This is a genomic window from Mesorhizobium sp. P2_C4 (genome assembly GCF_056404575.1).
The window spans coordinates 675,881-732,210 of sequence record NZ_JBFUDT010000002.1 but is presented as its reverse complement, the minus strand read 5'-3'; the positions used below and the strand labels follow the sequence as shown (position 1 = coordinate 732,210).

Below are 56,330 nucleotides of genomic sequence, written 5' to 3'. Positions count from 1 at the left end.
CACCGGTGCTGGTGCGGGTGCTGAAAGCGTTCGAGGCGCAGTTTCCAACGGTGACGCTGCGCCTGCATATCGGCTCGCTGGGGCTGATCGTCGACCATGTCGTCGAAGGGCTGGCCGATCTCGGCGTCGGCGGCATTCCGGGCGATGCGGACGTGCACCTTCTGCGCATCGGCTTCACCTCGCTGGTGCCGGTGGCCGCACCCAGCCATCCCTTGGCGCTGCTGCCAAAACCGGTGGCGGTCGAGGATGTGCGTGAACACACGCAGCTCGTCGTCACCGACCAGTCCGAGCGCACGCGCGGGCGCGACTACGGCGTGTTCGCATACCGCACCTGGCGGCTGACGGATGTTCGCACCAAGCATGCGCTGATGCGCGAGGGGCTGGGCTGGGGCGGGCTGCCGCGATGGCTGGTCGCCGACGACCTGGCCAGCGGCCGGCTGGTGGAGCTCGATCTGGAGCCCTATAGCGAGGTGCGCTCGCCGCTGTTTGCCATGCACCGCGCCGACCGCAGCCCGAAACCGGCTGCGGCCTGGCTGATCGACCAGTTCAAACGCCAGCTCGGCTGCTTCAACGAGTTCGAGCCGGGCCAGGTGCCGGAAGGGGAACCGGGAACAATCCATCCATCAGCGCCATGAGAACGGCGCGGTAATCCTCGGCTGAGGCGCCGGCCTCGGCAGCCAGTGCGGCCCGGTCAAAGGCGGCGGCAAGCAGTGCGGTCAGCGCGTCCACGGGCAATTTTGCCATCGACTGCTCGCGCATCGCCGCCACGAGGCCCTCGCACAGCGAGCGGTTGCCGTGCCGATTGTCGATCTCGTCCATGCCGGCGCGGCCGAGCACGGCCGGCCCGTCAAGCAGCAGGAGCCGGGTGCGGCCGGGCACGCGCATGGCGCTGAGATAGGCGTCCGAGCCGGCGATCAGCGCGTCGCGGGCAAACAACGAGGGCGGCGAAGCGCGCTCGATTTCCTCCGCCACCGCAGCTGCCTCCTGCTCGACGACGGCGGCGAACAGTGCCTGTTTGTCGGCGAAATGGTGGTAAAGCGCACCCCGCGTGACGCCGGCGGCCGCGACGATCTCGGGGGTGCCGGTCTCGGCATAGGGTTTTTCAATGAACAGTTTTCGCGCCGCGGCGATCAAATCGGCGCGCGTCGCTTCGGTGCGGTCGCGGTTGGAGCGGTGCGCGGTTTCTCGTTGCATACATGCAGCCTGTATGTTATTTCGAATTTACATACAGACTGTATGTTATGTGACGGGAGAAGGAAAGATGAAGACGACGAGCTATTATCCGGTGCTGATGACGGGCGACGTGGCCGGCACGAAAGCCTTCTATGTCAAGCACTTCCGCTTCAAGCCGCTGTTTGCGAGCGACTGGTACGTGCATCTGCAGTCGGCCGAGGACCGGCGAGTCAATCTCGGCATCGTCCAGGGCGACCATGAGACCATCCCGGAGGAGGGTCGCGGCCGCACGTCTGGCCTGTTGATCAATTTCGAGGTTCGCGATCCGGACGCGGTCTATGAACGCATCCTTGCCGCTGGCCTGCCGATCCTGCTGTCCTTGCGGGATGAACCCTTCGGCCAGCGCCATTTCATCACCAAGGACCCTAATGGTGTGCTGATCGACGTGATCAAACCGATCCCGCTCAGCCCGGAGTTTCAGGCGCAATTTGTCGAAGAACCGGCAGATTAGAGCCGGAGGCCTCAGCTCGCCCGTGCCACCGGCGTCACCGTCACCTGGCTGACGCCGGTGCGACGCACGACGGTGCACAGCGTTTCGCGACCGATGCGTTCGGCATCGAGCATGCGCACCAGGTCGTCGACGCCGGTGACCGGGCGGCCGTCTATTGCCGCGATGATGTCGCCCTCCTTCAGGCCGGCCTTGGCCGCCGGGCCGTTCTTCTCGATGCTGCGCAGGCGCACGGCCGTGCTGGTCGACACTTGCGACAGAAGGGCGGCGCGGCGCGGCAGGTTTGTCGTGTCGGCGGAAATGCCGATGAAAGCGCGCCGGACGCGGCCGAAGCGAATGATCTCCGAAATGACGAAATTGGCGGTGTTGGAGGCAACCGCGAAGGCGATGCCTTGCGCGCCGTGGATCATGGCGGTGTTGACACCGATGACCTCGCCCGCCGATGACACCAGCGGCCCGCCGGAATTGCCGGGGTTCAGCGCCGCGTCGGTCTGGATGACGTCGTCGATCAGTCGGCCGGTGGAAGCGCGCATCGAGCGGCCGAGCGCCGAGACGACGCCAGCCGTAACAGTCCATTCGAATCCCAACGGATTGCCGATGGCGATGGCGATCTGGCCGCGCCGCAGGCGCTTGGAATCGCCGAGCGGTGCGACGTCGGTAAAGCTGCCGTCGGCGCGCACCAGCGCGATGTCGGTGTCGGGGTCGCGGCCGAGCACGCGGCCTTCGCTGGAGGCGCCGTCCGGCATCGAGACGCGCACCGTGCGGGCATCGCCGACGACATGGAAATTGGTGACGACCAGCCCGTCCGGCGCGATGACGAAGCCGGAGCCATGGCCGCCGGCGCCACCGATGCGCTCGATGCGGCACACGGCCGGACCGATGCGGTCGACCGCATCGGCAACGGTCGTCGAATAGGCGTCAAGCAGCGTGTCGTCGGATTGGAATCTTGGGGCGAGGAGGGCCATCGGCGGGGCTCCGTGTTATCAGGCTTGATGATGACTATATGTGCGAAGCGGCCCATTCGGTCGCGACCTGACCAGATGGCCAGTCGAACCAGCAACTAGCCGTCAGGCGAGTACAAGCGAACGCGTAGCCGAGCGATATCTGGGGCATGAGAAAACCCAGGAGACCCCAATGAGCGACTTCAACCTGAGCGCATTTTCCGACGCCATCGCCGACATCGCCGCAACCGCGGCGCCGGTGGCGGCGAGCTTCGCCACCCATCACCACCGCACGGCGACCGCCTTCCACTGGCGCGACGGCTATTTCGTCACTGCCGAGGAGGCGGTGGAGACCGGCGAAGAGATCGAGCTGACGCTGGCCTCCGGCGAGACCGTGAAGGCCGAACTGGTTGGACGCGACCCTTCGACCGGTGTCGCTTTGCTGAAGCCGGCAGGTGCTGTCAGCGCGCCGTCTTTGTTAAGCAAGGAGGGGCTGGCCAAAGCCGGCGCGGTGCGGCCGGGCAACCTGGCCATCGCCGTCGGCAACAGCGATGGTTCGGCGCTCGCCGTCTTCGGCACGGTCGCCGAGGTCGGTCCGGCCTGGCGCTCGATGCGCGGCGGCACGATCGACCAGCGCATCAATCTTGCGGTTGGTGCCGGCGGCCGTTTCGAGGGCGGCCCGGTTCTCGACGCTAAGGGTGCGTTGATCGGCATGCTTTTGTTCGGGCCGCGCCGGCGGGCGTTGGTCATGCCCTACGAGACGATCGAGCGGGCTGTGGCGACGTTGCGCGAGAAGGGTCATGTTGCGCGCGGCTATCTCGGCGCCGGCCTGCACCCGATCCGCGATGGCAACGCGCATGGCGCCATGGTGATGAGCCTTGACGACAATGGTCCGGCCAAGGCCGCCGGCCTCTCTCTGGGCGACATCATTGTCTCGTGGAATGGCGAAGCGGTGCACGGCCCGCGCGAGCTGATCCGCAAGCTCGGGCCCGACAGCGCAGGCGCCTCGGTGACGCTCGGCGTGGTGCGCGGCGGCGAGACGCGCCAGGTCGTGCTGACCATCGGCGAAAAGCCGCTGAGCTGAGAGAATCGATGGCAAGCAGCGAGGCTGACGGAATCTCAGGGCGGCGGCTGACAGTGCTGATCGCGCTCGGCGATGCCGCGCGCGCCGAGCGCCTGTCCGCCGCGCTTGCCATGAGCGACGATCTGCTGCCGGTTGTCGTCGGCGGCGGCGAGGCGGCTGATGTCGCCATCGTGGATGCCGACGCGCTGGAAAACGGCACGCTGAGCGGCGGCGGCGCCGATGCACCGCGTGTACTGCTCTCCTCGGGGGCAAGCCGCGTGCGGCCGACGGGTGCGGTGTTTGCCGTGCTGCCGGCGGCAGCGGACGCGCTGCTGGTCGCCGCTGCCGTCAGGCTGGCGGCGGCGGGCTACCGGATTTCAGGCGAGGGGCGCCCCTTGTCCGACCGGCGTGACGATTTCCATGATGGCGATGGCGACCCGTTCGAAGATGAGACGCTCGACGGCGTTTCATCCAGGCCATCGCTTTCGCCGCGCGAGAGCGAAGTGCTGGCGCTGCTGGCCGAGGGCGCGCCCAACAAGGTCATCGCGCGGCGGCTCAACATCTCCGTGCACACGGCAAAGTTCCACGTCGCCGCGATCCTGATCAAGCTGGGTGCCGCCAACCGCACCGACGCGATTGCCATCGCCATGCGGCAGGGCCTGGTGCTGGTTTAGGGAACCCAAGTTCTGGGCGGCCCTCCGCAGCGTCACCATGGCTTCCCCTTACAATCTCTTGTATCCGCAAGCTGCGCAGGCAAGGATTGCGCAAAGAGATAGGTGGAGGAAAAATGTCGCTCAAGGGAAAGACGCTGTTCATCTCCGGCGGATCGCGTGGCATTGGTCTGGCGATCGCGCTACGCGCCGCGCGCGATGGCGCCAATGTGACGATCGCGGCCAAGACCGCCGAGCCGCATCCGAAGCTGCCGGGCACGATCTACACGGCGGCTGAAGAGATCGAACAGGCCGGCGGCAAGGCACTGCCGATGCTGTGCGACATACGCGAGGAGGCGCAGGTCGCCGAGGCGGTGGCAAAAACCGTCGAAAAATTCGGCGGCATCGACATCTGCATCAACAATGCCAGCGCCATCCAGCTTACCGGCACGCTGGAGACCGACATGAAGCGCTACGATCTGATGCACCAGATCAACACCCGCGGCACGTTCCTGGTTTCCAAAATGTGCATTCCGCACCTGAAGTTGGCGCAAAATCCTCATATTTTGAATCTGGCGCCGCCGCTCGACATGAAGGCCAAGTGGTTCAAGAACCATGTCGCCTACACGATGGCCAAATTCGGCATGTCGATGTGCACGCTGGGCATGAGCGCGGAGTTCGCCAAAGACGGCATCGCGGTCAATTCGCTGTGGCCGATCTCGACCATCGACACGGCGGCGGTGCGCAATCTTCTGGGCGGTGCGACGGTGGTGGCAATGAGCCGTTCGCCCGACATCATGGCCGATGCCGCGCATGCGATCCTGATGCGGCCGTCGCGCGAGGCGACCGGCAATTTCCACATCGACGAGGAGGTGCTGCGCGCCGAGGGCGTCAGCGACTTTTCAGTCTATGCGCCCGGTGCAACAGGCCCGCTGGCTGGCGACTTCTTTGTGCCCGATGAGGTGTTTGCGAACTCGAGCACGAAGATAAAAGGCATCTACTAGCGGCACCGCCGCTGGCGTCATTCCTCGGCGGCCTTCTTGACTTTGCCCAGACCCATCAGCCGGTCGATATAGGCGAGCATGAACGCCGAGGCGACGAAGGCGAGGTGGATGATGGTCAGCCACATCAACTGGTCGGTGGTGTAGGAGACCGAATTCAGGAACACCTGCAACAGGTGGATCGAGGAGATCGCGACGATGGTCGAGGCGACCTTGACCTTCAGCGAACCGACATCGATCGTGCCCAGCCAGTGAACCTCGCCGTCATTCTCGTCGAAGCGGCTGACGAAGTTTTCGTAGCCGGAGATGATGACCATCACCACCAGCGAGGCGACCAGAGCCGCGTCAATCAGGCTGAGCATCTTCAGGATGGTGTCGGTCTCGCCGAGCGTGAAGGCCATGAGAACGAACTCATAGAGCTTCTTGCCGAAGGACAGCGCATAGATGGCCAGCGCCAAGCCCAGTCCGAGATAGAACACCACGAGCAGCCAGCGCGACGCAAGAATGATCGATTCAATGGCGAGTTCGAGGCGTTTCATAGAACGGTTCCGGTCTGGTTCTTCTTGAGGGCGGTATTTCAGGCAGACCGCCACCGTTTGCAAGGGCAGTCATGCCAAAAACAGAAACCCCGCCGGGAGGGCCGGCGGGGCTCATGTGTCCCGCTGGAGTCGGGACAGGGCAGGGAACGCCCTGTCATGAATCTGGGGTGGGTGACCGCGCGATTCAATGATCTCTTCGAATCGCGCGGTTCACATCTTGGTCAGTTGTCGCTTGCCACCGGCGCCACCAGCGAGGTGATGCGGCGGATGGCGACACGGCGGTTCTCGCGGTTGGGCGCCTGCGTGTTGACCTTCAGATATTCCTCGCCATAGCCCTGTGTCGTCAGGTTTTCCGGCGGGATACCGAAGGCATTGGTCAGGGCCTCCGCCACCGCCTCGGCGCGGCGATCCGACAAGGCCAGATTGGCCACCGGCGTGCCGACCGCGTCGGTATGGCCTTCGATCAGGAAGGTCTCGGCCGGGTTCTTCTTCAACAGCTTCTCCATCGCATTGGCGACACCCTCGAGTTTCTGCACTTCGGTGTCGGAGATCGAGGCCGAACCGAATTCGAAGTTGAGCGTGTCGAGGTCGACGCGCCGTGCAATGTCGCGCACGCGGGCCGATCGCTTCACCTCGTCGATCGAATAGAGGCGTTGGACTTTTTCCACCGGCGGCTGTTCGAGGAAGGTGTAGTAGTCGTCCGGATCCTCCACATCCTCCGAATCCAGAATGTAGTCCCGACGCGAGATGTTGAGCCGCATCGGCGGCAGGTCGTCGCCGGGATCGCGCCAGTCGTTGTCGTCGTCATAGTGCCGCTCGTCGACATAGCTCAGCACATATTCGCGGCCGTCCGGCGTGATGCGCGAGCGCTGGATGACGTCGCCGTTGCGGTTGCGGATGGTGACGATCTGGACGCCGTTGGCGCGCACCACGGTTTCGCGGGTGCGGCCGCGCGGCAGATCCTCGTAGTAGACATCCTTGGCGCCGCGGTTCATGCGCGGGCCGTCATTGCTTTCGACGATCGTCTGGTTGTTGAACTGGATGATGACGCGGTCGCCGATCTCCTTCAACACGTCCACGCCCTTGGGGCGCCGGCGGTCGCGAACATTCTCGTCGGGTGCGCGCTCGACGCGCGTGCCCTGTTCCTCCGTCACGGGAACGATCTTTTCAGGCTTGATTTCCTGCTGGGCTGCCTTGTCGTCGGTGGGCGGCGGTCCCTGGTCGACTGGAGGCTGTGCTACCTGCTCGCCATTCTGCTGTTCGGTCTGGTTGCCGCCCTTATCCTTGCCACCGCCCTTGTGCTTGCGCTGGACATCCTTCTGGCTGTCCAGAATGGGGGCTGCGTTGGGATCGACCGGGGCTTCGCCCTGAACCGGATTTTCACCCTGGACCGGCTGCGCGCCAGTGACGGGCTGCTCGCCAGTAACAGGTTGCTCATCTGTAACAGGCTGTTCGCCGGTGGCGGGCTGTTCCGCTGTTGCCGGCTGTTCGCCGACAGGCTTCTTGCCATGCTTCTTCTTGTCCAGCGGCTGTTCGCCCTCGGCAGGAGCAGCCTGCTGGTCGGTCGGAAGCGGTTCAGCCTGCGGCACGGGCTCTCCGGCAGGCGCTTCTGTCTTGACCGGCGCCTGTTCCGCAGGGGCGGCCTCGATTTGCTGGTCCTGCTTGTGCTTTTTCTTGCGCGGGTTCGCCTGCTCATTGTCGTTTGCGGGCGCGACCTGTTCGGCAGGTGCAATCTGTTCGGCCGGCTGTTCCGCAGGGGCAGCCTCGATCTGCTGCTGCTGGTCATGCTTCTTCTTGCGCGGCTTGAGCGGCTGTTCGTCGACTGCCGGGGCTGCCTGTTCGACGGGCTGTTCGGCAGGGGCCGCTTCGATCTGCTGCTGCTGATCGTGCTTCTTCCTGCGCGGCTTGAGCGGCTGTTCATCGACTGCAGGGGCTGCCTGCTCGACAGCAGGAGCGGCTTGCTCTGCCGGCGCTGCCTCGATCTGCTGTTCCTGCTTGTGCCTCTTCTTGCGGGGCTGCTGTTCTTCGACGGCTGGAGCCGCCTGTTCGATTGGGGCAGATTCCGTCTGCTGCTGCTGCTGCTGATCGTGCCTCTTCTTGCGGGGCTGCTGTTCTTCCACAGCTGGAGCGGCCTGCTCGGCTGGAGCAGATTCTGTCTGTTGCTGCTGGTCCCGCTTCTTCTTTTCGGGCTTCTGTTCCGGTTCTGCCTGCTGGTTCTGCGCACAGGCTTCGGCCGATTCCCCTTCGGCGCAAGCTGCTTGCGCCAGGATGAGCGGTGCTGCCGTGCGCTGCAGCGGGGCGAATGCGGCACTGCCGTGCAGCGGGAACGCGCCCAACGGCGCGGATGCCATCAGCAGGCCAAGCGCTGTGCCTGCCAGAATCCGTGGTTGGCGTTTCATGTCAAAAATTCTCCTTGTGGGTCCCATCCCTGCCCAAACTGTCCTTAACCGGATTGGTTCCGATTTGCAGGCATTACCGGCAGCGAAGGACGTTTGGCCGGCGTTTTGAAGGCGATTTCGTGTTTTTCGTATGGTGCGGCCGGCAATTGCGACCATCGCGCTGCTTGACCTTGACGCCAACGCGGGCCACATCCCCGCAATGGACACGCCATTCTGGAAAACCAAGACGCTGGAGGCGATGACCCCGACCGAGTGGGAGTCGCTCTGCGACGGGTGCGGCAAATGCTGCCTGTCGAAACTCGAGGACGAGGACACCGGCGAAATCTACTGGACAAGTGTCGGCTGCCGGCTGTTCGACGCTCAGACCTGCCGCTGCTCGGACTACGCCAACCGGCTGGCGCGGGTTCCCGACTGTGTCGGGCTGACGCCGCAAAATGTGCGCACCATCAGCTGGCTGCCCAGGACATGCGCCTACCGGCTGGTCGCCGAGGGCCGCGATCTCTACTGGTGGCACCGGCTGGTTTCGGGAAGTGCCGAGACCGTGCACGAGGCCGGCATCTCGATCCGCGGCCGGGTCAGCGCCAGCGAGACCGAGCTTGCCGAGCCGGAGGACTATTTCGACCATATGCTCGACGACGAGCCCTGAATCGTTTGCGGAACAGACTTTGCGCTCAGGCGTTTTGGGCGATCAGGCGTTTGGGAGATCGGATTTTTTTGGGGTTCAAGATCGTTTGCAAACGGGGAAGGTCGGAATTCCATCTGCTTTCGCCTGGTCCTGCGGATTAACCGAAAATGAACAGCCGGTTCGCAATGAGTTCAGACTGCAAGGAGCATTCTCCGCTCCATCGGTTCGACGAAGACGGGCAGAAAAAGGCCCTCAACAAGGAGAGAAGACAATGTTCAACGTGATCAAGACCGCGACGCTTTCAGCCATGATCGGCCTTAGCACGCTTGCCGCCATCCCCGTCGCTCATGCCGACAGCATCTATCTCGGCTTCGGCAACAACAACGATCCCCGCTTCGGCGTCTATACCGGAGACGACGACAACTACTATCGCCGCCGCCATCACCGCCATGACGACAACGAATGGCGCCCTGACGACCGTGGCGGACGCCGGTTCTGCTCGCCCGAGCGTGCTCTCGACAAGGCCGAGCGCATGGGTCTGTACCGCGCCCGCATCGTCGACATCAACCGCCGCACGGTGAAGGTTGCAGGCCGCCAGGACGGCGACCGCGTGCTGGTCGTGTTTGCCAATGAGCGCGGCTGCCCGGTCCTCTACCGCTAAGGCGAAGATTGGGGACACGACCTTCTACGAAGGTCAGTCTGGAGTAGTATGAGCCCCTCCACACAGGAATGCGCGGCTCAAAACAAAACCCCGGAGGATCGATCCTCCGGGGTTTTTCATTTTTGTCATGAATGACGTTTCAGGCGCCAGTCACTTCAGCTCGAAAGTGCCAGTCACTTCAGCTCGAACGTGACGGTGACCTGCACCGCATAGGAATTCTCGCCGGCCTGCACCGGAACCGCGGCACCGGCCGCGTCGAAGGCCTTGGCGTTGATCGGCATCGGCGCCGGCGCGACATTCTGGTCGGTGATCTCGAGCACCCGGCCGATGCTGACGCCTGCGGCTTGGGCGAGTGTCTTGGCCTTGGCCATGGCGTTGGCGACCGCTTTCTTGCGGGCTTCGGTGATGGCCGCCGCCGGATCCTCATTGGTGAAGGCGATGCCGCCGCCCTGGTTGACGCCGAGCGACACTGCCTTGTCGAGGATGTCGCCGGTCTTGTCGATATCGCGGATCCGCACCGAAAGCGTGTTGGTCACCTGGTAGGCGACGAGCTCGGCCTCCTGGCTGCCGTCCGGCTTGTTGGTGTAGTTGTAGCGCGGGTTGATCTGGATGCCGGCGGTCTGCAGGTCGCGTTCCTTGATGCCGGCCGATTTCAGCGCCGCGATCACGGCGGCCATCGCATCATTGTTGGCATCGAGCGCCGCGCGCGCGGTCTTTGCCTCACGCATGACGCTCAGCGTCAGCAGCGCCAGATCGGGTGCCATGGTCGCATCGCCTTCACCGGAGACAATGATGCGGGGTGATGGCGGAGAATCGGCAGCGCCGGCGATCGCCGGAAAAGCGATTGCGGCAGCAAGTGCTAGGGGTAAAAGATATCTGGTCATGAAAATCTCCTTGGTCAGCGATCCGGTCGCACCTGCCAACTAGGGCGCGAATATGGGCTGATTTGGGCGATCGCTTCCAGCCCTTCCGGAAAGCCTTGTGCCGCTCGGGGAAAAACATTAATCCAGCCCACGTGGGGCCTGTAGCTCAATGGTTAGAGCCGGCGGCTCATAACCGCTTGGTTGGGGGTTCGAGTCCCTCCGGGCCCACCAACTTGTTACAAATCAGTATTTTACCCTTAATTCTTTGAGTTTGAATTGAGCGTTGTCGGGTAAGCCTCTGCCTTTTTGGTGAAATGTTTTGGGCCCGTTCGTCAATTTTCTCCGTCTCGTTGATGGCACCCGTCACACGTAGCTCAACAACTCCGGCTTCGAAAGACCTTCCAGCGATGCATGCGGTGATCGGCGGCTAGGACGTGCAATTGGGCGGGTTCTGATTTCGGCTGCAGGCTCAAAATGCTCGAAGGCGTTCGTCGTTCGGTTGATCAACGTCCACAGTTGGCACCTTGCCTAAGGCATATTCTTTTCCAGCATTCGCGCCCTGAGCAAGGCTGCGGGCGTCGGTGTGCGCCAGACGACCTGATAGGCTTCGGCCACATTGCGGGCGGTGGCGCTGAGGCCGGGAAGCGTCATCAACGGCGGCTGCTCGTTGCCGAGGTCAACGGTCGTCATCAGGATCTCCTTTCCTGCATGGCGGATCGCGGCGGTGGCGGCGGTCGCCTAGAGAGCGAACTCAATCTAGCGGGATTTTGCGCGGGCTGCCGGTTTCCGGATCCTAGGATGGAGAGATGGAGGCGCCGACGAGTGCCGGCGCCGCGTATATCGCGAGTGGAGAGGAAGAGACCGGGAGCGGTCAAAGCGTAGGATTCTAAATTTCGGCGATATGTTCGGGAACAGATCCGCCTAAGCCACCTGGCCGTCACGGATGGACGAGAAATAGCGGTCGGTTCCTACCTGCCCGCCCTTCAACGCAACCTCCAGCCCGTCGATCGCCTTGACGCGCGAATGGGTGACGCAGAGCGGCGAGCCTGGTGACGCCGGCAGCGGCATCCTGACGGTCAGCGCATCGACGCCCATCTGCCCCAGTGCGTGGCTCGACGTGTCGCCGCCGGCGATGATGACGCGCTTGAGGTCCTGTTCTTCGGTCAGTTGCCGCAGCAGCGTGCCGAGGCCGCGGCCGAGCTTGTGGCGGGCGCCTTCCTGGTGGTCGATCTCGGCGCCGCGATCCGCCGCGGGGCCGAGCGCCGTGTAGAGGATGACACTGCGCCCAGCTTCTAGGCTGGCGCGGCCGCTTGCCGCCGCGCGCGCGATCGCCTGTCCGGAATGCTCCGAGACCAGTTCGATGGGATCGACTTCGATGCCGTCGAAGCCGTCGGTCAGCGCGTGGCGGATTTGCCGTTCCGTGGTCGGCGAGCAACTTCCCGAGACCACCGCGACGCGGCCGGCAGCGCCCGGCGGCGAAAAGCGGGACTCGGCGCCAACGGCGGCATTTTCCGACCATTCGGCGAGCAGCGCGTACTCGACGCCGGACGAGCCGACGACGAAGGAACCGCCTGGCTTGCGCGTGCGCCAGATCTCCTTGCCGGCGAGCGCCTGGCTTTCCGGACTGTTGACATCGATGAGCACGATCGCGGCGCCGTCTTCGGCGAGGCGATCGAAGGCCGCCGACCGGTTGGCCGAACGCAGCGTCGCCAGGTCGAGCAATCCCGAGGGCAGCGCGGTCTGCCGCGACAGATGGATCAGAAGGTCAGCCTCGTCCATCGGTGTCGCGGGATGGCGGCTCATCACCGGATGGCGGTCGATGCGGAAATATTTGTCGCGATACGCCGCGAACAGATGGCCAAAGGCGGTGTAGCGCTTGAGCTGCGGCGCGCCGACCAGCAGCGGCACGCTGTCTTGCGCAAAGACCGAGCGGCCGATCTCAATGGCGCGCCCGATGCTGCCGATCGTCGGGCTGGAATCGAAGGTCGAGCAGACCTTGTAGTGGCAGATCGCCCCGTTCAGCGTCTTCAGCCAGGCGAACGCATCGCGCAGGTTCGTGTCCATCCAGTGCGGCGTCTCGCTGCGGCTGGTACCGGCCAATCCGATAGCGCGGCAATGGTTGAACTGCGCCAGCATGGCCTCGTCCGGCTGACGCATGAACAGCACGGTCGGCACGCCGCCGAGTTCGAGCGCCTCCATGACGTCGGTCGAGCCGGTGAGATCGTCGCCATAGTAGCTGAGCAGCAGATCTCGCATCGCTTCAGGCCGCTTTGCCGTCGCCGAATTTTTCGATCGACCGCGCCAGCTCAGGATGGCTCAACGAAAAGTCCGCCAGCGGAATGCCGTCGACCGCAGCCTGCCAGGCCTGCTGCACGGCGCGCACGCCGGCGCCCGGCCCGTCCGGATGGCTGACGATGCCGCCGCCGCAGAGATAGAGAAGATCGACTGTGCGGCCGGTGCGTGCATAGGTCTCTGGCGCCTGCCCGCCCCATTGACCGGAACCGGCGACCGGCAAGGCGCAATCATCGGGCGAAAAGATCGGCGTCGTCACCGCCTTGAAGGATTCGACAAAGGACGCATCCGGCTCCCAGTATTTAGATTGGATGCCGTTGATCTGGAACTGGTCGACGCCGAGCAGCCGCCAAAACTGCTGCCAGACCTTGAAATCCATGCCGAGGCCGGGATGACGGGTGAGAATGTCCCAGCCATTGCGGTGCGCGTGCAGCACCAGGCTGGAGCGTTTCCTGAGGAAAGCCATGCCGCCAAAGCCGATGGAATTGATGTTGACCACCGCGCAATTGCCGCCGGCCTTGGCCACAAGATCGTGGTTGCGCATCATCTCGTCGGGGTCGGCATGCGAGATACCGAAAGCATACATCACCTTCTTGCCGGTCTTCTGCTCGTGGTCGAGGATCAGCGGCATGATTGCTTTCACCCGTTCCGCCAAGGGCGAATAGGCCGGGCTCATCAGCTTCTCGTCGTCCTTGATGAAATCGACGCCGGCGGCGATCAGCTCACCCACCATTGCCGCCGTCTCATGTGGCCTGAGCCCTAGCGCGGGCTTGACGATGGTGCCGATGATCGGCCGATCCGTGACACCGGTCAGCTGGCGGCTGCCGGCGACGCCGAATTGCGGACCTGAATGCGCCCAGCGGAATTGCTCCGGCAGCCTCATCTCGACGACGCGAATGCCGGACAGGCCTTTGATCGAATAGGCGCCGCCGATGGCAATGGTCATCAGCGCCGACAGGTCGGTGCCGATGGCATCAAACGGAAAGGCGATGTCGACATCGGCGCGCTTGAACGGCCCGTCGCCGGCTTCGGGAAGCGACGGCCTGTCAGCCTCCGGCAAATGCCGTATCGCCAGCACGCGCGCCGCCACCCGGGCCTTCAGCTCCTCGGTCTCACCGGGCAGCGCAACGAAGGTTCCGGTCGACTGGTCGCTGGCGATCTTGGCCGCCAGCGCCTCGATGCTGCCTGATGTCTCGATACGGTAGGTGAGCGTGATCATGGTTCGTTGTCTGAGGCCGAAGGAGGTTCGAAAAGAGTTCCTTGATCGTCGAAATCTGGTATAATGAGTACATAAGCTTTGCAAGCAATATCCTGTCTTGAGGCTATGGCCGATCGGGGCGACAGCCATTCCGGGAATAGCTGTGGCAGTGCTAGATAGACACAAGGTCAAGGGAGTGATTCGCGACGATGAACCGTTCGGAGCCGATCGTCCGGCGCAAGCTTTCCGACGAAGTGTTTTTGCGGCTGAAGCGCCTGATCACCAGCGGAGAACTGACGCCGGGCGACGACATGCCGTCGGAGCGCGAGCTGATGGAGCGTTTCGAGGTCGGACGTCCCGCCATCCGCGAGGCGATGCAGGCGCTGAGCAACATGGGCCTCGTCGCCATCTCGCACGGCGAGCGCGCCAAGGTGCTGCAGCTGACCGCCAAGTCGATCATCAAACAGGTCGACGGCGCCGCCAAGATCATCCTGTCGTCATCGAAGGACACGCTGGAGCACCTGAAAACCGCGCGCATCTTCTTCGAGCGCGGCATGGTGAGGGAAGCCGCCGAAAACGCCACCGCCGAGGACGTCGAGCGGCTGCGGGCCACCGTGGCCGAACAGCGCGGCTTTCGCGGCGATTCCGAGGCCTTCATCTCCGCCGACATGAAGTTTCACACCCAGATCGCGGCGATTTCAGGCAATCCGATCTATGTCGCCGTCAGCGAGGCGATGCTGGGTTGGCTGAAGGAATATCACACCGAGATGCTGATCTGGACCGGCAAGGAACAGTTCACGCTGACCGAGCATGAAGAGATCATCGGCCGCATCGAGAAGAAGGATGCCGACGGCGCCGAGAAGGCGATGATCAAGCATCTCGAGCGCTCGCGCGCGCTCTATGTGATGAACTCCGAAAAATAGGTCAGTCGAACCGGGCGATCGCGTAGGGCGCCATCACGAACTGGCCTCGGCTAAGCGCTGAGATATCGACCGGCACGTCACCCGCTGTCAGGTTCGCCAGCCAGGCGATTGTCTTGCCCGAAGCGGAGCGCCCGGCCAGCGCCAGCACCTTGGTCTCGTCGCTCGTCCTTGCCGCCACATGCGCAAGGCCGGCCATGTCGCAAAGCCCTCTTATGGCCTCAAAGACAGGCCGAGGTGATCCTTCCGCGACGGGTTCGCCGGACGACGCCAGCACACCGAATGGCCCGGTGAAGCTGGAGAGCGTGAGCAGTTCCAACCCGGCCGGCGCCACGCGCGCGGCATAGCCGATCGTCCATGCGGCAGCGAACAGGCCGACATGGCGAGGATCGCGGTCGGCCATGGCGATGCGCTGTCCCCCAGGATTGGCCTTGGTCGCGTCACCATAGGGGTTCTGGCGCATGGCAATCGTCGACGGCCCGATGCGGTACGGCTTTTCCCCGAAGATCGCCCGCGCCGATTGGGTGATGAAAGGCAGCGCCTCCAGCGATTGCATGACGCTGAGATCGTCGGCGGCATGCACGATCGGGCAGGTGCAATGGGTGACGAAGTCGAGCAAGCCCGCCGGCACGCGCTTGCGGTTGAGTTCGGTGAAGTAGCTGAACATGCCGCCGCCAAGGAGGATATCTGGAAGGGCGCGACGTGCCGCGGCATAGACCTTTTCGAGCGGAGGACAGTCCGGCCACGCGCTGCCCGGCGGCGTCGACTGCCGGTCGACTGAAGGCGAAACGGCAATGGCCGAGAGTTTTAGTCCGGCCCGGCGCACCCTATCGGCGACGGCTGAAAGTTCCGCGTCGAGATCGCCCACGCAGGCGACGACGCATTCCAGCGTCGTGTCGGCTGGATAGGCTGCTGCGAGCCGGGCAAAGGAGCGCAAAGCGTCGAGCCCATGACCGCGCATCGGATCGTAGTGGAAGATCAGGTGTTGCGGGCCAAGCGTAGAGAGCACCGGCAGGTTCACGAGTGCTGCTTCGACCTCATCCGGGTAGATGATCACGCCGATATCCGGCAGCCTCTGCCCGGCCTCGCCGAGCTCGACACGGACGGGTTCGGTGCTTGCTGCGGCAGCTGGCATTTTCCCCTCGCCGGTGATGCGCAGGCTGATCGTCTGCCGGACGGGTTGACCGGCAGGCAGCACATAGGGCCATGGCAGCGCCAGCGGCCGCACATAGGTCTTGTAGGACGCATCCGACCAGTTGCGCTGGTCTTCCATCTCGAAAGTATCGCCTTCCATCCGGCACTCGGCGCTGACGCCGGGCCGCACCTCATGCGTGATGGCGCGCATGTCCTTGAAGGGCTGCCAGGGATCGATCAGCAACGGCAGCTTCGTATCCACCACGCTGCCGTCGGTGTGCTCGACCGTCACCGGACTGCCGGCGAGGCCGGCGATCGGATGCAGGATGCAGAAGCCGCAGCGGTTGGTCTCGAAATCGCTTTCGGGCAGAGCGCTGACATCGAAGATCAGACGGCCGTCGGCGTAGCCCTTGATGCTGGCGCGGAAGCCGAGCCGGCTTCCACCCGGCCCCGTGCAGCTTGCCGAATAGCTGACCGAGAAGGCGTTGGCGTTCCGGTCGACGACAAGCTCGGTCAGTTCAGGCTCGTAAGTACCCCAGTCGCGGTCGCGCACAATATAGGCGATGGCGCGCAGCACTTCGGTGCCGCCATGGCGGATGGTGCGCAGATTGCCGTTGACGAAGTCGGCACTGAGCAGGCCCGCACTCAGCCTGACCGGCTCGGCCTCGACAGCATGCGTGCCGTTCAGAAGGAAGGCATCGGCTGTCATTTCAGCAAGGCGTCGAGCTGGACCGGTTCGTGGCTCGCGGCGCCCAGATAGGCGGCCTCGACCAGCGCGAATGTCTTCAGATTGTCGGCGCCTGAGGTGGCGGGCTCTGTTCCTTTCGCCAGACACTCGACCCAGTGCTTCTGGATGGCGACGACGCTTTCCTGGATGTTGTGCCAGGGCCGCGACGCCCAGGATAGCAGCGGCGGCGATACGTCTGTGGCCCTTGTTCCGTTCTTGCCCGTGACCGTAAGCCGATATCCTTGCGCCAGCCGGATCGTGCCGTCGCTGCCGTCGATCTCGATCAGCGTTTCGGGAAACGGCTCGACCGCAAGCTTCGTCGCATAGCTGCAGTCGACGACTGACGTGGCGCCGCTCTTATGATCCATCAGCATCGTCGCAACATCTTCGCCTGATATGCTCGGATTGATGCGCGCCGTTCGCGTCGTGATCGTCGACACGTCGCCGAGCAGGAACCGGGCAATGTCGAGACTATGGATGCCGAGATCCTCGATGATGAAGCGCTTGCCCTTGGCGAGATAGGGCTGGCCGGAAAACACATCATAGGCCGAGCGGAACGAGATGCGCCCGAAGAACGGCGTGCCGATTTCGCCGCTGTCGAGCACGGCGCGCACCGCCTGGATCGGCGACTGCCAGCGAAAATTCTCATGCACCATCATCGGTACGCCAGCTTCCACGCAGGCTTTCACCATCGCCTTGGCGGCGGCAAGCGTCGGCGCGAACGGTTTCTGGCAGATCGCCGGCACGCGATGGGCGGCCGCCATCTCGACCAGCGGACGATGACTGGGCGCGGTGGTGGCGATGTCGACGAAATCCAGGCTCTCGCCGGCAAAGAGTTCGGCAGCGTCGGTGTAGCGCTTTGCGATGCCGAACTGGTCGCCGACGATCCGCAGCCGGTCCGGGTCGCGGTCGCAGATGGCGACGATCGTGGCGCCCACTATGTCGCGCCAGGCATGCATCTGGTTGACGGCGAAGAAGCCGCAGCCGATCAGCGCTCCGCGCAACTCCGCCATGTTCAACCTGCCCTTGCCATCTGCATCAGCGTCACCCGGCTCTGCAGTCGGCGCTGCGCCTGGTCGACGACGACGGCGACGATGATGACAAGGCCCTTGATCACCATCTGCCAGAACGAACTCACCCCCATCATCACCAACCCATCGGAAAGAATGCCGATAACGAACGCGCCGACGATGGTGCCGCCGATCGTGCCGCGCCCGCCCGACATCGAGGTGCCGCCGAGCACCGCCGCAGCGATGGCATTCAATTCGAAACTTTCACCCGTCGCCGGATGCGAGGCCATCAGTTCGGACGAGATGATCAGGCCGACGATCGCCGCACAGAAGCCGGAGAACATGTAGACGAACATTTTCACCATGTTGACACGCACGCCGGAAATTCGCGACGCCCGTTCATTGCCGCCGACGGCGAAGATGTGGCGGCCGAGCGGCGTGTATTTGGCGAGATAGGCCGCCGCCAGCGCAACGACGATCAGGATCCAGATCGCCACCGGCAGGCCGAGCAGCCGGCCGGCGCCGAGGAAGCCGAAGCCGGTGGTGCCGAGCTCGGGCTTGCCGACCAGGTTGGGGAAGGTGCGGCCATCCGACGACAGCAGCGCCAGGCCGCGCGCGACATAGAGCACGCCGAGCGTAGCGATGAACGGCGCAACATTGAGCCTGGTGATCAGCAATCCGTTGACGGCGCCGATCAGGATGCCGACCGCCAGAGTGATCAGCGCGATTTCGACCACGTTGAAATAGATCGTGTAGCCAATCTGCAGGTCGATGCCGTTCAGCACCAGGAAGCCGGCGACCATACCGCATAGGCCGACGATCGAGCCGACCGAAAGGTCGATGCCGCCGGTGATGATGACGAAGGTCATGCCCATGGCCAGGAACGCGTTCAGCGCCACATGTTTCGACATCAGGATCAGATTGGCGGTCGACAGGAAGTTCGGCGCCGCGATCGAGAAGAAAATCAGCACGGCGATCAGCGCGATGAAGGTCCGGAGCTTCATCAACGTCAGCAACATGGAGCCGCTCGAAACCGAGGGCACAGCCGCCTTGGCCGGGATGTCAGTCATGGGCGGGGTTCTCCGTGTGCGGGGCCGGTCCGTGGCCAAGTGCCGAGGCAGCGACCAGGACCGCCTCCGTCGCCTCGGCGCGATCGAACATGCCGGTCAGTTTTCCATTGCTCATCACCGCGATGCGGTCGGACAGCGCCATCACCTCATCGAGATCCGAGGTGGCGAACAGGATGCCCAGCCCGTCGCGTGAGAGTTTGCGCATGGTGCGGAAGACGTCGGCCTTGGCGCCGACATCGATGCCGCGGCTCGGCTCGTCCATCAGAAGTACCTTCGGTCCGGTGAGCAGCGCCTTGCCGATCACCACCTTCTGCTGGTTGCCGCCCGACAGCGACGAGACCTCCTGTGCCGGGTCAGCGACCTTGATCGCCAATTCCCGCACCATATGCGTCACCGCCTGCTTTTCGGGACCGCCGCGAATATGAAACAGGCGCACGAACCGCGACAGGCTGGCCAGCGTCAGATTGCTGGCGACCGAAAGGATCGACACCAACCCTTCGCGCTGGCGGTCTTCGGGGATCAGCGCCAGCCCGCGCCGGATGCGCCGCGTCGTGTCGCGCTCCTTGACCTTTTTGCCGGCGATGAAGATCGCACCGGTGGCCTGGCCATGGCGGCCCATGATGCAGTCGAACAGCTCGCTGCGCCCGGCCCCCATCAGGCCATAAATGCCCAAAATCTCGCCGGCGCGCAGCGACAGCGAGACATGGTCGACGGCCAATCCACCGGTCGCGCGTGGCAGGCAGATATCCTCGGCACGGAATATTTCCTCGCCGGGAACATGGCCGTCGGCCTTGGCAAAATCCTTGGCGTCGGAGCCGATCATCTGCCGCACGATCCATCGCGCGTCGACGTTTTTCATCTCCTCCTGGCCGGTGATGTGCCCGTCGCGCAACACGGTGATGTAGTCGCCGATGCGGATCAGCTCTTCGAGCCTGTGCGAGATGTAGACGATGGCCACGCCGCGCGCCTTGAGGTCGGCAATCACCTTGAACAGGATCTCGACTTCCGCCGCACTCAGCGCCGAGGTCGGCTCGTCCATGATCAGGATGCGCGCATCGAGCGAAACCGCCTTGGCGATCTCGACCAACTGCTGCTGTCCGATGCGCAGATCCTCGACCAGCATGTCCGGCCGGATGCCGGCCTGGAGCCGTTCGAGAAATTGCGCGGCGCGGCGCTCCTGCTGCTTGCGGTCGATCTTGCGGAAACGGTTGGTGATCTCGCGCGTGGCAAAGATGTTTTCGGCGACGGTCATATTGCCGAACAGGTTCAGTTCCTGGAACACCATGCCGATGCCGTGGTTCACTGCATCTCCCGATGACAAGAAGGAAACCTCTTCCCCTTCCAGGAGAATCCGGCCGTGCGTCGGCTGTTCGACGCCGGCGATGATCTTCATCAGCGTCGATTTGCCAGCGCCGTTTTCGCCGACCAGCACATTGACCGCGCCCTTGCGCACCTCGAAGTTCGCCCGCTTGACCGCAACGGTGCCGGAATAGACTTTCGAGACGTCTTCCAGCTTCAGAATGACATCGTGGGCACTCATGGCTTCGGCCCGATTTCTGCCTCCGCCGGGGTCACCAGCGGCAGGTCCTGGCCGCTTTCGAGCGTATAGGCGCCGAGAACCTTGGCGGTCCGGCCTTCCAGCCCGTCGCGCGGCAGTTTGGAAAGCACGGTCTTGTCGGCAAAGGCGTTGAACGCCTTGCCGAACTGGGCAAAATCGATCTGGTTGGTGAAATCATTGAACTGGATGAAATCGAGGCTGTCGCGCAGCGCGGTTCCCCGCATCGCCGGTCCGATCTGCACCCGCGCATCCGCCTTGCCGTCGCCGTCGACATCGATATCCATCGTCGCCGCGCGCGACGCTGTGTTGGCGGCGATGATCTTGCCCTCAACGCGAACCGCGAAGGTCCAGGGGGAATTCGCCTGCTTGCTCGGATTGCCATATTTGGCGCCGGCGGAAGCGGGATCGGTTTTCGCCAGCGCGTGCACCTCGGCAAACAGCCCGGCTTTCCGCTGGAGATACGGCACCACCTTCGCCGCCCAGATCTCCTCGACCATCTTGTCGGGATTGAAGGCGGCAGCGTTGCCGCTGTCCCCGGACTGCGTCGGCAGAATCTTGCAGGCGGTCAGGCTGATGCCGAGTGTCACGGCAAGGATCGGCCAGGTCGGCTTGTTGTTCAGCATGGCGGCCTGTTGTTCAGCATGGTGGTCGGCACCCACGGAAAATGGCGGCGAGGGACGCCCCTTGGGATCGCCCCTCGCTATTCATGTCACGCCGGCTCAGTTGGTCAGCGCAAAAGTTTCCAGCTTCGGGGCATTGTCGCCATTGACCAGAACGCAGTCCATCAACTGCTTTTCCTTAGCCGGCGACTTCTTGTTCTTGATGAAGTCGCTGGCCTGCTCGACCGCCATCTGCGCCTGCGCGAAGGCCGGCTGCAGCACGGTAGCCTTGATGCCGCCCGCGGTGATCGAATCGCGCACATCGTTCGATCCGTCGAAACCGACGACGATGACGTCCTTGCGGTTTGCAGCGACCAGCGCCGCATAGGCGCCCATCGCCATCGTGTCGTTGCCGGAGATGACGCCCTTGATGTCGGGGTTGGCTTGCAGGATCGATTCCATCTTGGCGTAGGCCTCGGTCTGGCTCCAGTTGGCCGACTGCTGGGCGACCATCTTCAGGTCCGGATAATCGTCGATGACGTCGTGATAGCCCTTCGAGCGGATGCCGGCATTGGTGTCGGATTCCTTGCCGACCAGTTCGACGAAATTGCCCTTCTCGCCCATCAGCTTGACGAATTCCTGCGCGCCGAGCTGGGCGCCCTGGTAATTGTTGGAGACGATCTGCGCCACGGCGACACCGGTGGCGTTGATCTCGCGGTCGATCAAGAAGGAGGGCACGCCGGCGTCCTTGGCCTTCTGCACGGCTGCGACGGTGGCGTCGGCGCCGGCATTGTCGAGGATGATCGCCTTGGCGCCGCGGCCGATCGCCGTGTCAATCAGCTCGGACTGCTTGTTGGCGTCGTCGTCATGGACGAGCACCAGTGCTTCGTAGCCGAGTTCCTTGGCCTTGGCTTCTGCGCCGACGGCTTCCGCCTTGAAGAACGGATTGTCGTGCGAGGGCGTGATGATGGCAATGAGATCGGCAGCATAGGCGGGTGCCGCCGTGCCAAGCGCCAGCATCCCGGCAAAAGCCGCGAGTGTCATTCTGCGTGTGAGTTTCATGATGTCCTCCCGTTTGAAAAACTGCCTTGATTGACCAAGGCCACTGCCTGCATTGAATTCGTTCGCAGCGCGGGCCGCCGATCGTTTCGGGCTCAAAGGCCGGTTGCCGGCTTTCCCCAAACGATCGTTGCTCCCCGGCCATCCTCCACTCGTCCAGGCTTCGAACTCCCTGCGAAACCTTGTCGATCCGAGCCATAAACAGCTAAGCCAACTGGTATGATGAGTCAATCACAAATTCAGATGATATGTACCTGATGAGCGTTCTAAGCTAAGCGTCGGCGACGATGCTTCCAGGCGTTCCGGCAAGCGCTTGGATAGACCTCAGGTGATGCGCTGAATGCTCGCGGCGATCTCTTCCGGCTCGAACACCCGCTTCCAGTCGTTGCGCATCAGCACCGGCTTGCCAAACTCGATCGCCTTGTTGCAGGCGTCGGAGAACACGCCCTTGGTTTCGCCGAAGATGACGGCGCCAAGCACGTTCATATGACCGAGCAGGAAGTCGAGCGCGGCTTGCTTGTCGACGCCACGAGCCACGACCTCGTCGACGGCTTCCTTCATGACGACGAGCAGCGAGGCGCATACGGTTTCCGAAAGGCCGGGCTCCAGCAACGCCATCTGATCGACAGTGACACGGTGCGAGCGCATCACCGGCGCCCAGATGATCTTGGCGATCGCCTCGCCCTTGGCGTAATCCTCTTCCGGCCCCTGCATCAGCGCGCTGACCATATGCTGCTTGGCCTTGACGCCGCCGAAATAGTCTTTTTTGGCCGCCATATCGGTCTCGTCGTTGAAGATTGGTGGATGGCAGGGATGGGTGACGAAATAGGTTAGGTCCGGCCGCTTCGGCAAATGGCCGGCGAACGGTGCGGCGGCGTCGAGCACCACGACCATCGTGCCCGATGCGAGCTTGCTCTCGATGCTGGCCGCCACCTTGCCGATATGCGTGTCCGGAACCGCCAGGATCACCACATCGGCGCCGTCGAGCGCTTCATCGGCGCTGACGGCATCGAAGCCCAGCCCCGACTTCAGCCGCTCGCGGCCGGCCTCGCTGACTTCGACATGGCGTATCGCATACGGCGAGCCGCGAAAATTGGTCGACAGGCGGTAGCCCATTTTGCCGCCGGCACCGAACAGCGCAATCGTTGTCATGTCATCCTGCTCCTAATTTTCCAACGATGGCTGAACCGATCGTCATCTTATTGACTGGTATAATCACTCTACCATACATCGACGATTTGAACAGACCCTGATGAAGCAGCCGAGATCTGCGGCTGGCCGGTATCAGCCGGCAGTGGCGCCACGGAACGGCCTGTTAGCGTTCTCGGACATTTACCTTCGCGGAACATAGGGCGAAGGTCGTGCCGCGTTGCGAACCGACGGCTTGGCATGGGTGTCTGCGATAGCTCGTTCAGGCCGCCGGCGTTCTTGCTCGTTCTTGGATTCTGCCAAAGGTGCCGCTTCTGATATCCCGTCGCCTGCATGCGGAAACATTTTCCCACATGGTTGCAAAAAATTCCCTGATAGATCCGATAGGGTATTCGACTCCTAAACAATTGAAATTGCATATCAATCATGGACGCAATTCAACCACTTCCTCTTTTACTGACGTAATTCCCTATGTTTTGGGCTTTATCAGGGAAATTCTCTCGGAGACGGTTCGCTTCAGACTGCCACCACCATCAACTTGTTCAGGCGGCGCGGGCGAAGCGGTCGACCCTGAAATCGTCGAGCGGCGTTTCGCAACGGTCGGTCATGATGAGTTCGGCCATGGCGTCGCCCACGCCTGGACCGAGCTGGAAGCCGTGTCCGCTGAAGCCGAAGGCGTGGAACAGGCCTGGCGTCGTCGCCGAGCGCCCCATGACCGGCAGCATGTCCCTGACATAGCCCTCGCAACCGGACCAAGTGCGGATGACCGTGGCCTGCGCGATCGCCGGCATCAGTCGCGCGACGGCGCGCAGCTGGGTAGGCAGGCGCAGGGGGTCGGCGGCCGCGTGGCCGGGATCTAGATCCACCGGCACCCTTTCGGCCGCGCCGCCGAAGACGATGTTGCCGCGCTCGACCTGGCGCAGATAGGCGCCATAGTCCTTGTCGCGCGTCCAGATGCCGACCACCGGCAGAATCCGATGCGGCAGCGGCTCGGTCACGCCCATCTGCGGGCCATAGGCGTCGAGCGGGACCTCTTCGCCGAACTGCGCGGCGATGCGCGCACCCCAGGCTCCGGCGGTGTTGAGCAGGCAGCCGGCGGCGAATGTACCTTTCGAGCTGGCGACAAGAAAACCGGAGCCCGTGTGGGTGATCTTCTCTACCTCGGCGCCCTCGATGATTTCCGCGCCGAGCTTGCGAGCTGCCTCGGCAAAGGCAGGCGCGATCAGCCGCGGATTGCCGCTGCCATCTTGTGGGGAGAACGACGCCGCGATCGCTTCGGGACCGAGCCCGGGAAAGCGGGCACGAATCTCGCTTGGGCCGAGTTCCTCCAGCTCAAGGCCCCAGGGGCGCGCCGCCTTGGCATAGGCCCGCATGTCGGCGAGACTGCCTTCATCGAAGATCAGCCGGATGTGACCGGTGGCGCGGAATTCGACGTCGCGGCCAAGTATCTTTTCCGCCTCGCCCCATAGCTGGAGCGAGCGGTGGGCCAGCGGCAGCTGGGCCAGGTGGCGTCCCGTGCGGCGGATGTTGCCGAAGGAGGCAACAGTCGCTCCGGTACCGATCCGGTTGCGCTCGATAAGCGTCACGCGTGCGCCGCGCCTGGCGAGGAAATAGGCCGAAGCCGTCCCCATCAGGCCGCCGCCCAGCACGATCACATCCATAGTCGTTCCTTAGCGTAGAGCAGCTGATCCTTGGATGTATCCATCTTGTCCGCGCTGCGGCATTGCGTCAAAGATGGGTTTGGACAGAAGCCATAAGCTTTACCTATGGGGTGGCAATGCGGGCCCGGCAGCTCGAAGTGTTCATCGCCGTCATGCGCGCGGGCACCGTGACCGCCGCGGCGCGGATGCTGAACATCTCCCAGCCCGCTTTGAGCCAGATCCTGCTCCACACCGAGGACGAGCTCGGCTTCACCCTGTTCGAGCGTGTCAAGGGCCGGCTGCGGCCGACCCCGGAGGCGCTCGAGATCTTCCCTGATGCCGAGAGGTTGTCGGCGGGGCTAGAAGGCCTGCGCCGCAAGACCACCGATCTGCGTCTGGGCCGAACCGGGCTGGTGCGGGTCGCGGCTTCGCCGCCGCCGGCCATAGCCATATTGCCGCGCGCCTTCACCGGATTTCGGGCGCAGCATCCCAATATTCTGCTGCGTTCCCACATGGCGCCGATCGCCGCCATCATCGATATGCTGCGCGCCGGCGATGCCAGCCTCGGCGTGGCCATGGACGACCGCCTGCCTCCCGATATAGAGGCGGAAGTGGTCGGCAGCGTCGGCTTTTCATGCCTGCTACCCGCCGGGCATGTGTTGGCCGGGAAAACCGAGCTGACGCTCGCCGATCTCGCCGGCGAAGAATTGATATCGTATCGCGGCAACACCCGTCCCGCCGACGAACTGGCCCATGCGGCCCGCGCACAGGGCGTCACGCTTTCGCCGTCGCTCGAGGTCGACGTATCCATCTCCGCGGTCGGCTTCGTCCAGGCCGGTCTCGGTATAGGCCTCGTCGATGCGCTGCTGCCGTGGCACCAGTTTGCCGGGCTTGCCGTCAGGCCGCTCGCCGCGGGGCCGGAATTTCCGATCGCGCTGCTGACCTCGCGCACCCGACCTCTCTCGCGGGCCGATGAGATGATGCGCGACGAAATCCGCGCTGCCTGTTCCGCCGTCCTGGATGAGCATCGCGCGAACGCATAAGCAAGACTTATATCCTTGCTCATCATACGTCTTGGACCCGCACCGTCCGGTCATGCCAGTTTTGCGTTGGCAGACAGGAAGGGACGCATCATGGACAGTGCCATCACGGCGGATGCCGCGCAGAGCGGGGCCGACTGGAAGGTCGGCGTCGATATCGGCGGGACATTCATCGATTTCTGCGCGCTCGAAGCCCGTTCCGGACGGGTCGCCTCGCTGAAAGTGCTGACGACGCCGGAAGATCCGGGTGCCGAACTGATGACCGGCCTCACCCTTCTGGCCGAACGCGAAGGCTTTGATCCTACGCTCATGACGCGCTTTGTGCACGGCACGACCGTCGGCATCAACACGATCATCCAGCGCAAGGGCGCGCCGCTGGCGCTGTTCACCAATGCGGGCTTCGAGGACGTGATCGAACTCGCACGGCTGCGCATGCCGGACATGTATTCGCTGTTCTGCTCGCGGCCGGACCCGCTGATCTCGCGCGACATGGTGTTCGGCATTCCGGTTCGCATGCGTGCCGATGGAAGCGAATCCAAGGCACCGGACATGGCGGCGGTGGCCAGCGCGGTGGCGGCGGCAAAAGCGAATGGAGCGCAGGGGATCATCGTCTCCTTCCTCCATTCATGGCGCAACGCCGCGCAGGAGGCCGCCGTCAAGGCGACGATCGCGCGTCTCGCGCCAGACCTCTTCGTCTTCTCCTCGGCTGAGGTGTGGCCAGTCATCCGCGAATACGAGCGCAGCTCGACCGCCATTCTCAACGGCTATGTCCATCCGCGCGTCTCGGGCTATCTGACGGCACTGGAAGAGCGGCTGAAGGACCGCGGCGTGCCGGCCCGCCCGATGCTGACGAAGTCGAACGGTGGGCTGATGAACGCTGCCGAAGGCAAGCGCGCCTGCGTCAACATGCTTTTGTCGGGAACGGCCTCTGGGGTCATAGGCGCTTCGTGGCTGGCGCGCCAGGCAGGCGAAGACAGAATTCTTACCCTCGACATCGGCGGGACCTCGGCCGACTTCGCGCTCATCATCGGCGGCGAGGCGCAGTTCGGAACCGGCGAGCTGATCGGCGAATTTCCACTGCATATCCCTTCCGTGTCGGTGAGCTCGATCGGCGTCGGCGGCGGCTCGATCGCAAGTGTGGACGCGCAAGGGGTGCTGCGCGTCGGGCCGGAGTCGGCCGGTTCGACGCCAGGGCCGGCATGCTACGACCGGGGTGGCGAGCGGGCGACGGTGACGGACGCCATGGTGGTGTGCGGATGGCTTGGCCACAGCGAGATGGCCTACGGCCAGCTCAGGATCGATGCCGGACTGGCGCATCGCGCGGTCGGCGACCTTGCCGCCCGGCTCGGCCGCCCGATCGAGCAGACCGCGCAGGCGATCCTCGACATCGCGGTGTCGGAAATGTTCGTCGAGGTCGAGAAACTCGCCTCGCGCGCCGGCGTCGACCTGCGCGATTTCACGCTGATGCCCTTCGGCGGCGGCGGCCCCATGCTCGGCGCCTTCCTGGCCCGCGAACTCGGGATGAGGCGCGTCATGGCGCCGCGCCGCCCCGGCGTGGTGTCGGCGCTGGGCGGGCTGGTAGCGGATCTGCGCGGCGACTTCATTCGCACCATCTTCAGCCCGCTGTCGAGCATGTCGCTTGCCGGGATTCGCGAGGCCTTCGAAGCCCTGGCGCGCGAGGGTCGCGACTGGCTTGCGGCGCAAGGTCATGACGGGGAGGGGGAGCTCAGTCTGTCCTGCGATATGCGCTATGTCGGGCAGAGTTATGAGATCGAGGTCGTCCTTCAACCGGAATGGCTGACGGACAGCAATACGGCCGCCATCGCGCAAGCCTTCCACCTCACCCATGAGCAGCTCTACGACTTCCACGATCCGGACGGCGAGATCGAACTTGTGAATGTCCGACTATCCGCCGTAGGCGCGGGGCCGAAACTCTCCTTCCCGGACGTCGAGGAGATCGGCGCCGCCGCCATTCCGGCGCGCCGACTGGCGGTCTACACGGGCGTAGCCGTCGAGACCATCGACCTCCACGACCGGCAAGTCCTCGTGCCGGGCAGCACGTTCCACGGGCCTGCCGTGGTCGTTCAGGAAGACACCACCTTCGCTATTCCCGCGGGAGCGCAGGTACGGGTCGACCGTCACCTCAACCTTCTGCTGACCTTCCCGGAGTAAGGCCATGTTTGACCGGACAAACCTGCAGGTTCTGGCGAACCACACCCGCGCTGCGGCCGAGAACATGGCGCACACGCTGCACCGCACCGCGCACTCCGCCTTCGTCAAGGAGACGCAGGATTTTACGGTGATGCTGATGGACCGTTCAGGCGCGACCTTCGCCGTGCCGATGGACCTCGGCGCCACCTGGTACCCGGGGCTCTCGTATCACCGCGCGATCGCGATGGTCGACGACTACCGGCCGGGCGACGTCGCGTTCACCAACGATCCCTATTCCGGCCATGTCGCCACGCACGCGCCCGACACGCATCTGTGGAAGCCGGTCTTCGTCGACGGCGAGATCGTCGCCTGGACCGGAGGGCATATCCACAACACCGACATGGGCGGTGCGGTGCCGGCTTCGCTCAGCCGGGCGCTGACCGAAATCCATCAGGAAGGCATCCGCTTTCCGCCGATGAAGCTGGTGAACGAGGGCGTCTTCGACGAGACGATACTGCGGATCATGAGCACCAATGTGCGCAAGCCCGACCTCAACATCGGCGACATCAAGGCACTGGTCGGCGCGCTCAACACCGGCGAGCGCAAGATCCAGGCGATGGTGAGGAAGTTCGGCAAGGCCGGCTTCATCGAAGGCGTTTCCGCGCTTCTCGACCATGCGGAGGCGCAAGCGCGCGACGTGCTGCGCTCGATGCCCGACGGCACGTGGGAATTCGCCGACTATGCCGACGAGGATTCGGTCGAGGCCAATCCGTGCCGGCTGAAGCTGACGCTGACGATCAAGGGCGACGAGGCGGTGCTCGACTTCACCGGCTCCGATCCGCAGCTCGGCTCTTCGCTCAACGTGCCTTCAGGCGACGACCCGCGCCACACCATGCTGCTGGTCGGCGTCTACTACGTGCTCTACACGCTCAACCCGAAGCTCCTGCTCAACACGGGCCTCACCCGGCCTTTCACCTGCATCGCACCCAAGGGGTCGGTGCTGAACCCGGTCCACCCCGCCGCCGTGGGCATGCGCTCGCTCACCTGCGCCCGGCTGCGATCGGTCATCTTCGGCGCCTTCTCGCAAGCGGTGCCGGAGCGCCTGCCAGCAGCGCCCGCCGGCAACAACTGCATCGTCAATGTGATGACCACGGACGAGCGGACCAGCCGGACCGTCATCGCAGCGGTGAACCCGGTGGTGGGCGGCGGCGGCGCGATGCCACATCGCGATGGGACCAACGGATCGGGCGCCGATGCCGCCTATCTCAAGAACACGCCGATTGAGATCACCGAGACCGAGACCCCGGTCGAGTTCGTGAAATACGGGCTTGCCCAAGACAGCGGCGGCGCGGGCCGCTGGCGCGGTGGGCTGGCGACCGAGATGGCCTTCCGTGTTTTCGCCCCCGATTCCAGGATCACGGCGCGCAACCGCGACCGCAGCTTCTTTCGTCCCTGGGGCGTGCTGGGCGGCAAGGCGGCCGGACTGTCGGACATGGTCGTCAATCCGGGGACCGAGCACGAGCGGCGGCTGGGCAACATCGACACGGCGGTGCTGCAGCCCGGTGACGTGCTCGATATCCGTTCCGCCGGAGGCGGCGGGCGCGGCGATCCGCATAAGCGCGAGCCCTGGCTGGTCGTGCAGGATGTACGGCGCGGCTATGTCTCGCCAACGGTTGCCGAGCGCGACTATGGCGTCGTCATCCGCGACGGCGAGGTCGACGAGCAGGCGACGAAGCAATTGCGTGCGCGGCATAAGCCGTCCGCCGGCCATTTCCATTTCGGCCCGGAGCGCGATGGCTACGAAGCGCAGTGGACGCCGGCGGCCTATGACCTGCTGACCGCCACACTGCGGGACTTGCCGGTCCACTGGCGGTTTTTCGCCAAGACGGAGATCTTCCGTCGCATGAAGGGGCGCTCGGGACCGGAAGGCGTCCAGGCCGCATTCGATGCGGTCTGCGAACGCTTCCCCGAACTGCCCCGTCCTCGCCCCGTGCGAGAGGCAGCGGAATGATCACCGCCGGCCGCATCGTCCGGCTGGCCGAGCGCGACCGCGCAGTGGTGCATTTCTTTCTCGACGGTGAGATGCGCGGCGCCCTTGCGGGCGACACCGTGCTGACCGCAATGCTGGCATCAGGACACGCATTGCGAAAATCCGAGTTCGGACCCGAGCCGCGCGCCGGCTTCTGCCTGATGGGAGCCTGCCAGGATTGCTGGGTATGGCAGGACGAGGGACCGCGCCTGCGGGCGTGCTCGGCACTTGTCAGCGAAGGCATGCGGTTGCGCACGACGCCACCGGAGAGCTGGCCGTGAGCGAGACCTCGTCGCCGCGGATCGTGATCGTGGGCGCCGGTCCGGCCGGCATAAGGGCGGCCGCGACGCTGGTCGAGGCGGGACTCCATCCGGTGGTGATCGACGAAGGGCAGCGCGCGGGTGGGCAGATCTACAGGCGCCCCCCGGCCGGGTTCACCCGTACCGCGAAGCAGCTCTACGGATCGGAGGCGGCGAAGGCGGATGCGCTGCATTCGCTCTTCGACCGGCTGGCAGCAGAAGGGCGGCTCACCCATAGCGCAGCGAGCTCGGTCATCGCCGTGCAGGACGGGCGACTGCACGTTCTGGGGGAGGGCGGCGTGCAGGTGGTCTTCTATGACCGCCTGATCCTTGCCACCGGCGCGTCCGACCGCGTCGCCCCGGTGCCGGGCTGGCAGAGCGCTGGCGTCTACAGCCTTGGCGCGGCGCAGATCGCGCTGAAGGCGCAGGGCGTGGCGCTTGGGCGGCGCATCGTGCTGTTCGGATCGGGGCCTTTGCTGACGCTGGTCGGCGCCCAGCTTGTCAAGGCGGGAGCTGATGTGACGGCGGTGTTGGACACCTCGCCCTGGCGCCAGCAGATGCGAGGGGCCTGGGGACTTGCGGCCCGGCCATTGGTTGCGCTGCGCGGCCTGGCCCTGCGAGCAAGGCTCGGCAGCCGCTACCATGCGGGTGTGACGCTCGAACGGATCGAGGCCGACCAACATGGTGTCACAGCGATGCGCTGGCGCGACGCCGGCGGAAGGCAGCGCCTCACTCCATGCGACATGATCGGCATGGGCTGGCACCTGCGGGCGGAAACGCATCTGGCGGAGCTCGCGCGATGCACCTTCACCTATGACGAACAGTGGCGGCAATGGCTGCCAAAGGCCGACCAGATGGGTCGTGCCGGCAACGACGTCTATCTTGCGGGCGATGGGGTTCATCTTCTGGGAGCGGATGGCGCGGAGATAGCTGGGCGTCTCGCTGCGGCGGCATGCCTTGCCGATCTCGGACATCCGTTGCCTTCCGCAAGTGCCGATTTGCGCAAGCTTGCGCGGCTCGAGCGCTTTGCCCGTGGCCTGGCTCGGGCCTTTCCCTGGCCGGCCGCGATGGTGCGCGCGCTCCCCGATGAAGCGATCGTTTGCCGCTGCGAGAATGTGAGTGCCAAAGACGTACGCCAGAGTGTGGATTTCGGCGGCGGCGAAGCCAACAGGGCGAAATCGCTGTCGCGCGTCGGCATGGGGCGATGCCAGGGGCGCTATTGCCAGTTGGCTGCCGTCGAGCTCGTTGCGGCGCAAGCCGGCTGCATGCCCGACGCTGTCGGCCGGTTTCGCGGGCAGGCGCCTGTCCGGCCGGCGCCTATCGGCGCCTTTCTCCGGAACGGCTGATGCAGTTCCGGAGGCCGTGCACGGATGGCATGGATCACGTCCTAGAGCAATTCCAGGAAAAGTGTGAAACGGTTTTCCGTCCGGAATTGCGTAAAAACAAAGACATAGAGCGGTTCGGCGTTTCCGTTAAACGATGAACCGCTCTAGAAATCGGCGACCTTCCCCCAGGCCGAAGCGTCGAAGCGCCGGGGATCATAGGATGTCGGGTCGACGATCGGCTCCGCTCCAGTCACCAGATCGGCGACGAGATGCCCGGCGCCGGGCCCAATGCCGAAGCCGTGTCCCGAAAATCCGGCAGCTAGGAAGAAACCCGGCACAGTATCGATCTCGCCGATGGCGGGCACGCCGTCCGGCGTGCTGTCGATGTAGCCGGCCCAGGCCGCATTGATCCTGGTCTGGCGCAGTGCCGGCAGCAGCTCGAGCGCCCGGGCGTGGGTAAGCCGAATGGTCGCGCGATCCGGAACCGGGTCGAGGATGCGCATGCGCTCCATCGGCGTCGGCTGGTCAAGCCGCCAGTGCCGGAGCGTTTCGTGGCCCGAGCACATGCCCTGAAGACCGCCGGGCGCGAGGCTTCGCCACCGCTTCAGGAACATCGGCAGGAATTGCGACGAGAAGCGCAGCTGCTGCGGCGTGACGTCGACGCGGCCGCGTCCGCTTATGGCCAGGGTGTAGCCGCCGTCGCCGCGACGCGTGGCCGAGATCCTTGCCGTGTGCAGCGCATCCGGCAGACCTTCAGCGCCCGGCGAGACGGACAGGATGGAGGAACGGATCGACGCCTGCGGAAAGCGAAAGCCGAACTGCCGGCAGAAGGAGGAGGCCCAGGCGCCGCCGGCCAGGACGGCCAGCTTCGTCCGGATCGTCCCGCTTTCGGTGACCACGCCGCTGAGGCGACCGCCCTCGGTCTCGATACCGCGCGCGGCGCAATTCTGGTGCACGGAGCCGCTGAGCTTGAGGATGCCGCGGGCGACTGAGGGTGCGGCCCGCGACGGGTCGGCGGTGCCGTCGGTCGGCGAGAAGACGCCGCCCTTCCAGGCCCGGCCCGTGGCGCGACCCCGCTCGCTGGCCTTGGCGCCGTCGAGCATGTGCGTGGTGACGCCGGCCGTCCTGGCGAAGTCATGCCAGCGCGCCCAGCCGGCCAGCTCCGCCTCGTCATCGCTGAGATAGAGCAGGCCACAGCGGCGAAAGCCGGTGTCCTCGCCGGTTTCCGCCGCGAAGCTGTTCCACAGATCGAGGCTTCGGGTTGCCATTGGCAGCTCGCGGGCGTCGCGGTTCTGTTGGCGGCACCATCCCCAGTTTCTGGAGGATTGTTCGGCGCCGATGCGCCCCTTTTCGACAAGAGCGACCTGCATGCCGCGTCTGGCCAGATAGTAGGCCGCAAAGACGCCGACGATGCCGCCGCCGATCACCACGGCGTCCGCGGACTGTGGCGGTTCGCCAGATGTCTCGATTTGCTGCAGCTGCGCGCGCATGGTCTCTCTGCCTCGATACGCCAATCTAACGCGTTGCGCAGGCAGCCGCTGCTGCAGTTGAGGCCGAGGCAGAATTTTATTCCGGCAGCTCGGTTAAAATCGGAAGTCGCTGCGTTTCAAAGTGGTGTCGGCTTGGATGGACAGGCCGGCCGGCTGTGGTAGTGTCGATGGCTGTTGATACGGCAGCATTTTGTGCTGTGGCATGCGTTCTCCGGAGACGGCCGTGAAACTGGATCGGATCGACATCAAAATTCTGCACGAATTGCAGAAGAACGGTCGCATCACCAATGTGGAACTGGCCGATCTGGTGCATCTGTCGCCGAGCCCATGCCTGATGCGGGTCAAGAAACTCCAGTCGGAAGGCTACATCGAAGGCTATTCCGCGCAGATCAATATTGGCAAGCTTGGCCAGACGCTGACCGTTTTCACCGAAATCACCTTGAAGAACCACCGTCAGATTGACTTCGCCCGCTTTCTCGCTGTCGTGGAGAAGATCGAGCAGGTCATCGAATGCCATCTCGTGTCGGGTGGCTACGACTATTTGATGAAATTCGTGACCTCCGGCATTAGTGAGTATCAGACGATCATGGAGCGGCTGACCGACATGGATATCGGCATCGACAAGTATTTCAGCTTCGTGGTGCTGAAATCCCCCATCGTCAAGGCGCACATGCCGCTGCCCAGCCTGTTTCCGATGTAGTCAGAGCAATTCCAGGAAGAGCAATTCCAGGAAAAGTGTGAAGCGGTTTTCCCGGGAAAGGCGCGCGACGCTTTCCCTTGGGAATTGCGCCAAAAAGGAAAGAGATAGAGCGGTTCGCGGTTTCCGTGAAATGGCGAACCGCTCTATCGGTGTCCGTATTGGCTGACGAGTTCGGGGTCGCGGACGAGGCCGTCGAGCCAGGTCGGGTCGAGCTTCGGGACCGAGGAGAACAGAAGCTTGGAATAGGGGTGGGTGGGCGCCGTCAGTTTGTCGGGCGTGATCTGCTCCACCCGCTCGCCATTGTACATGACCATGATCTCGTCGCAGATGGCCTCGACGACGGAGAGGTCGTGGCTGATAAAGATGTAGGAGAGTCCCAGCTCGCGCTGCAGCTCCTTGAGCAGTTCGATCACTGCCGCCGCCACCACCGTGTCGAGGGCCGAGGTGATCTCGTCGCAGATGATCAGCTTGGGATTGGCCGCCAGCGCGCGTGCAAAGTTCACCCGTTGCTTCTGGCCGCCAGAGAGCTCCGATGGATGGCGGTAGCGCAGCGTCTTGGGCAGGCGCACCATGTCGAGCAGTTCGTCGACGCGCTTCGAGCGCGCCTGCCGGTCGAGCCCGTGATAGAAGGCCAGCGGGCGGGAAATGATGTCCTCCACCGGCTTGGCCGGATTGAGCGCGGTATCAGCATATTGGAACACAATCTGCATCTGGCGCAGTTGGTCCTGGCTGCGTTTCCTGGCGGCACGCTGCAGTTCCTCACCGTTGAAGACGATGTGACCGGCAGCCGCCGGATGGATGCCGGCGATGAGGCGCGCCAGCGTCGATTTTCCGCAGCCGGATTCGCCGATAATGCCGAGATTGCGCCCTTTCTCGACAACGAGGCTGACAGAATCGACAGCGCGGATAAGTGGCAGTCCGTCATCCCGCACCGCGCCATAGCCGGCCGTCACATTGTCGATACGCAGCAGCTGTTTCGTCCCGGTATCCGCGTCCGCACGCGCTTGCCGCGGCTTCGGTTCGAAGGCGGCCAGCAGTTCGCGCGTGTAGGGGTGCTGGGCGGCTGAAAGGATGTCCGCCGTGGTGCCGGTCTCCTGCACTTCGCCGCCTTTCAGCACCACGATGCGGTCGGCGATCTGGGCGACGACCGCGAGGTCGTGGGAAACATAGACACCCGCTATCCCGCCCGCCCGCATGACCGACTTGAATGCCTTCAGCACGTCGATCTGCGTGGTCACGTCGAGTGCCGTCGTCGGCTCGTCGAAGATCATCAGCTTGGGATCGCCGATGAGCGCCATGGCCGCGGCAAGCCGCTGCAATTGCCCGCCCGAAACCTGGTGCGGATAACGCGCGCCGATCCCTTCCGGATCTGGTAGCGACAAGGCCCGGAACAGCTCGACCGCGCGCTGGCGCGCTTGCTCGGGTAGCATCAGCTTGTGGATGCGCGTGACCTCGATGACCTGCTCCATGATCGTGGAGGAGGGGTTGAACGAGGCGGCGGCACTTTGCGGAACATAGGCAATGTCGGTGCCGCGCAGCCTGGCGCGTTCCTTTTCGGAAAGCGCAGCCATGTTCTTGCCGTTGACGTTGATCTCGCCGCCGGCGATCCGGCAGCCAGGCCGCGCATAGCCCATCAGCGAGAGCGCTACCGTCGTCTTGCCGGAGCCGCTCTCGCCGATAAGGGCAACGATCTCGCCGTCGGCGATGTCGAAGCTGACGCCCTTGATGATTTCGACAAGCCGTCCGGAGTCGGTCTTTGCCTCGATCCTCAGGTTCCTGACCTCGACAAGATTGCTCATGCGTCCCGGTCCCTGATCTTCTGCGGCAGGTTGTCGATCAGCAGGTTGACGCTGATGGTGAGGCTGGCGATTGCCAGCGACGGCACGATGACGGCGGGGGCCGCGAAGGGCAGGCCGCCGATGTTCTCGCGCACCAGCGCGCCCCAGTCGGCGAGCGGCGGCTGCAGGCCGAGCCCGAGGAAAGACAGGCCGGAGAGCAAAAGCACAATGAAGACGAAGCGCAGGCCGAAGTCGGCCAGCACCGGGCGGATGATGTTGGGCAGGATCTCGGACCCGATGAGGTAGGCGGTGCTCTCGCCACGGACACGGGCGACGGTGATGAAGTCCATGGTATTGATGTTGACGGCGAGCGCGCGCGCGAAGCGGTAGGCGCCGGGGATATAGATGACGGCCAGCGTCAGGATCAGCACCGGGATCGACGAGCCGACCGCAGCGACGACCACAAGGCCGAACAGCTTGCTGGGGATGGAGTTCATGGCGTCCAGGAAGCGGCTGAGGCAGGTGTCGAGCCAGCCACCGGTGACGGCCGCGATCATCCCCAGCACGACACCTGAAAAGCAGGCGATGGCGACGGCGGCGAGCGATATGCCGACGGTGTAGCGGGCACCCATCAGAACCCGCGAGAGCATATCGCGCCCAAGATAGTCCGAGCCGAGCCACAATCCCTGGCGCATCGGGCCGAAATAGTCGTCGTCGACAATGTCGCCGATCGAATGGGGAATGACGTAGGGCGCCAGGATCGCGACGAGCGTCCAGGCGAGGATGACCAGCGCGGCCACGACGCCGACGAGGCTGTAGCTGTGGCCCAGGAAGGACCGTCGGAGGGTTGTCGCGCGCGCCATCGTTATCTGAGCCTCGGGTTGGACAATATGGCGACGATGTCGGCGGCGGTGATGAGGAAGAGATAGCCGAGGCAGAAGATCATCGCGCAGCTCTGGATCAGCGGCAGGTCGCGGGTCGCGACTGCATCGACCATCAGCTTGGCGATGCCGGGATAGTTGAAAATCGTCTCGACGATGATGACGCCGCCGACCAGATAGGACAGCGAGAGCGCGACCGCATTGACGATCGGTCCGAGCGCGTTCGGAAGCGCGTGCCTCAGGACCATGCGGCCGCGCGACGCGCCTTTCAGAAGCGCCATCTCGACATAAGGCGTGGAGAGCGTCTCGATCACCGCGGCGCGGGTCATGCGGATCATCTGGGCGGAGATCACGAAGGTCAGCGTGATCACCGGCATTGCATAGATGCGCACGAGGTCGGTCAGCGAATGTGCCTCGTTGACCGAGGACAGCGCCGGCAGCCATTTGAGATAAACGGCGAAGAGCAGGACCGCGAGTGTCGCGACCATGAATTCCGGTACGGAGATGATGCCGATCGACAGGATGGTAACGGTGCGGTCATAGACGGAGCCTCGTAGCATGGCGGCGGTGATGCCGAGCGTCAGCGCCAATGGCACCGAGAGCAGCGTAGTGATGCCCGCGAGTTTCATGGTGTTGACCAGGCGTCCGCCGATCAGTGTCGCGACCGGCATCTCGTTGGCATAGGAGGTGCCGAGGTCACCGTGGAGCAGTCCGACAAGCCAGAGCAGGAAGCGCAGGATCGCCGGATCGTTGAGATGCATTGCCTCGCGCAGGCCGGCGACTGCTTCCGGAGTCGCCGCCTGGCCGAGCAGGATCGATGCGGTGTCGCCGGGCAGCATGCTGGTGGCGAAGAACACAGCGAACAGCACGATCAAAAGCGTGACGGCCGCGATCCCCAGCCGCTTCAGCACGAGGTTGAGAACCCCAGACGTCATGGAAGCGCTCCCTGCGGTTGCGTCCGGCCAACAATCTTGCGCAAGGCAATACCGGGGACCGGCTGACCGGCCCCCGGCAGGCACCTCTTAGGCTTCGAGCCAGAGGTATTCCGCCATTGCGTAGCCCATCATGCCACCGAGCGGGTTCGCCTCCAAACCCTTCACCTTGCTGGAGAGGGCATCCACGTTGGAAATGTAGGCCGGGATGATGGTGCCGGCCTCCTCGGAGACCATAGCCTGCATCTGGCCGTAGATCTCCTTGCGCTTGGCCTGGTCGAGCGAGCCGCGCGCCTCGATGAGCATCTTGTCGAACTTCTCGGACTTGTACTGGCTTTCGTTCCACGGCGCGTTGGAAGCGTAGAGGAGCGAGAACAGGATGTCCGGCGTCGGGCGCGGATTGATGTTGCCGAAGTGGATCGGCGCCTTGAGCCAGTAATTGTCCCAGTAGCCGTCGGCCGGGACGCGCTGGACGTCGAGCTTCATGCCGATATCCGCGCCGGCGGCCTGGATGATCACCGCCATGTCGATCGACGAGGTCGCGGCGTCGGAAGCGATCACCGGGATGGACTGGCCGAGCAGGCCTGACTTCTGGAAGTGGAACTTCGCTTTGTCCGGGTCGAAAGCCTTTGGCTTGACGTCGGGATTGTGGAAGATATTTGCTGGCGAGACCGGCTGGTCGTTGCCGATTTCGCCGAGGCCGCGCAATGCCGATTTGACGATCTGCTCGCGGTTGACGAGATACTTCATGCCCGCCACGAAGTCGGCCTTGCTGCCCGGATCCATGTCGAGCCGGATGTTGAGGTCGGTGTAGTTGCCCGAGGTCGTCTTCGACAGCTCGAAGCCCTGCTGGCCGCCGATGAGTTTCATCGCGCGCGGATTGATGGAAGCCGCAAAATTGATGTCACCGGAGAGCAGGGCGTTGACGCGGGCGCTGTCGTCGCTGATGGCGATGAACTCGAAGGAGTCGAGATAGGGCTTGCCCGACTTCCAGTAGTTCTTGTTCTTGGTGACGACCGACCGCACGCCCGGTTCGAACGTCTGCAGCACGAAGGCGCCGGTGCCAGTGCCCTTGGAGAAGTCAGTGGTGCCGTCCTGGACGATCATGAAATGGTGCAGCGCCAGGATGGTCGGCAGGTCGGCATTCGGGTCGGCGAGCGTGATTTCGACGGTCGATTTGTCGACCGCCTTGAAGCCAGTCATCTGCGCGGCGATCTTGGCGACCTTGGAACCAACCGCCGGATCAAGATGACGCTTCAGCGAGAAGACGACGTCTTCGGCGGTGAGGTCCTTGCCGTCGTGGAAGGTGACGCCCTTGCGCAGCTTCACGGTCCAGGTCTTGGCGTCCTTGCTGTCGAAGCTTTCAGCGAGCTCCATCTGCGTGACGCCATCCTTGTCGAGGAAAGTCAGGCGGTTGTAGAGCGAGCAGCAGCGGACATAGTCGGTGGAGAGCGATGCCTTTGCCGGATCGAGCGTGTCGGCGGTCGATGACGACCAGCCGGCGGCCTTGAAAGTTCCGCCGGAAACCGGCTCGGCGGCGACGGCCTGGGTGGCACGGCCGAGCACCACGCTGCCCGCGGCAACCGCGGCGCCGCCGGCCAACAGCATCTTGAGCAGTTCACGGCGGCTCGCGCCCCGCCGAATGGCGTTTTCGACCATGGCATCGTCTGCGCTGGTCCAGTTTGTGATCTTGTCGGTCATGGTATTCCCCTTTCTGGTTGTTTGGTCGGGATGCTCGTCTTGCTGCGGCTTTCCGGGTTTGGGCTCAGGTTCGTTCCTTCAGGCTTTCCCGCACGGCCGCCGCTAATGCGGCCATCGAGGTGAAGTGGTAGTCCGGCACGGTGAAGCGCTCCGGCTCGATCGTGCCGCCATAGCCTTTCTGGGCATGCCGGCGCTCGATCCAGCAGTTGGTCAAGCCAAGCGCCCGGGATATGCCGATGTCGTGATACTGGCTTTGCGCGACGTGCAGGATGTCGTCCTTGCTGTCGCCCCTTGAGGCGACGAAATCGAAGACCTTCTGGAAGAACGCCGGATCCGGTTTCTCCGTTCCGGTATCGTCGGCGGTGAAGGTGGCGAAGAAGGGCGATCCGAGCCGCTTCTCGAAATGGTCGAGCGCCCAGCGCCGGGCATTGGTCATGGCAATCAGCTTGTGTGACTTCGCAAGCTCGGCCAATGCCGCCGCGCTGTCGGGGAAACCTTGCCAGGCGCTGGCGGAGTCGCGTAGGCGGACGCCGTATTTCTCCTCGACCGGCAGGCCGAGTTGCGGCGCGATGACCATGTAGACACGTACGAGATCGTCGGGGAACAGGCCCGCATCGGGCATGTAACGGGCCTGCCGATACAGGGCCAGCGCGGCTTCGCCATCGAAGGAAACACCAGCGTCGGCGGCAATCCCGGCCAGGCAGGTCGTGATGCCACCTTCGAAGTCAATCAGCGTGCCGACGACGTCGAAGGTCATGTATTTGAATTCGCTAAAGCCCCTGGCCAAGACTGGCTCTCCTCTGCGCGCGGCCGAATTGCATGGTGCTGAACAGAACAAAATTCCGTGCTGTCCGGGGCATCGGCCTTTTCAAAAACCCGGAAGTTCGGGGCTTCTGGCCTTGTCTTATAAGCAGTCTGGCACTTCCCCCGCGCTGGATTCGCCGAAAAGGCGCTGGGCTGCGGCACAAAATTGCGAAATCGTCTGCCCCGGCGCTATTTCGAAACACGTGGTATTTGTCGCCCGTCATGCCAGGGCCTGGCGGACGTCGGCATCGTCCAGCGTCTGGTCGAGCGTCCGGCGCGTGCGCTCGACGATCGCGTCGATATCGTCGTCCGTGCAGCAGAGCGGGGGAGCGTAGCCGATAACCCCGTTGGCAAAGGCACGGATGATCAGGCCATTGTCCCACGCCCTGTCGAAGACGCGCCGCGCCGGCATGGCCGATGCGGGAAGCGGTGTCTTCTTCTTTTTGTCGACCACAAGTTCGATCGCGGCAAGCATCCCGCGACCGCGAACATCGCCGACGAGCGGGTGATCGCTCAGGCCTTCCAATCCCGCCATCAGGCGAGCGCCGGCCTTGATGCCATTCTCCAGCAGGCCGCCTTCATAGAGCTTCAACACCTCGAGCGCGACGGCGGCACTGACGGGATGGGCGGAATAGGTGTAGCCGTGGCCGACCGCAGAAGCCCCCGCGCCATCGGCGATGACGTTATAGACATGATCGGCCATGAATACGGCGCCCATAGGAACATAGCCTGAAGTCAGCCCCTTCGCGGTCGTCATGAAGTCGGGAACGATGTCCTCCTCCGTGCAGGCGAACAGAGGTCCCGTGCGGCCGAAGCCGGTGATCACCTCGTCGGCGATGAACAGGATGCCGTACTCCCGGCAAAGTTCGCGCACCGCCTTGATCCAGCCTTTCGGCGGGACAATGACACCGCCCGAGCCCTGGATCGGCTCGGCATAGAAGGCAGCGACCCGCTCCGGGCCAATCTCCTCGATCTTGGCCTTCAGCGCGCCGAGCGATTCGGCGATGATCGCGTTGCCGTCCTCGCCCACCGGGTTGCGATAGGGATAGGGGGAGGGGATCTTGTGTTGCCATTCGAAGGGAATGCCAAAACCGGCGTGAAAGGCGGGCAATGCGGTCAGGCCAGCGCCGACCACCGATGACCCGTGATAACCCAGCTCGATGGAAATGAACTGGTCGCGCTTCGGCTCGCCCCTGGCATTCCAGTAGTAGCGGACGAAACGGATCGTGCTGTCGACCGCGTCAGACCCGCCGAGCGTGAAATAGACGTGATTGAGATCCCCGGGCGCGCGCTCGGCCAGTTCCGAGGCCAGCCGGATGGCCGGCTGCGAGCCGAGGTCGAAATAGGCCGTGGCGTAGGGTAGCTCGCGCATCTGCCGGGCCGCGGCCTCGACAATGCTGTCGTGGCCGTAACCGGCGTTGACGCACCACAGCCCCGCAAAACCGTCAACGAGTTGCTTGCCGGACGCATCGGTCACGGTCGCGCCCTTCGCCGATTTCAAGACGCGCACGCCGAGCGCCTCATGGCCGCGATATGATGAGACCGGATGGATGAGATGGGCGCGGTCGAGTTCGATCAGGGAATTGGCGAGCATTGTTGTCCTCCGGACTAACCGAGCGCCTGGTTGGCGAGGGCGTAAACTTTTGGCCGGGCCTGTGCCGCGTCCTTCTTGGACGGTCGGTCCATGGTGACGCCGCCGCCGACATGGGCGAGGCCGATTTCCCCGAGCCAATCGGCGATGCCGGTCCGGCTGTCGGTATCCACACGCAGGAAGGCGCCGGGGCGCGATGTGGCGAAGAAACGGATGAGTGCCTTGGCGTCCTCGACATTTCCCGCGATGACCGGCCCGATTACCTCGCCGCGCCCGAACGGGCGGATCGCGGCATAGGCGTCGATGGCGCCGTTGCGGCGGATGATGGCGAATTGGCCGCGTTCGGCCAACGCATCGATCAGGGCTTCCCGGTCGGCGCCATAGGCGTCGCGGTCCAGCGTCTTGATGTCAGGCAGATCGCCGGCGCCTGCTGCTTCCACACCATCGGGCGCGCCGAGCGCTGCAACCGTACCTTGATGCTGCCGGATCGTGCCGGAGGGCACAAAGCCCAGCTTCTCATAGAGAGGCATGCCGTCAGTCGTCGCGACGAGCCGCAGCGGGCGGTCGCCGGCAAGGACGAGGGCCTGATCCATGAGTCGGCGCCCGAGCCCCTTGCCACGCACGTTCCTGTCGACGATCACCATGTTGATCATGGCGCAATCCGTGCCGTAGGGCGTTACCAGGATGGTTCCGGTGACACGGCCCTGGTCGTCGAGCGCGACCACGCCCCTGGAGAGCCGCAGCGCCATCTGCCAGTCCTGCGGGCGATGCGGCCAATTCTCCTGGCGAGAAAGCGCCACCGCGCCCTCGATATGCTCCGGCCCGAAGTCCTGAATCTCGATCTCGCCCTGCTGCATGAGGCATCCTTCCGTCTGCCCTCAAGTCTCGACCATTGTCGCGTCGCAAATCGTCTGAAGGCTTCGGCCTCGGCGGTATCTTTCGCCGTAGCGCGAGGGGTGCGCCGCATCTTGTGCTGGCGCCCGCCACGGCGGAGGCGCTTCACGTCACGCGCGGCGCCGCGTTCGACACACCAGATGCTACAGCGTGCCAAACCGGATGGTGGATACGGAACTTTCTGCTTTCGGGAGGGCGATTTCGGTCAGGTGGGTCGCCACGACCCGTCCTATGATGAAAATACATCCCAACGCGGATGTGCTTCCACTGGAGATCGACGGACATGGCTTCTTTCAGGCCCAAATATATCACCTTCGACTGCTACGGCACGTTGACCAATTTCCAGATGGCGGAAGCGGCGCGAGACCTCTACGGCAGCCGGCTCGACGAGCCGCGCATGCTGGAGTTCATCAAGAATTTCGCGGCCTATCGGCTCGACGAGATCATGGGCGACTGGAAGCCCTATGCAGACGTCGTCCACAACGCGCTCGAGCGCTCCTGCAAGCGCAACGACGTCGCCTTCAGCGCCGACGACGCCAGGATGGTGTATGAGCGTGTCCCGACCTGGGGGCCTCATGCAGACGTTCCGGCCGGCCTGGCGAAGGTCGCCAAGGAAATTCCGCTGGTTATCCTCTCCAACGCCATGAACGCGCAGATCATGTCCAATGTCGAGAAGCTCGGCGCGCCGTTCCATGCCGTCTACACGGCCGAGCAGGCGCAGGCCTACAAGCCCCGCTTCAAGGCGTTCGAATACATGCTCGACATGCTGGGCTGCGGCCCGGAGGGCATCCTTCACTGTTCGTCTTCGTTCCGCTACGACCTGATGTCGGCACACGATCTCGGCATCAAGAACAAGGTCTGGGTCAATCGCGGCCACGAACCGGCAAACCCGTATTATGGCTATGTCGAGATATCAGACATTTCCGGTCTTCCGGGCGTGGTCGGGCTTTGAAACAGGCGGATCGTCGATGAAACTGAGCTCCTACTGGCACGATACCGCCCCTGTCTTTTCCGGCGGAGCGCAAGGCCCGGTCGAGGGGCACTATGACACCGTCATCGTCGGTGGCGGCTTCACCGGTCTCGCCGCTGCGCGCCAACTGGCGAAGGGCGGCGCGAAGGTGGCGGTGCTGGAGGCGGAGCGGGTGGGCTGGGGCGCATCCGGTCGCAATGGCGGGCACCTCAACAACGGCCTCGCTCACAGCTATCTTTCGGCCAAGGCGGAGCTTGGGAAGGAACGGGCAATCGCGCTCTACCGGGCGCTGGACGCCTCCGTCGATACCATCGAGGCGCTGGTCGCCGAAGAAGGCATCGACTGCAATTTCCGCCGCGCCGGCAAGCTGAAGCTTGCCTCCAAGCCGCAGCATTTCGAAGCGATCGCCCGCAATTTCGAAGCCCTCCATGCGGAAGTGGATCCGGATACTGCACTGCTGTCGGCGGTCGACCTCAAATCCGAGATCGGCTCGCCCTTCCACGGCGCGATGCTGTCGAAGAAGAGCGCCATGATGCATATGGGCCGCTATGTGGCAGGCCTGGCCACGGCGGCCGTTCGCCACGGCGCCATCATCCACGAGAACGCGGCGGTGACCGACCACAAGCAGGTCGGTGGCAGGCATGAGCTAACGACCTCCCGCGGCCGGATCAGCGCCGACAATGTGCTGGTGGCGACCGGCGCCTACACCACGCCGAATTTCGGCTATTTTCGCCGCAGGATCATCTCCGTCGGCAGCTTCATCATCGCTACGCGGCCGTTGAGTGACGCCGAGATCGCGGCGACCATGCCCGGCAACCGGACATGCGTGACCTCGATGAATATCGGCAACTACTTCCGGCTTTCACCGGACAGGCGCCTGATCTTCGGCGGTCGCGCGCGCTTCTCGGCGACCTCGGACCAGCGCTCCGATGCCAGGAGCGGACAGATATTGCAGGCCGGCCTCGCGGCTATCTTCCCGCAGCTCGCCAAGGTCGAGATCGACTATTGCTGGGGTGGGCTGGTCGATATGACCAAGGACCGTTTTCCGCGGGCCGGCTACCAAGACGGTGTCTGGTACGCGATGGGCTATTCCGGCCACGGCGCGCAGCTTTCCACCCATCTCGGCATGATCCTGGCCGATGCCATGCTTGGCCGCGAAGACCGCAATCCGGTGAAGGGGCTAGAGTGGCCTTCCATCCCCGGCTATTCCGGCAAGCCCTGGTTCCTGCCGATGGTCGGCCTCTATTACAAGGCGCTCGATCGGATTCAGTGATCGTCGACCGGGACCGGCCAGGCTGCCAGCCAAATTGCCTCAGCTGAGCCCGCCCATATGGAAGCTCTTCATCTCGAGATATTCCTCGATGCCGACCTGCGCCCCCTCACGGCCGAGGCCGGACTGCTTGACGCCGCCGAAGGGGGCGACTTCCATCGAGACCGAGCCGGTGTTGAGCCCCACCATGCCGAACTCCAGCGCCTCGCCGACGCGCCAGGCGCGCTTCAAATTCTCGGTGTAGAAGTAGGAAGCAAGGCCGTAGGGCGTGCCGTTGGCGAGCGTGATCGCCTCCTCTTCTGTCTCGAACCGGAAAAGCGGCGCGACCGGGCCGAACGTTTCCTCGCCGGCGAGCTGCATGTCCTTTGTGGCGCCGGTCAGCACCAGCGGCGCCACATACTGAGGACCCTCCGGCAGCGCCTGCTTCTCGGTAATGATCACAGCACCCTTGGCGAGCGCATCCGCGACATGGCGGTTGATCTTCTCGACTGCCGCCATGTTGATCATCGGCCCGATGGCGACACCGGGCTGCGTGCCGGGTCCAACCGTCATGGCGTTGACGCGGGCGGAAAGCTTGGCGGCGAACGTGTCGTAGACAGGGGCCTGGACGAGGATGCGGTTGGCGCAGACGCAGGTCTGGCCACCATTGCGGAATTTCGAGACAAGCGCGCCCTCGATGGCGAGATCGAGATCGGCGTCGTCGAAAACGATGAGGGGCGCGTTGCCGCCGAGTTCGAGGCTGAGCCGTTTCACGCTGTCGGCCGCTCCGCGCATCAGCAGCGAACCGACCCGCGTCGAGCCGGTGAAGGAGATCTTGCGAACGGTCTCGTTCGCCATGATCTCGTTGCCGATCTCGGCCGGCATGCCGGTGATGATGTTGATGACACCTGCAGGGATGCCCGCGCGTTCGGCCAGCACGCCGAGCGCCAATGCCGAATAGGGCGTGAATTCGGATGGCTTGATCACCACGGTGCAGCCGGCGGCCAGCGCCGGCGCGACCTTGCGGGTGATCATCGCGTTGGGGAAGTTCCACGGCGTGATGATGCCGCACACCCCGACGGGTTCCTTCAGCACGATGATGCGCCGGTCCGGCGTCGGTGAGGGGATGGTGTGGCCGTTGATGCGGCGTGCCTCCTCGGCAAACCATTTGACGAAGGAAGCCCCGTAGCGGATCTCGCCTTTGGCCTCGTCCAGCGGCTTGCCCTGTTCGGTCGTCAGGATGAGCGCGAGATCGTCCAGATGGGCGAGCATCAGGCCATGCCAGGCCTCCAGGAGGCCAGCGCGCTCGGCGTTGGTCTTCTTCTTCCAGCCAGCGTAAGCGGACGCCGCGGCCTCGATGGCCGCCCGGGTCTCCGGACCGGCCATGTCGGGCACCGTGCCGATCGCGCACTGAGTCGCCGGATCGACGACATCGACCGTCTTGCCGGAGCCGGCAGCGACCCATCCACCGCCGATCAGGCCGACTTCGCGGAAGAGACTTTTGTCTTTGAGGTTTTTCATCGAAAACGACCTTGCAATCAGGAGAGCGCTGCGACGACGGCGGCCGTGATGGCCTCCGTTCTGTCTTTGCCCGGAGTGGTTCCAATGCCGCGCGCGGTTGTCGCTTCGACCGCCTGCATGACGCGCTCGGCGGCAGCCTTTTCACCGAGATGATCGAGCATCATGGCGCCGGACCAGATGGTGGCAATCGGATTGGCGATGCCCAGATGCGCGATGTCCGGCGCGGAGCCGTGCACAGGCTCGAACATCGACGGCGCCGAGCGGTCGGGATTGATGTTGGCGGAGGCGGCGTACCCAAGCCCGCCCTGGATCGCCGCGCCGATGTCGGTCAGGATGTCGCCGAACAGGTTGGAGGCGACGACCACGTCAAGGCTCTCCGGCGCCATGATCATGCGCGCGGCGAGCGCGTCGACGTGATAGCTGGTGACTTCGACGTTCGGATACTCCGCGGCCAGCTTTCGCGTGATCTCGTCCCAGAACACCATCGAGTATTTCTGCGCGTTGGACTTGGTGACCGAGGCGAGCTTGTGCCGCCGCGCCCGCGCCTGCTCGAAGCCGAAGCGCAGGATGCGCTCGACGCCGGCGCGGGTGAAGATCGAGGTCTCCACCGCGACCTCGTCCAGAGTGCCTTGATGTACGCGCCCGCCGGCGCCCGAATATTCGCCCTCGGTGTTCTCGCGGATGCACAGGATGTCGAAGTTTTCCGCCCGCAGCGGTCCGGTGACGCCCGGCAGCAGGCGGTGCGGCCTTATGTTGGCATATTGCACGAACGCTTTGCGGATCGGCAGCAGCAGACCGTGCAGCGAGACGGAATCCGGCACCTCCGCCGGCCAGCCGACGGCGCCGAGAAGGATGGCATCGAAGCCGCGCAGGGTCTCGATGCTGTCTTCCGGCATCATGCGGCCGGTTCCCTTGAAGAAGCGGCAGGACCAGGGGAACTCGGTTCCCGTCAGCGCAAAGCCGAAGTTCTTGGCCGTGGTTTCCAGCACCGTCCAGGCGGCGGCGGTCACATCGCGGCCGATGCCGTCACCGGGGATCAAAGCGATCGAGTAGGACTTCATCGGAATCTCTTCACAGGCTGATCAGGACGCTCTTGGTCCTGCGGTTGGCGAGATAGGCCTCGCGGCCGAGATCCTTGCCGATGCCGGAGCGCTTGTAGCCCCCGGTTGGCAGGATATGATCGCGGGAGCGGCTGTAGCGGTTGACCCAGACGGTGCCCGCTTCGAGCCTGCGTGCCAGGCGGATGGTGCGGGACAGGTCGGAGGTGAACAGGCCGGAAGCCAGCCCGTAGGTCGGATGGCTGGACAGCGCTAGCGCCTCTTCTTCGGTCTCGAAGGTCTGGATGGTCAGGACCGGGCCGAATATCTCCTCGACGATCGCCGGATTGGCCTGGTTGACATTGGCGATCAGCGTCGGTTCGTAGAAATAGCCGGGGTTGTTCATGACGCCGCCGCCGGTCAGGCATTCGCCACCGGCCGCGACGGCCGCCTGCACGATGCTATCGACACGCGCCCGCTGCCGATCCGAGATGATCGGCGAATAGTGCGTCGCCTGGTCCCAGGTCGGGCCGGGTCGCACCGCCTTCATCTTCTGCAGGATCGCGACCGTCAGCCTTTCGGCCACGCTCCTCTCGACGATCAGACGCGTGCCGGCGACGCAGGCCTGGCCGGCGTTGAAGGTGACGCTGCCGGCGATCGCTGTCGCCGCCTTGTCCAAATCGGCATCGGCAAAGACGATCTGCGGGCTCTTGCCGCCGAGTTCCAGCGTCATCGGCTTGACGCCGGTGCGGGCGACGTTCTCCATGATGGCCGAGCCGGCACGGGTCGAGCCGGTGAACGAGACCTTGGCGATCTCGGAATGGCCGGTCAGCGCCGTGCCCGTCGTCGGACCGTCGCCGAGCACCACGTTGATAAGCCCGGCCGGCAGGCCAGCCCTGACGGCGAGCTCTGCCATATAGACGGCCGAGAAGGGTGTCATTTCCGACGGCTTCAGCACCACCGCATTGCCTGCGGCCAGTGCCGGACCAAGCTTCCAGCCGGCCATCGAGATAGGAAAATTCCAGGGCGTGATCGCGCCAACCACGCCATAAGGTTCGCTCATGATCATGCCAAGGGTGGCATCGTCCGTGGGCACGAGCTCGCTGCCTTCCTTGTCGGCGAACTCGGCAAAGAAGCGGATCTGCTCGGCGGTTATGGCAATGTCGCCGGCGACGAGCTGGCCGACGGGCCGCGTCGAGCACAGCGCCTCGATTTTTGCCAGCGTTTCGGCTTCCGCCTCGATCAGGTCGGCCCAGGCCTGGAGTGCCCTTGTGCGCTCGCGTGGCCGGACGCCGCCCCAGTTGCTGGCCTTCAACGCCGCCTTGGCGCTCTCCACCGCACGGTCGACCATATCGACGCCGGCTACGGGGCTGGCGGCGTATGCCTTGCCATCCGACGGTCGGCGCATCTCGATCGCACCCTCGGCCGCGATGAGCTCTCCGCCAATGAAATGGCCGACGGGAAGGGAGACGGTATCCGGATTGAAGCTCAGGCCCATGGGCGCCCACTCTCAGCTGTTCTAGAGGAGCCTAGCCCGAGCAACAGCGCAGCATGCACCGTTCGGCGATCGGTCGCGGATGATTGTTGCGTGCTGGCGATGAGGGACGGCAAAATCTGTTGCGGGCGCCGGTACTCCACGCGGACCCCACTACCCTACGGTTACATAGATCTTGCGCACCGTCTCGATGGTCTTCCAGACACCGGTGAAGCCAGGCTTCATCACGAAGCTGTCGCCGGCGCGGTAAGTCACCGCCTCGCCGCCATCGGGCGTGATTTCAATCACGCCGGTGAGGATGTGGCAGAACTCGAAAGTCTCGCCCTTGATCGAGCGCGTCTCGCCGGGCGTCGCTTCCCAGATGCCGGTGTGGACGAGATCGTCCTTGGCGGCGTCCTGCGCCCAGGTCTTGAAGGCGGGGTTGCCGGCAATCAATCGTTCGGGCAGCGCCCTGGATTCGCTCGGCGGGAAGGCAGGGCTGGTTTCGACGGTCTTGAGCAGGGACAAGGGATGGCCTTTCAGGTTGGATTTCAATAACCGCGCGATCGGTCGACGAGCCCAATGGGGTCGAGGCTGGCGCGGTGGCGTCGGATGTTTTCAATGACGGCGCGCGCAGCGGTCGCGGGCTGGGTGACGCTGGCGACATGCGGGGTCAGGATGATCTTCGGATGCGGCCAGAACGGATGACCCGCGGGCAGCGGTTCGGGATCGGTCACATCGATCATCGCCGCCGAAAGGTGGCCGCTGTCGAGGGCGGCGACAAGTGCTTCATGATCGAGCTGTGGTCCCCGGCCGGTGTGGACGAGCGCCGCGCCCTTGGGCAGCTTCGCGAACAGGGCGGCATCGAGGAAACCGCGCGTGTCTTCGGTCAGCGGCAGAAGGCAGATGAGTATCTCGCTGGTCGCCAGCATCTCCTCCAGTCCAGGTTCGCCATGATGACAGGTCACGCCTTCGATTTGCCGCGGCGAGCGGCTCCAGCCGGCGAGCGGAAAACCGAAGGGCTTCAGTCGGTCGACGACGGCCTGGCCGAGTTGCCCGAGGCCGAGCACGCCGATCCGGCGCGACCCGGCCTGCAGCTGTGGGATGTCGCGCCATTCGCCAGCGCGTTGCTGTGCCAGATATTCGGGGAGGTTGCGATGCAGGGCGAGCACGGCAAGCGTCACATATTCCTGCATCATGCGCACAATGCCCTCCTCGATCGTCCGCACGATCTTCACCTTCGCCGGCACGGCATCGAAGCGAAATTGGTCAACGCCTGCGCCCAGTGAAAACAGGATCTCCAGATACCGGTAGCGGGCGAGGTCTTCTGGCGCAGTCCAGGTGATGAGATAGCGAACGGCGTCGGGATCGACCGTTGCGGCATCCATCGTGAAGGCGACGTCCGGCAGTTCTTTGGCGAAGGCTTCGGCGAAGATCTCCCCGCGCCGCGCGTCGGAATTGAACAGGAATGTCATTCCGGTTCCCCTTAAGCCGCGCAGCGGGTGCCCAGCGCCTCGATCAACCGCTGGCAGGCGATGAGTTCGCTGGTGAGAATGTACTCATCGGGCTTGTGGGCGCGGCCGATGTCGCCGGGGCCGCAGATGATCGCGTCGAAGCCGGCGGCCTGGTAGAGCCCGGCCTCGGTACCGTAGCTGACGGCGGCGATCGGCGTTTCGCCGGTCAGCTCTTGCAGTAGCGCCGCCACCGGCGCGTCCTGTGGCAGCGACAGCGCCGGATAGGCGCTGAGCGGCGTCCATTCGACCCGAAAGCCGTCGGCCTCACAGGCCTCTGCCTTCGCCCTTACCGGTGCAAGCAGGCTGGCCGGGTCGACGCCCGGAATGGCGCGCGCCTCCAGCTCGAGCGTGCAGCTGTCGGGAATGATGTTGACCGACTGTCCGCCCTTGATCACGCCAGCTTGCAGCGAGGAATAGGGCGGCTCGAAGGCCGAGTCGAAAGGGCCATGCGTCAGCCGCTCGGCTTCGCTCACGACCGTAGCCAGCGTTTTGGCCATGGCGTGGAGGGCGTTGAGGCCGAGGTCGGGTCGCGAGGAATGGCCGGAGCGCCCGTTGATCGTCACACGGGCGGCCGCCTTGCCCTTGTGGCCGCGTACAGCGCGCAAGCCGCTCGGCTCGCCGACGATCACGCCGAGCGGCTTGGCGCAAAGTTCGGCAAGGCGGGCGATCAAATGCGGCACGCCGCGGCATCCCACCTCTTCGTCATAGGAGAAGGCGAGATGGATTGGCCTGGCAAGGCGCAGCTTCGCCAGCGTGGGCACGGCCGCGAGCACCGCGGCCAGAAACCCCTTCATGTCCGTGGTGCCGCGTCCGTAGAGCCGTTCGTCCTCCCGGCGCAGCGTGAAAGGAGCCGAACTCCATTGCGGCTCGCCGGCGGGAACGACGTCCATATGGCCGGACAGGATGTAGCCCGGGACATCGGCGGGGCCGATCGTCGCGAAAAGATTGAAACGGTCGCCTTCCGGACCCGGCAGCACGGTGACCTGCGTGCCGTGCTCCGCGAGATACGTCTCGATCCAGCCGGTGATATCACCGTTCGGCTTGCCGGCGACCGACGGAAAGGCGACGAGACGGTCGAGGATGTCGAAGACGTCCATTCCAGCCCTCAAAGCATATCGGGTTCGCCGGGATCGGTACCGTCGACCATAGTTGCAACATTGCCGGAAAGGATGTGCGCGTTCTGACGCGATTGCATGCCGAAAGCGGAAATGTTTCAGTTGAATCTTGCGTTGGCAGGTGGCTTTCGAGCAAATCGTGTGGGCCTGTTTGTTTAGCGTTGGTGGACAGAGGGCGGCTGCGGCGTGTCGCCCGTCAATTTGCGGGGATATTTCAGAGGCATGGACTTGAAGCCGTCCGGAAAGTTGAAGATCGACACCTTCTCGATGCGCATCGGCGACATCGAAGGCGTCGAGCTGGACCGGCTGCACGCACTCTCGCTCTCCGTGGGATGGCCGCATCGCGCCGAAGACTGGCAATTCCTGCGCGAGTCGGGGGAGGGGTTCGTGGCGCTCGATGATATCGGTCGGGTTCTCGGTTCGGCGATGTGGTTCGCGCATGGCGCCGATTTCGCCACCGTGGGGATGGTCATCACGTCGCCGCGACTCCAGACGCTGGGGGCGGGGCAGTGGCTGATGAAGCGGGTCTTTGACAAGGTCGTCGGCCGCGATCTGCGCCTCAATGCAACGCGCGCCGCAAGACGGCTCTATCTCTCGCTCGACTTCCAACCGGAGAAGACCGTTTACCAATGCCAGGGCATCGCGCGGATGCAGGTGACGGCCAGGCCGGCAGATAGGCGAGGCGATCTCCGGACTTTGGACGCAAGGGATATTCCCGCAGCGATCGCGGTCGACGCGGCAGGATTTGGCGTGAGGCGGGCGGCGCTCATCGAAAAGCTTTTCGCGCACTCGGCCGGCTATGGTCTTTTCAAGGGTGACACGCTGAAGGGTTTCGCGCTCTGTCGGCCGTTCGGGCGGGGCCATGTCGTGGGGCCGGTTGTGGCGGAAAGCGACGCGGACGCCGTGGCGGTCGTGCGGCCGCACGTGGCCGACCATTCGGGGTCTTTCCTTCGGATCGACACCCACATGGACAATGGCGAGTTCGCCGCCTTTCTGTCGCACAGCGGAATGCCGGTTTTCGACACGGTGCTCACCATGTCGATGGGCAAACGCCTTTCCGATTTTGCCGTCGGCGGCGTAGTTGCACCGGTGACCTATGCGCTTGCCAGTCAAACTCTCGGGTAGTTGAGTCGAGGCAGGCGCGGCTGTTCAGGCCTTCACAGGCACTCTTGTGGCGCTAGGATAACTAACATCCAAAAGTACGGTTTCTGCAGCTATACCTGGACCAAACGCAGCAGACCAAAGTGGGTTGTCACAGCCTTCGAAGTTACCCAAGGCAGGCGCGCATCAATGTGGCGCATATCTAGCCAAGTTTTGATGATGAAAGCGTCGCGGAACCTTGCGGAACTATACGGGAAGTTTTTTGATTTTGGCCCACGAAAAAGTCAATGAAATCAACGATCTTATTACGTCCTCCGGGCCTACCAAAATACCCCTATAAGTTACTGATTTTATTCATTTATTTTTTCTTTGCCCACACCGTGGACTCGAACCCCCCATAAGAATCAAATCGGATTGTGTTCGAGAACGATTTCGAGGCCTGCCGCGAAGTTAATATTTCAGTCGTTCCGGTTCACTGGATTGGACATGTGGTATGCCCCGACTTGGCCCATGGTTGACCTGCGCCAGCCGCATAAGGGCGGCGGCTTTGCGCCTCATGCACGAACCCGCTTCGCGGGGGGGCGCCTGATTCCGAGATGGCGCGGCATTCATAGGCCTTGAGCGGTTAGAGACCGCGGTCCGAAGATGAATAATATTCTCAGCTACGTGCTTTACGGCGAGACACCATCGGATCGCGACCAGGATTGACCGGCTTGTTGTCGAAATCGACGAGCATCCGCGCGTCTCGTTCCGCTAACCGGCAGAAGAAAGGCCGCACACCGCAAGCGCTGCGCGGGCGTGTGCAAGCTCTCAGGACGCGACCATCAGCTGAACAACGACATGTCTGAAGTCGCGGCAGACATCCGCGAACTGAGCAGGCGAAAACCGTAGTGCTTGAGGTTCAGCCAATGATGGACTGGACAGAAAGGTAATATAAATCAGATAGTTGCGGGAGATTGTGTGCAAAAATCGCACACGAAGTTCTACTTCTCGTCCATTATCTAATCTAGCATTGGCCATTGAGGCAAGGTGACCGCTAGGACGCAAAGCTGCGGATCCGTGGCCTACGATATTTCAAGGTGCCGATCTCGAGGCGCCTTCCCCTGCGTAGCGTGTTGCGGCAACCGTCGCGCAAGCTTCGGACGTGAACGCCTGCGCTAGCAGATAGCGGCTCGCCAGTACGGTTAGAGCGATACCACCCATCGGCTTCAATCTCAGCCGGACTCAAGCGCCGATACCGCTTCCTCGAGTCTCAGCGGTCGGGGTAATGGTCGCAAGAAAGGTGACCATGGCGTAGCGCCGGTGGCATTGACTGGATCTGCGCCACAGGATCGCCTCGTCGCCCGAGGAACGGACAGTCTCGTTGGCCTAGTTCGTCTTCAATTGGCCGACACGGTTTTCGGCAATCCAGCGGGCGGCAAGCACCAAGGCGCCCATGCTGAAATCCTTGCCATGCTTGGCGACCATTTCTTCCGACAGTTTGGCGAGCCGGTCGAAAAATTCGTCCTTGCTCTCGTCCTCGGGGCTGGGTTCGGTTGGCATTTTTTGCTCCTGTTGCATGCGGCCTGCCTTTTCTATTTGAACATCTGCGCGGGAAAGGTGACGATCGCGGCGGTGCCGTCGACGGTGCCCACCGCCAGGTGCAGTCCGTCTCCGGACCAAGCAAGCGCGGTCACCGGGCTGCCCAGGGGTCTGACGAGCAGTTCGTCCCGCGCGCCGATCTGGGCGACAGTGATCCGGCCGTTGGCATAGCCGGCTGCTATCAGTTTTTTCTCTGGGTGCGCAGCCACTGTCTCAAGCGGAACCAGCCCGGCGCGACCAGTCTCCAGCGCGCCAGAGGTTTCACCGTCAAGTGGCGGCGCTGTCATCGACCAGCCAGCGATCCGGAAGGCGCCCGATGCAAACACCGCATTTTCTGGCAGGCTCCAGCATACTGTCCGGACCGGCGATGGAAATCCCGCGACGATGGCAGCTCGGCCATCCGTCACGCTGACCAGGGCAAAGCCTCCGGTTTCGAGCCCGCAAGCCAGCCAGGTGCCGTCGCCATTCCAGCGCATAGACACCGGACGCGTCGAAAGGGAAATGTCGTGCATCGGGGCAGCGCCGTTTTCCAGCGCCCAGATCGACAGTCCATCGTTGAAACCGCAGGCGAGGTGTCGTCCGTCCGGCGAGAAGGCAATCGCGTCCGTGGAAGATGTCGTACCGTGTCGCAGCCTCACTGCGACGCCTCCGTCGCGCGACAGGAAGATATCCTGCCCGTTGCCAACGGCTGTCAGCGCCGCTCGATCACTATGGTCGATGGCGACGATCGGTCCGTCGATCTTGACCAGCGTCTCCATCACATTGCCGTCCGCGGTCAGATGCACCGCTTCGCCGGCTGCCGTTCCGATAAGAAAACCGGAGGCAAGGTAGCTGGCGAGCGGGACAGCGCCGTCTCCCAGCGCCGCGGTCGCGATCAGTGGCGCCGGCAATTTCTCCCTTGGGCGGATCGTCGACTGGCCGAGATCGCCGCTCACCCTGATCCGCGACTCAGGCGGTTCCTGGTCTGCGACCGCGGCTATGGCGACCGTTCCATCCACACAGGTGAAGGCGACAGCCGAGCCATCGGTGGTGAAGCGCAGACCGGCGACCGCCGACGGGCGACGCCAGCTTCGCGCCAGCAGGTCGAACAAGGTCAGGTTCTGTATCGCGTGCTGGTTCATGGCGATCCCCTTTGTCAGTTTCCATCCTTTGCCGCGAGGCTGCGGTCGACGTCCTCGACGTCACCCTCCGCTGCGACGATGCTGTCCTCGCACGCGGCGCATTCTTGCAGGATTGCCGTGGCTCTCTCCTGTGCTTCATGCAAGTCCCGCACCAGTTGCGCGCTGGCGCCGTTCCTGCCGATTTCGAGTTCCAGGCGCAGCACATCCATCTCGATGCCGGCGCGTTTCTGATTGAGCCGCAGCGCCTCGGCAGTGAGCGCGGAGACGTTGGCGACAAGATCGAGCCGGCGAGCGAGCAGCTCGTCACGCCTGGAAGTTTGACCCATCGGACCCTCCGGTCATTTGTCGTTCCCTGCCATCGGTCCGGGCGGTTTTTCGAAGGCCGACAGCAATTTTGGCAACGTGCCGGCCTGCGATTGGAACTGCTTTTCAGCCGTTTCGATGTGGCTCTTGAGCTGATCCCAGATATCGACCCGGATCATCGATGTCGTATCGCCGGTGAGGCGCTCGATCTCGTCGACGCGGAACTGGCGCGACAGCGAAACCCCGGAAAACACGAAGTCCCGCAACAGGATCGCATGGTTCTCGATGAACAGATGGATCATCGGATGCGTTTCCATGGTGACGCCGCCGGCGGCAAGCTCGGCCCGGATGAAGTCCTGGAAGTGGCTCTGCAGGCGATATTGGCTCTCGCCCATGAAGCGCATGACAAAGACCAGATCGCGGGGCATCAGCCTGACAAGATCGCCGGTGACGCCGTCGGCCTGGCTGGACATCGGCTCGTGCGGCCCCCGGTTGTCCTTGTCGATAGGCATCGTCTCTCTCCAGCGCGAGGCTCGTCCAAGAGCGTCGCCTTCAAATAGTAGAGAAAGACGAAGAATTGAATAGGTGATATTTGTTTTCGTATTTGCTGCGATTGCTAACTAAAAATATTGCGATTGCGAATAAGTATCAAATATTACAGGCGTACGTTACAACTGTAAAAAAACGTTACAGTTAGCTATCTGCTCGTACGCCGAAAGCGCAATGATTTTGTTTTGAGCCCAGCCATAGGTGTCATTTTCAGATTGGCACGGCGTTTGCTTTGTACATTTCCATAAGAAGCCCATCGCGCTTTCACGCGGTGCCATAAGAACGAAGGAACGGAGGAAGCAGGGAACCGTCACATCCGCTTCGATACGCCCATCGCAATGCGGTTGGCGCCGAGGATCCCTGCCAGACACCTCCAACACCTTTGCCGCGATCCACTTGAA

At 63.8% G+C, this 56,330-nt stretch carries 51 protein-coding genes and 1 tRNA gene (1 of these 52 cut by a window edge); 18 read left to right on the top strand and 34 right to left on the bottom strand.

What is annotated here, in order from left to right:
* Positions 1–635: the 3' portion of a LysR family transcriptional regulator gene (locus AC1DX6_RS09825; protein WP_477312655.1), read on the top strand. 322 nt of this gene lie to the left of the window's left edge; 635 of the gene's 957 nt are visible here — the last part of the coding sequence; its start codon lies off the left edge, out of view; the stop codon is at positions 633–635.
* Here AC1DX6_RS09825 and AC1DX6_RS09820 read toward each other — a convergent pair.
* Positions 568–1,194: a TetR/AcrR family transcriptional regulator gene (locus AC1DX6_RS09820; protein WP_477312653.1), complete on the bottom strand. Its 627-nt coding sequence runs from the start codon at positions 1,192–1,194 to the stop codon at positions 568–570. The two genes, AC1DX6_RS09825 and AC1DX6_RS09820, sit on opposite strands and share 68 nt — an antisense overlap.
* A 67-nt stretch (positions 1,195–1,261) precedes the next feature.
* On the opposite strand from AC1DX6_RS09820, the gene AC1DX6_RS09815 reads away from it, so the two are divergent.
* On the top strand, positions 1,262–1,684 hold the full coding sequence (locus AC1DX6_RS09815) for a VOC family protein (protein ID WP_477312651.1): 423 nt from the start codon (positions 1,262–1,264) through the stop codon (positions 1,682–1,684).
* 11 nt (positions 1,685–1,695) lie between these two features.
* Here the strand turns inward: AC1DX6_RS09815 and AC1DX6_RS09810 are convergent, their stop codons facing one another.
* Entirely contained in the window at positions 1,696–2,646 is a 951-nt protein-coding gene (locus AC1DX6_RS09810; protein ID WP_477312649.1) for a S1C family serine protease, read from the bottom strand.
* 169 nt (positions 2,647–2,815) lie between these two features.
* Between AC1DX6_RS09810 and AC1DX6_RS09805 the strand changes: the two genes are divergently transcribed.
* From AC1DX6_RS09805 to AC1DX6_RS09795, 3 genes are all read left to right on the top strand, one after another.
* Complete coding sequence (locus AC1DX6_RS09805) at positions 2,816–3,706, top strand: S1C family serine protease (RefSeq protein ID WP_477312647.1); 891 nt, start codon at positions 2,816–2,818, stop codon at positions 3,704–3,706.
* Positions 3,707–3,714: 8 nt separating this feature from the next.
* Positions 3,715–4,359: a helix-turn-helix transcriptional regulator gene (locus AC1DX6_RS09800; RefSeq protein ID WP_477312645.1), complete on the top strand. Its 645-nt coding sequence runs from the start codon at positions 3,715–3,717 to the stop codon at positions 4,357–4,359.
* Between the two features lie 113 nt (positions 4,360–4,472).
* Positions 4,473–5,339 (top strand): SDR family oxidoreductase, encoded by an 867-nt coding sequence (locus tag AC1DX6_RS09795; protein WP_477312643.1) that lies wholly within the window; start codon positions 4,473–4,475, stop codon positions 5,337–5,339.
* Between the two features lie 17 nt (positions 5,340–5,356).
* Here the strand turns inward: AC1DX6_RS09795 and AC1DX6_RS09790 are convergent, their stop codons facing one another.
* Together AC1DX6_RS09790 and AC1DX6_RS09785 are read right to left on the bottom strand one after the other, a co-directional pair.
* Positions 5,357–5,875 (bottom strand): TIGR00645 family protein, encoded by a 519-nt coding sequence (locus AC1DX6_RS09790; protein WP_477312641.1) that lies wholly within the window; start codon positions 5,873–5,875, stop codon positions 5,357–5,359.
* 221 nt (positions 5,876–6,096) lie between these two features.
* The gene (locus AC1DX6_RS09785) at positions 6,097–8,274 is read right to left on the bottom strand and encodes an OmpA family protein (protein WP_477312639.1); all 2,178 of its coding nucleotides are present in this window, start codon (positions 8,272–8,274) and stop codon (positions 6,097–6,099) included.
* A 199-nt stretch (positions 8,275–8,473) separates the two neighbouring features.
* Between AC1DX6_RS09785 and AC1DX6_RS09780 the strand changes: the two genes are divergently transcribed.
* Together AC1DX6_RS09780 and AC1DX6_RS09775 are read left to right on the top strand one after the other, a co-directional pair.
* Positions 8,474–8,920 carry a YcgN family cysteine cluster protein gene (locus tag AC1DX6_RS09780; RefSeq protein WP_477313675.1) on the top strand — a complete coding sequence of 149 codons (447 nt, stop codon included), beginning with the start codon at positions 8,474–8,476 and terminating at the stop codon, positions 8,918–8,920.
* Positions 8,921–9,170: 250 nt separating this feature from the next.
* Positions 9,171–9,560 carry a hypothetical protein gene (locus tag AC1DX6_RS09775; RefSeq protein WP_477312637.1) on the top strand — a complete coding sequence of 130 codons (390 nt, stop codon included), beginning with the start codon at positions 9,171–9,173 and terminating at the stop codon, positions 9,558–9,560.
* Positions 9,561–9,733: 173 nt separating this feature from the next.
* Here AC1DX6_RS09775 and AC1DX6_RS09770 read toward each other — a convergent pair whose 3' ends face one another.
* Positions 9,734–10,444: an SIMPL domain-containing protein gene (locus AC1DX6_RS09770; RefSeq protein WP_477312635.1), complete on the bottom strand. Its 711-nt coding sequence runs from the start codon at positions 10,442–10,444 to the stop codon at positions 9,734–9,736.
* 134 nt (positions 10,445–10,578) lie between these two features.
* Between AC1DX6_RS09770 and AC1DX6_RS09765 the strand changes: the two genes are divergently transcribed.
* A tRNA-Ile gene (locus tag AC1DX6_RS09765) sits at positions 10,579–10,654 on the top strand.
* A 297-nt stretch (positions 10,655–10,951) separates the two neighbouring features.
* Here the strand turns inward: AC1DX6_RS09765 and AC1DX6_RS09760 are convergent.
* The 3 genes from AC1DX6_RS09760 to oiaX form a co-directional block, all read right to left on the bottom strand.
* Positions 10,952–11,113: a hypothetical protein gene (locus AC1DX6_RS09760; protein ID WP_477312633.1), complete on the bottom strand. Its 162-nt coding sequence runs from the start codon at positions 11,111–11,113 to the stop codon at positions 10,952–10,954.
* Positions 11,114–11,344: 231 nt separating this feature from the next.
* Positions 11,345–12,679 carry a four-carbon acid sugar kinase family protein gene (locus AC1DX6_RS09755; protein ID WP_477312631.1) on the bottom strand — a complete coding sequence of 445 codons (1,335 nt, stop codon included), beginning with the start codon at positions 12,677–12,679 and terminating at the stop codon, positions 11,345–11,347.
* Positions 12,680–12,683: 4 nt separating this feature from the next.
* Complete coding sequence (gene oiaX, locus AC1DX6_RS09750) at positions 12,684–13,934, bottom strand: 3-oxo-isoapionate-4-phosphate decarboxylase OiaX (RefSeq protein WP_477312629.1); 1,251 nt, start codon at positions 13,932–13,934, stop codon at positions 12,684–12,686.
* A 188-nt stretch (positions 13,935–14,122) separates the two neighbouring features.
* On the opposite strand from oiaX, the gene AC1DX6_RS09745 reads away from it, so the two are divergent.
* Complete coding sequence (locus AC1DX6_RS09745; RefSeq protein ID WP_477312627.1) at positions 14,123–14,836, top strand: transcriptional regulator NanR; 714 nt, start codon at positions 14,123–14,125, stop codon at positions 14,834–14,836.
* A 1-nt stretch (position 14,837) separates the two neighbouring features.
* Here the strand turns inward: AC1DX6_RS09745 and apnL are convergent, their stop codons facing one another.
* From apnL to AC1DX6_RS09705, 8 genes are all read right to left on the bottom strand, one after another.
* Positions 14,838–16,676: a D-apionate lactonase gene (apnL, locus tag AC1DX6_RS09740; protein WP_477312625.1), complete on the bottom strand. Its 1,839-nt coding sequence runs from the start codon at positions 16,674–16,676 to the stop codon at positions 14,838–14,840.
* Positions 16,673–17,707 carry a Gfo/Idh/MocA family protein gene (locus tag AC1DX6_RS09735; protein ID WP_477312623.1) on the bottom strand — a complete coding sequence of 345 codons (1,035 nt, stop codon included), beginning with the start codon at positions 17,705–17,707 and terminating at the stop codon, positions 16,673–16,675. Before AC1DX6_RS09735 ends, apnL begins: the two co-directional genes overlap by 4 nt.
* 2 nt (positions 17,708–17,709) lie before the next feature.
* Positions 17,710–18,774, bottom strand: a complete 1,065-nt coding sequence (locus AC1DX6_RS09730; RefSeq protein ID WP_477312621.1) for an ABC transporter permease — start codon at positions 18,772–18,774, stop codon at positions 17,710–17,712.
* On the bottom strand, positions 18,767–20,314 hold the full coding sequence (locus AC1DX6_RS09725) for a sugar ABC transporter ATP-binding protein (RefSeq protein ID WP_477312619.1): 1,548 nt from the start codon (positions 20,312–20,314) through the stop codon (positions 18,767–18,769). Before AC1DX6_RS09725 ends, AC1DX6_RS09730 begins: the two co-directional genes overlap by 8 nt.
* A complete protein-coding gene (locus tag AC1DX6_RS09720) occupies positions 20,311–20,955 on the bottom strand; it encodes a DUF2291 family protein (RefSeq protein ID WP_477312617.1) in 645 nt (214 codons plus the stop codon). Before AC1DX6_RS09720 ends, AC1DX6_RS09725 begins: the two co-directional genes overlap by 4 nt.
* A gap of 96 nt (positions 20,956–21,051) precedes the next feature.
* The gene (locus AC1DX6_RS09715; RefSeq protein ID WP_477312615.1) at positions 21,052–21,993 is read right to left on the bottom strand and encodes a substrate-binding domain-containing protein; all 942 of its coding nucleotides are present in this window, start codon (positions 21,991–21,993) and stop codon (positions 21,052–21,054) included.
* Between the two features lie 321 nt (positions 21,994–22,314).
* On the bottom strand, positions 22,315–23,142 hold the full coding sequence (locus AC1DX6_RS09710; RefSeq protein ID WP_477312613.1) for a phosphogluconate dehydrogenase C-terminal domain-containing protein: 828 nt from the start codon (positions 23,140–23,142) through the stop codon (positions 22,315–22,317).
* A gap of 539 nt (positions 23,143–23,681) precedes the next feature.
* Positions 23,682–24,800 (bottom strand): NAD(P)/FAD-dependent oxidoreductase, encoded by a 1,119-nt coding sequence (locus AC1DX6_RS09705; RefSeq protein ID WP_477312611.1) that lies wholly within the window; start codon positions 24,798–24,800, stop codon positions 23,682–23,684.
* Positions 24,801–24,916: 116 nt separating this feature from the next.
* Here AC1DX6_RS09705 and AC1DX6_RS09700 point away from each other — a divergent pair, with 116 nt between their 5' ends.
* From AC1DX6_RS09700 to AC1DX6_RS09680, 5 genes are all read left to right on the top strand, one after another.
* A complete protein-coding gene (locus AC1DX6_RS09700; RefSeq protein WP_477312609.1) occupies positions 24,917–25,822 on the top strand; it encodes a LysR substrate-binding domain-containing protein in 906 nt (301 codons plus the stop codon).
* 90 nt (positions 25,823–25,912) lie between these two features.
* Positions 25,913–27,991, top strand: coding sequence for a hydantoinase/oxoprolinase family protein (locus AC1DX6_RS09695; protein ID WP_477312607.1), 2,079 nt, complete (start codon positions 25,913–25,915; stop codon positions 27,989–27,991).
* Positions 27,992–27,995: 4 nt separating this feature from the next.
* Complete coding sequence (locus tag AC1DX6_RS09690) at positions 27,996–29,981, top strand: hydantoinase B/oxoprolinase family protein (protein ID WP_477312605.1); 1,986 nt, start codon at positions 27,996–27,998, stop codon at positions 29,979–29,981.
* Positions 29,978–30,280 carry a (2Fe-2S)-binding protein gene (locus AC1DX6_RS09685; RefSeq protein WP_477312603.1) on the top strand — a complete coding sequence of 101 codons (303 nt, stop codon included), beginning with the start codon at positions 29,978–29,980 and terminating at the stop codon, positions 30,278–30,280. The genes AC1DX6_RS09690 and AC1DX6_RS09685 overlap by 4 nt, the downstream gene beginning before the upstream one ends.
* Positions 30,277–31,644 (top strand): FAD/NAD(P)-dependent oxidoreductase, encoded by a 1,368-nt coding sequence (locus tag AC1DX6_RS09680; protein WP_477312601.1) that lies wholly within the window; start codon positions 30,277–30,279, stop codon positions 31,642–31,644. The genes AC1DX6_RS09685 and AC1DX6_RS09680 overlap by 4 nt, the downstream gene beginning before the upstream one ends.
* 143 nt (positions 31,645–31,787) lie before the next feature.
* Here AC1DX6_RS09680 and AC1DX6_RS09675 read toward each other — a convergent pair whose 3' ends face one another.
* The gene (locus AC1DX6_RS09675) at positions 31,788–33,113 is read right to left on the bottom strand and encodes an NAD(P)/FAD-dependent oxidoreductase (protein ID WP_477312599.1); all 1,326 of its coding nucleotides are present in this window, start codon (positions 33,111–33,113) and stop codon (positions 31,788–31,790) included.
* A 223-nt stretch (positions 33,114–33,336) separates the two neighbouring features.
* Between AC1DX6_RS09675 and AC1DX6_RS09670 the strand changes: the two genes are divergently transcribed.
* Complete coding sequence (locus AC1DX6_RS09670) at positions 33,337–33,813, top strand: Lrp/AsnC family transcriptional regulator (RefSeq protein ID WP_192259777.1); 477 nt, start codon at positions 33,337–33,339, stop codon at positions 33,811–33,813.
* Between the two features lie 143 nt (positions 33,814–33,956).
* Here AC1DX6_RS09670 and AC1DX6_RS09665 read toward each other — a convergent pair whose 3' ends face one another.
* From AC1DX6_RS09665 to AC1DX6_RS09635, 7 genes are all read right to left on the bottom strand, one after another.
* Complete coding sequence (locus AC1DX6_RS09665; protein ID WP_477312597.1) at positions 33,957–35,612, bottom strand: ABC transporter ATP-binding protein; 1,656 nt, start codon at positions 35,610–35,612, stop codon at positions 33,957–33,959.
* Positions 35,609–36,454: an ABC transporter permease gene (locus tag AC1DX6_RS09660; RefSeq protein ID WP_477312595.1), complete on the bottom strand. Its 846-nt coding sequence runs from the start codon at positions 36,452–36,454 to the stop codon at positions 35,609–35,611. Before AC1DX6_RS09660 ends, AC1DX6_RS09665 begins: the two co-directional genes overlap by 4 nt.
* 2 nt (positions 36,455–36,456) lie before the next feature.
* Positions 36,457–37,407 (bottom strand): ABC transporter permease, encoded by a 951-nt coding sequence (locus AC1DX6_RS09655; RefSeq protein ID WP_477312593.1) that lies wholly within the window; start codon positions 37,405–37,407, stop codon positions 36,457–36,459.
* An 87-nt stretch (positions 37,408–37,494) separates the two neighbouring features.
* The gene (locus AC1DX6_RS09650; RefSeq protein ID WP_477312591.1) at positions 37,495–39,105 is read right to left on the bottom strand and encodes an ABC transporter substrate-binding protein; all 1,611 of its coding nucleotides are present in this window, start codon (positions 39,103–39,105) and stop codon (positions 37,495–37,497) included.
* A gap of 64 nt (positions 39,106–39,169) precedes the next feature.
* Positions 39,170–39,862, bottom strand: coding sequence for an HAD-IA family hydrolase (locus AC1DX6_RS09645; RefSeq protein WP_477313673.1), 693 nt, complete (start codon positions 39,860–39,862; stop codon positions 39,170–39,172).
* Between the two features lie 267 nt (positions 39,863–40,129).
* The gene (locus AC1DX6_RS09640) at positions 40,130–41,503 is read right to left on the bottom strand and encodes an aminotransferase class III-fold pyridoxal phosphate-dependent enzyme (protein ID WP_477312589.1); all 1,374 of its coding nucleotides are present in this window, start codon (positions 41,501–41,503) and stop codon (positions 40,130–40,132) included.
* A 14-nt stretch (positions 41,504–41,517) separates the two neighbouring features.
* Positions 41,518–42,357 (bottom strand): GNAT family N-acetyltransferase, encoded by an 840-nt coding sequence (locus AC1DX6_RS09635; protein ID WP_477312587.1) that lies wholly within the window; start codon positions 42,355–42,357, stop codon positions 41,518–41,520.
* 320 nt (positions 42,358–42,677) lie between these two features.
* Here AC1DX6_RS09635 and AC1DX6_RS09630 point away from each other — a divergent pair, with 320 nt between their 5' ends.
* Positions 42,678–43,346 carry a haloacid dehalogenase type II gene (locus AC1DX6_RS09630; protein WP_477312585.1) on the top strand — a complete coding sequence of 223 codons (669 nt, stop codon included), beginning with the start codon at positions 42,678–42,680 and terminating at the stop codon, positions 43,344–43,346.
* 16 nt (positions 43,347–43,362) lie between these two features.
* Positions 43,363–44,637 carry an NAD(P)/FAD-dependent oxidoreductase gene (locus AC1DX6_RS09625; protein WP_477312583.1) on the top strand — a complete coding sequence of 425 codons (1,275 nt, stop codon included), beginning with the start codon at positions 43,363–43,365 and terminating at the stop codon, positions 44,635–44,637.
* Between the two features lie 39 nt (positions 44,638–44,676).
* Here AC1DX6_RS09625 and AC1DX6_RS09620 read toward each other — a convergent pair whose 3' ends face one another.
* The 6 genes from AC1DX6_RS09620 to argE all read right to left on the bottom strand — a co-directional run bounded on the left by AC1DX6_RS09620 (position 44,677) and on the right by argE (position 51,256).
* Entirely contained in the window at positions 44,677–46,134 is a 1,458-nt protein-coding gene (locus AC1DX6_RS09620) for an NAD-dependent succinate-semialdehyde dehydrogenase (protein WP_477312581.1), read from the bottom strand.
* Positions 46,135–46,151: 17 nt separating this feature from the next.
* Complete coding sequence (locus tag AC1DX6_RS09615; protein WP_477312579.1) at positions 46,152–47,195, bottom strand: tartrate dehydrogenase; 1,044 nt, start codon at positions 47,193–47,195, stop codon at positions 46,152–46,154.
* A gap of 10 nt (positions 47,196–47,205) precedes the next feature.
* Positions 47,206–48,669 (bottom strand): aldehyde dehydrogenase family protein, encoded by a 1,464-nt coding sequence (locus AC1DX6_RS09610; protein ID WP_477312577.1) that lies wholly within the window; start codon positions 48,667–48,669, stop codon positions 47,206–47,208.
* A 150-nt stretch (positions 48,670–48,819) separates the two neighbouring features.
* The gene (locus AC1DX6_RS09605; protein WP_477312575.1) at positions 48,820–49,173 is read right to left on the bottom strand and encodes a cupin domain-containing protein; all 354 of its coding nucleotides are present in this window, start codon (positions 49,171–49,173) and stop codon (positions 48,820–48,822) included.
* Between the two features lie 23 nt (positions 49,174–49,196).
* Positions 49,197–50,120, bottom strand: coding sequence for a 2-hydroxyacid dehydrogenase (locus tag AC1DX6_RS09600; RefSeq protein WP_477312573.1), 924 nt, complete (start codon positions 50,118–50,120; stop codon positions 49,197–49,199).
* A gap of 11 nt (positions 50,121–50,131) precedes the next feature.
* Positions 50,132–51,256 (bottom strand): acetylornithine deacetylase, encoded by a 1,125-nt coding sequence (gene argE, locus AC1DX6_RS09595; RefSeq protein WP_477312571.1) that lies wholly within the window; start codon positions 51,254–51,256, stop codon positions 50,132–50,134.
* Between the two features lie 240 nt (positions 51,257–51,496).
* Here argE and AC1DX6_RS09590 point away from each other — a divergent pair, with 240 nt between their 5' ends.
* Complete coding sequence (locus tag AC1DX6_RS09590; RefSeq protein WP_477312569.1) at positions 51,497–52,399, top strand: GNAT family N-acetyltransferase; 903 nt, start codon at positions 51,497–51,499, stop codon at positions 52,397–52,399.
* Between the two features lie 1,344 nt (positions 52,400–53,743).
* Here the strand turns inward: AC1DX6_RS09590 and AC1DX6_RS09585 are convergent.
* The 4 genes from AC1DX6_RS09585 to AC1DX6_RS09570 are packed head-to-tail and all read right to left on the bottom strand — an operon-like array spanning position 53,744 to position 55,892.
* On the bottom strand, positions 53,744–53,917 hold the full coding sequence (locus tag AC1DX6_RS09585; protein ID WP_436251012.1) for a hypothetical protein: 174 nt from the start codon (positions 53,915–53,917) through the stop codon (positions 53,744–53,746).
* A 32-nt stretch (positions 53,918–53,949) separates the two neighbouring features.
* Entirely contained in the window at positions 53,950–55,077 is a 1,128-nt protein-coding gene (locus AC1DX6_RS09580; RefSeq protein WP_477312566.1) for a WD40 repeat domain-containing protein, read from the bottom strand.
* Positions 55,078–55,091: 14 nt separating this feature from the next.
* On the bottom strand, positions 55,092–55,403 hold the full coding sequence (locus AC1DX6_RS09575; protein WP_477312564.1) for a hypothetical protein: 312 nt from the start codon (positions 55,401–55,403) through the stop codon (positions 55,092–55,094).
* Between the two features lie 12 nt (positions 55,404–55,415).
* Positions 55,416–55,892 carry a hypothetical protein gene (locus AC1DX6_RS09570; RefSeq protein ID WP_477312562.1) on the bottom strand — a complete coding sequence of 159 codons (477 nt, stop codon included), beginning with the start codon at positions 55,890–55,892 and terminating at the stop codon, positions 55,416–55,418.
* Positions 55,893–56,330 lie beyond the last annotated feature (438 nt).

Bases quoted from the DNA above. Each gene is read 5' to 3' on its own strand.
- AC1DX6_RS09820 (WP_477312653.1), bottom strand. From the start codon at position 1,194: ATGCAACGAGAAACCGCGCACCGCTCCAACCGCGACCGCACCGAAGCG.
- AC1DX6_RS09815 (WP_477312651.1), top strand. From the start codon at position 1,262: ATGAAGACGACGAGCTATTATCCGGTGCTGATGACGGGCGACGTGGCC.
- AC1DX6_RS09810 (WP_477312649.1), bottom strand. From the start codon at position 2,646: ATGGCCCTCCTCGCCCCAAGATTCCAATCCGACGACACGCTGCTTGAC.
- AC1DX6_RS09805 (WP_477312647.1), top strand. From the start codon at position 2,816: ATGAGCGACTTCAACCTGAGCGCATTTTCCGACGCCATCGCCGACATC.
- AC1DX6_RS09800 (WP_477312645.1), top strand. From the start codon at position 3,715: ATGGCAAGCAGCGAGGCTGACGGAATCTCAGGGCGGCGGCTGACAGTG.
- AC1DX6_RS09795 (WP_477312643.1), top strand. From the start codon at position 4,473: ATGTCGCTCAAGGGAAAGACGCTGTTCATCTCCGGCGGATCGCGTGGC.
- AC1DX6_RS09790 (WP_477312641.1), bottom strand. From the start codon at position 5,875: ATGAAACGCCTCGAACTCGCCATTGAATCGATCATTCTTGCGTCGCGC.
- AC1DX6_RS09785 (WP_477312639.1), bottom strand. From the start codon at position 8,274: ATGAAACGCCAACCACGGATTCTGGCAGGCACAGCGCTTGGCCTGCTG.
- AC1DX6_RS09780 (WP_477313675.1), top strand. From the start codon at position 8,474: ATGGACACGCCATTCTGGAAAACCAAGACGCTGGAGGCGATGACCCCG.
- AC1DX6_RS09775 (WP_477312637.1), top strand. From the start codon at position 9,171: ATGTTCAACGTGATCAAGACCGCGACGCTTTCAGCCATGATCGGCCTT.
- AC1DX6_RS09770 (WP_477312635.1), bottom strand. From the start codon at position 10,444: ATGACCAGATATCTTTTACCCCTAGCACTTGCTGCCGCAATCGCTTTT.
- AC1DX6_RS09760 (WP_477312633.1), bottom strand. From the start codon at position 11,113: ATGACGACCGTTGACCTCGGCAACGAGCAGCCGCCGTTGATGACGCTT.
- AC1DX6_RS09755 (WP_477312631.1), bottom strand. From the start codon at position 12,679: ATGCGAGATCTGCTGCTCAGCTACTATGGCGACGATCTCACCGGCTCG.
- oiaX (WP_477312629.1), bottom strand. From the start codon at position 13,934: ATGATCACGCTCACCTACCGTATCGAGACATCAGGCAGCATCGAGGCG.
- AC1DX6_RS09745 (WP_477312627.1), top strand. From the start codon at position 14,123: ATGAACCGTTCGGAGCCGATCGTCCGGCGCAAGCTTTCCGACGAAGTG.
- apnL (WP_477312625.1), bottom strand. From the start codon at position 16,676: ATGACAGCCGATGCCTTCCTTCTGAACGGCACGCATGCTGTCGAGGCC.
- AC1DX6_RS09735 (WP_477312623.1), bottom strand. From the start codon at position 17,707: ATGGCGGAGTTGCGCGGAGCGCTGATCGGCTGCGGCTTCTTCGCCGTC.
- AC1DX6_RS09730 (WP_477312621.1), bottom strand. From the start codon at position 18,774: ATGACTGACATCCCGGCCAAGGCGGCTGTGCCCTCGGTTTCGAGCGGC.
- AC1DX6_RS09725 (WP_477312619.1), bottom strand. From the start codon at position 20,314: ATGAGTGCCCACGATGTCATTCTGAAGCTGGAAGACGTCTCGAAAGTC.
- AC1DX6_RS09720 (WP_477312617.1), bottom strand. From the start codon at position 20,955: ATGCTGAACAACAAGCCGACCTGGCCGATCCTTGCCGTGACACTCGGC.
- AC1DX6_RS09715 (WP_477312615.1), bottom strand. From the start codon at position 21,993: ATGAAACTCACACGCAGAATGACACTCGCGGCTTTTGCCGGGATGCTG.
- AC1DX6_RS09710 (WP_477312613.1), bottom strand. From the start codon at position 23,142: ATGACAACGATTGCGCTGTTCGGTGCCGGCGGCAAAATGGGCTACCGC.
- AC1DX6_RS09705 (WP_477312611.1), bottom strand. From the start codon at position 24,800: ATGGATGTGATCGTGCTGGGCGGCGGCCTGATGGGGACGGCTTCGGCC.
- AC1DX6_RS09700 (WP_477312609.1), top strand. From the start codon at position 24,917: ATGCGGGCCCGGCAGCTCGAAGTGTTCATCGCCGTCATGCGCGCGGGC.
- AC1DX6_RS09695 (WP_477312607.1), top strand. From the start codon at position 25,913: ATGGACAGTGCCATCACGGCGGATGCCGCGCAGAGCGGGGCCGACTGG.
- AC1DX6_RS09690 (WP_477312605.1), top strand. From the start codon at position 27,996: ATGTTTGACCGGACAAACCTGCAGGTTCTGGCGAACCACACCCGCGCT.
- AC1DX6_RS09685 (WP_477312603.1), top strand. From the start codon at position 29,978: ATGATCACCGCCGGCCGCATCGTCCGGCTGGCCGAGCGCGACCGCGCA.
- AC1DX6_RS09675 (WP_477312599.1), bottom strand. From the start codon at position 33,113: ATGCGCGCGCAGCTGCAGCAAATCGAGACATCTGGCGAACCGCCACAG.
- AC1DX6_RS09665 (WP_477312597.1), bottom strand. From the start codon at position 35,612: ATGAGCAATCTTGTCGAGGTCAGGAACCTGAGGATCGAGGCAAAGACC.
- AC1DX6_RS09660 (WP_477312595.1), bottom strand. From the start codon at position 36,454: ATGGCGCGCGCGACAACCCTCCGACGGTCCTTCCTGGGCCACAGCTAC.
- AC1DX6_RS09655 (WP_477312593.1), bottom strand. From the start codon at position 37,407: ATGACGTCTGGGGTTCTCAACCTCGTGCTGAAGCGGCTGGGGATCGCG.
- AC1DX6_RS09650 (WP_477312591.1), bottom strand. From the start codon at position 39,105: ATGACCGACAAGATCACAAACTGGACCAGCGCAGACGATGCCATGGTC.
- AC1DX6_RS09645 (WP_477313673.1), bottom strand. From the start codon at position 39,862: ATGACCTTCGACGTCGTCGGCACGCTGATTGACTTCGAAGGTGGCATC.
- AC1DX6_RS09640 (WP_477312589.1), bottom strand. From the start codon at position 41,503: ATGCTCGCCAATTCCCTGATCGAACTCGACCGCGCCCATCTCATCCAT.
- AC1DX6_RS09635 (WP_477312587.1), bottom strand. From the start codon at position 42,357: ATGCAGCAGGGCGAGATCGAGATTCAGGACTTCGGGCCGGAGCATATC.
- AC1DX6_RS09630 (WP_477312585.1), top strand. From the start codon at position 42,678: ATGGCTTCTTTCAGGCCCAAATATATCACCTTCGACTGCTACGGCACG.
- AC1DX6_RS09625 (WP_477312583.1), top strand. From the start codon at position 43,363: ATGAAACTGAGCTCCTACTGGCACGATACCGCCCCTGTCTTTTCCGGC.
- AC1DX6_RS09620 (WP_477312581.1), bottom strand. From the start codon at position 46,134: ATGAAAAACCTCAAAGACAAAAGTCTCTTCCGCGAAGTCGGCCTGATC.
- AC1DX6_RS09615 (WP_477312579.1), bottom strand. From the start codon at position 47,195: ATGAAGTCCTACTCGATCGCTTTGATCCCCGGTGACGGCATCGGCCGC.
- AC1DX6_RS09610 (WP_477312577.1), bottom strand. From the start codon at position 48,669: ATGGGCCTGAGCTTCAATCCGGATACCGTCTCCCTTCCCGTCGGCCAT.
- AC1DX6_RS09600 (WP_477312573.1), bottom strand. From the start codon at position 50,120: ATGACATTCCTGTTCAATTCCGACGCGCGGCGCGGGGAGATCTTCGCC.
- argE (WP_477312571.1), bottom strand. From the start codon at position 51,256: ATGGACGTCTTCGACATCCTCGACCGTCTCGTCGCCTTTCCGTCGGTC.
- AC1DX6_RS09590 (WP_477312569.1), top strand. From the start codon at position 51,497: ATGGACTTGAAGCCGTCCGGAAAGTTGAAGATCGACACCTTCTCGATG.
- AC1DX6_RS09585 (WP_436251012.1), bottom strand. From the start codon at position 53,917: ATGCCAACCGAACCCAGCCCCGAGGACGAGAGCAAGGACGAATTTTTC.
- AC1DX6_RS09580 (WP_477312566.1), bottom strand. From the start codon at position 55,077: ATGAACCAGCACGCGATACAGAACCTGACCTTGTTCGACCTGCTGGCG.
- AC1DX6_RS09575 (WP_477312564.1), bottom strand. From the start codon at position 55,403: ATGGGTCAAACTTCCAGGCGTGACGAGCTGCTCGCTCGCCGGCTCGAT.
- AC1DX6_RS09570 (WP_477312562.1), bottom strand. From the start codon at position 55,892: ATGCCTATCGACAAGGACAACCGGGGGCCGCACGAGCCGATGTCCAGC.